Origin of the sequence: Arcicella aquatica (assembly GCF_034928825.1) — a bacterium.
Lineage (GTDB): Bacteria > Bacteroidota > Bacteroidia > Cytophagales > Spirosomataceae > Arcicella > Arcicella aquatica.
Map to the genome: position 1 here is coordinate 1 of NZ_JAYFUL010000032.1, position 57,671 is coordinate 57,671.

Consider the following 57,671-nt stretch of genomic DNA (forward strand, 5'->3'; position numbering starts at 1 on the left):
GTAATTACAGATTCGGATTCAGAGAAAATCTTATGAAAACAGCTTGTGGACTTTACAATTTCAGGAAAATAGCCTAATAAATTGTACGAAAACAAGATTATATATGTTAAAAATGTCTAATAGTTTGTTTGGTTATATCGAAATTCGTTTCCAGTTTCAAACTCCATTTTTTCCTTCGATAATCTATTGATCATTTGTTCGTTTTTTATATTTCCAGAAACATCTTCATAACGTACAAAATCAGGAATTCCTGAAGAATGAGATAAGAGGTTTTCAATTTTTACATTTTGCCATTCCAATGGAAGATTCTCAAGGTATTTTGAAACATTGTCTTCCAAAGATAATTTACCTTTTTCAATAAGTTGAAAAACACTTACATTCGAAATCAGCTTTGTTGTGGAATAAACTCTAAATTTTGAATTTTTGTCAACTTTTTTATTGTCTTCTAAATTCTCTAATCCATAATATTTTTCATATACTATCTTATCATTTTTCACAATTCCTAAAGCTAAACCAGGAATTTTATTTATTTTAATAATCTCCTTAATATAGGAATCGATTATTTTTATTTTTTCTTGACCATATCCTAAAAGTGAAATAGTTGAGATTACAAATAGCAAATAATATTTCTTCATTTTTGATTTTTTATATAATTGACGACTTTCAGTAAACTTTTGTTACATTTAATCTGAAATTTTGTTTGTAAAATTATGGCTAACCCGCTAATATGTGAAAGTTTTGTCGTACTTTTTGTATTATTCCCAAACTATACTTAGAGTTTCCAAAGACTTAAAACTAAGAATAGCCTCACGCTCGAAAGAGCTTATTGAATATATTAAAATGTTGCACGGCAAAAGGAATATTTATCCCTGATACATTGTACGAGCGTGACGCTCTTTAACATTTTGAGTCGTAGGAAACAACCTACGACTAGTTTGAGCAATAGCTATGTATATATGGCAGAAAATTTATCTCCTAATACTGATTATTTTGTAAGAGTTGAAGAGATATACAAACAAGGAGACGGATATGAATATTCGAGAAATGTTCCAATAGGCGTTTTATTTCAATACAACCGAAAGTTTAGAACAGGTAATACTAAAATTTCGAATCAATGGTCTTTCTTTAATAACGATAAAATCCAAACTTTTGCACGTGATGTCAGTTCATTTACTGTTGGAACAAACAGTATCTATATTAAGAATAGTCGAGGCTTAGTTCGGATTAGTGGTGATAGTTTAACAACAAGTAATTTAGATAGGAATAGTACGAATGGCTCTATCGGAAACATGATATTAGGGTTAAGTACTGTCAATTCCGATAACTCTCTTTGGGTTATGAATATTACCAGTAAAATTAAAGATTATGATGGAGCTTTTGCCCAAACCGCCTATTCTTTAATTCAAATGGATCAACAAACAGGTAAAAAAATCACAGAATTAGACATTAGTAATCCAGAAAACACTTCCCTAACTTTTGCTGACATCAAAAATAATTTGATTTTTGGGTATGCAGGAGGTAACTATACATTATCCCGTATCATTGATGGGAAAATCACAACAATATTAAAACTTAATATTAGTGATAAGGCCTCTTCACTCATGGATTGGAACAGTGATTATGCTTGGTATCAAATAAATGATTCTTCAACAAAACCATGGGAGCTTTGGCGTTATGATTTAAATAATAAGACTTATACGGTCTTTAACAAAGAGAATACACCCATATTGGGAAATTATACTTTAGAATCAAAATTAGATTCTAAAGGTAATTTATGGGCTATTGTATCTAATAATAGTATCAAAACGTTAATCAAGTTTGATGGTACTACTTGGAAAGTGTTTGACAATAATAATTCATTGATTTCAAATCCAAATAAACTTGGGATTGATCAAAATGATAATATTTATTTAGTTGATAATGCAAGAATACTAAAATATGACAATGTAAATTGGAAAAATTTAGGAGAACTTCCACCATTAGCCAATTATAGTTTAACAGAAAGAATGTATATTGACAATTTTGGAAAAATATGGTTTAGCAATGCTTTCGGATTACTTCGTTTTAACCCTTGTGAAACAACAGTCACAAAACCAGACTTATCCGCTCAGAAAATAACGATGGAGTTTGGAGAGAATAACTTACTGGTAGCCAAAGGCTGTAAAAATGTAATTTGGAACTGGCAAAATGCCAATGAAAGCGTAAAAGACCAACTAAAACTATCAACTAATGTATTAAATATCTCCCCAAAAATTAACACAACTTATACAGCCCAATGTTATGATGATGGTTGTGTAAGTAAAGAAATGGATTTGAAAGTAAATGTTTTACCTGTTCTAACAATTGGGAATGTTAGTAATAAACAAGTTTGTCAGGGTGATAGCATAAAAGCAAGTCCCAAAATTGCTGGTCAATTTGATAGTAACAATCAGTTTAAAGTATATTTATCGACAGATAAAGTTAATACGCCTATATCCTTTACTAAAGCAAATGAAGACAAAGACTTTCTTTTTTCATTATCTAAATCTCTGCCCGAAGGAAAATATTATTTAAAAATAGAAAGTTCTTCGCCCAAAACAACATCCAAAGATTCTGTTGAAATAATAATCTTAAAATTACCCACTATTATTACCAAGAATATTACAGCTTGTGTGGGAACAGAAATTACCTTAAATGCGACAGGTGGTGGAAAATATGTTTGGAAAGGCCCCGATAATTTTAATTCAACATTACAGAATCCTAAAATTACAAATATAGTTTCTGCTAATACTGGAGCATATACTGTTGAGGTTACAGGAGAAAATGGATGTAAAAATACGTCTTCTGTTGAGGTAATAATTAACCCTAATCCTATTGTAAAAACTTCAATTTCTTCAAATACCACAGGAGGAATTATTTATACTGGTACAGATGTTCAATTATCTGCTTCTGGTGGGAATTCCTATCATTGGGATGGACCCAATAATTATATATCTAATGAACAAAACCCAATACTAAAGAGTGTTAAAATTGAGGATGGAGGCATTTATAAGGTTAGCGTTACAGACAAAAATGGTTGTATTACAAAATCTCAAATTGAATTGAAAGTAGAGCTTATTTTAAGTAATCAGAGTGAACCCAACAAAGAATTTAAGGTTTTTCCTAATCCAGCAAATGGTATAATTCAAGTCCAAACAGACATGGAAGGATATACAACATTTTATCTTTATGATGCTTTAGGAAGAGAAGTACTGTCAAACACTTTTATTAAACAGACCACAATTCTAGTAGATGGACTGAGACAGGGAACATATTATTTAAAATTTCAACAAAAAGAACAGAAAGGTACTACTAAAATAGTATTGGAGTAAACAGAACATTATTGGCCTGGTTTAAAGAAACGGAGCAAAAACTCTACGAATGGGTATTAGTAGTTTGATAATAAGTATGTTATAGTGATAATTATTATTTTTCATCACAAATTCCTCTTTGTTTCATAGCTTAACCAATTAATGGCATAAAGTCGATGCTCCAATAGATGCTTCGTTTACATAGTTATGATATGTATTAAAGGTTTCTGTTTAATGGTTCGCTGTTGATTACTAGATTATTTTACTTACTGTAATTTTACTTACTGTAACTTCCAATCGTCACTTTCCGAAGCCTCAAGTACTTGTAAAGCGTCATTTTTGATACTCCGATTTCTAAGGCAATTTGGTTTACACCCATTTTGCCTTCTTTGTAATAAGTTTCGGCTAATATTGCTTTTTGTTCTGCTTCTTTGGTCATGCCTTGGCGGCGCCCACCTTTTCTGCCTCTGGCACGAGCAGCTTCTAAACCAGCTTTTGTTCTTTCTCTGATTAAGTCTCTTTCAAATTCAGCAAAGCAAGCAGAGATATTAAAAAATAATCGCCCCTGTGGTGTAGTTGTATCAATGGCGTCACTGATACTTTGAATACCAACTTGTTTGTCATTCAGTTGAGCAACTACTTCCAACAAATGTTTTAAAGATCTTCCCAATCTATCAAGTTTATAAACAACTACGATATCACCTTTGCGAAGCTGGCTTAGCATTTTAGTAAGTTCAACTCTATCTGTTTTCGCACCTGAAGCCGTTTCGGTAAAAATTATTTCACAACCAACTTTTGTCAAAGCATCAGTTTGCATTTCGAGGTTTTGGTCTTTGGTACTTACTCTAGCATATCCTATCTTCATTTGTATATAGTTATTCATATATGAGTAAAAATATTTATACTTTGAATAATATACAAGTATTTTATACAATTTGGAATGACTTTTGAGGGTTTTAGATTATTTCTCTAATAAATTTATTGAGGAGTAAAATTGTATAATTAAACGGACGTTTTAATATACTTATCTTTGTTATATGGAATATAGATTTATAAAATTAAGTCCAGAGGACGTAATTCTTTTGGAAATGACCTCAAAGACAAGTAAGAGGCACATATTAGACATAAATGCGATACGATTTTACTCAGTCATCTCGGGTATGATATAAAGAGTCTCTCTGGTCTCTATAAAGTACTTACCCATACTATCCGAGATTGGATGAACAATTGGATATCTAACGGATAAATGGTTTTTCACTAACTCCACCCTTACCTTATGGCTGGCAACCTAAAGATGAATATGTACGTATTTGCCCCAAAAAGAGTAAAAGACTTAATGTTTTTGGGTTACTTTTAATGGATATGACTTACAGCATATTCTAATAATGGAACAACCGCAGTCGAAGAAATAATGAGTCAAGTAAGCACTAAATTTAAAATTGATTTGGATGAAATTAAACATTTTACAAAATTCAAAACGTCGTTTAAATTTGAATGACTGCTTAATAGCTAGAAAGTAGAGATTCTTGATAAAAATGTTTTGCTGATGAAATGTATTTTTCAATTATTTAATGCAATTTATTGTTTTAATTAAAAGAAATATTCAAAGATGAAATTAGATATTAAGTCGTTGCATGAAAAATTCGGAAGTATGTTCGAGGTTGCACTATTAGAAGAATTAGTGGAATTTGGTAATTATATGGAAGTAGATGAGGGATTTATACTCATGAAACCTGGCGGTTATATACGAACTGTACCCATTTTATTAAGTGGTTCAGTCAAAATATTAAGAGCGGATTCAGAAGGTCGTGAGGCATTATTGTATTATTTGGGCGGAATGGATTCTTGTGCAATGTCGTTGAGTTGTTGCCTTGACCGCCGTAAGAGTGAAATCACAGCAATTGCCGATGAAAAAACCAAATTAATTGCGGTTCCTGTTGAAAAAATTGACGAATGGATAAGTAAATATTCCACTTGGAAACAATTTGTATTTATAACTTATCAAAAACGATTCGATGATTTGTTAGGTGTAATTGACCAGATTGCATTTCAAAAATTAGACGAAAGGCTTTTGGGATTATTAAATCGTAAATCGAAACAGTGTGGATGCAGTTTTTTTAATATTACCCATGAGGAATTAGCTCAAGAACTTGCCACTTCGAGAGAGGTTGTTTCTCGCTTATTGAAACAATTAGAAAGAATCGGGCGAGTGAAACTTTCTCGAAACAAAATTGAATTAATTGATATCGTTAAAACTTAATTTTTCTTGGCTTTATAATATTTGTCAATTTGCTCCCTTTTTTGAATTCATAGTTTTGCAAGACAATAATCAAACAAGTCTTTAAAATTATGAATTCTATTCAAATATTTGAGTTTTCTGCTTTTATCCTTATTGGAGTTAGTTTAGGTTTAATCGGTGGTGGTGGAAGTATCTTAACGCTGCCCGTTCTTGTTTATCTTCTTGGTTTTAGTCCCGTTCTTTGCTCGGCATATTCTTTATTTATTGTAGGTTGTTATTGGTACTTATTCTTCAAGATTTATCTAAGGGGAAAAACTCAAAAAAAATTCGGATAGTTCGTTTTAATGATGGGTATTTATAGCATTACTAAAGAAATATTCTTCAGATAATCTAAAAAAACCAGATGTGTAATAAATGTTACAGACTTTTTTGGGGGGAATTACTAATTTTAAAATATCAAATTAAGTAACAAGAATGATGTTTTTTTTAACACGTATATGATAAGAGTTTGGCTCAGTCGAGCTATTTTATTGGATGTCAAAAAGCTGGCGTTGCCATTGTCATTGATACCAAAAGAGATGTGGATACCTATCTTGAAATCGCCAAAAAAAATAATAGGATAATCAATCAAGCAACTGAAATGCATATTCACGCTGATTTTCTTACAGGAACCCGTGAATTGGCAGCTATCACAGGCGCAGAAATGTAACTTTCGGACGAACGTGGTAAAGATTGGCAATATGAGTTTGCTCACACAGGACTTAAAAATGGAAGTATAATAACGGTTGTAAATTTAACTTTGGAAGTAATCTACACGCCTGGTCATACGCCTGAAAGTATCAGTTTTTATTGACTGACAAACCGGCAAGTCTTGAGCCTGTGATGTTATTCACGGGAGATTTTGTATTTGTTGGCGATATGGGTCGTCTTAATTTATTGGAAAAGGCCTCAGGATTAATAGTAACAATACAATTATCCACAAAGCAAAATATTTTGTGAGCTGTGCTGTAGAGAAAATGACTTCTGAAGCATAAAAGTTTTGTAATTTTTTGGTTAGTTCAGAATCACGAATAGAGATTTCCGTGATTTTTTGTTTTGTGTAACTTTAGTCACTGTACTGTGGAGTAGCTATGGCTAATTTTACAAAAGTTAATTTTATCAAATAATTATCATGTCAGCACAAATAAATTCTATGCCACGAATCGGCGATATTACTCCCGATTTTGAAGTAGTTACTACCATAAGAAAATTAAAAATATCAGATTATAATACCAATAAATGGGTAATTTCCTTCTCACATCCAGCCGATTTTACGCCAATTTATACAACCGAAATGACGGGTTTTGCTAATGAACAAGAACGTTTTTTTGATGCTCATAATTGTAATTTGTTGGGATTGAGTATTGATAGTATTCACTCCCATATGGATCTCTACTTAGTTAAGAAATTGCTGTAATTTAAATTGGGCGTTTTAACCACTTTTTTATAGATTTTTTATCGTATGTGTAACAAATATCACGTATTAATTAGGAAGGAATAATCAATTTTACATATCATTTTAATATTTAATCTTAACAAAGCAATGTTCGATTTTTTAAAAACAAAAAAGAATTATGAGGATGTAAGTGCCGTTACTTTCAATAGATTAATGAGTGAAACTAACGGTATAATTCTGGATGTGAGAACTCCCGCAGAATTTAAACAAAGTGGTATTGATGGAGCAATAAACATTGACAGTATGGGGAGTGATTTTGCCAAAAAAATAGAAGAACTTGATAAAAGTAAAACTTACTTTGTCTATTGTCGGAGTGGCAATCGGAGTGGTAGTGTGTGTAAATTAATGGGTAATGTTGGTTTTGAGAATTTATATAATCTATCAGGAGGGTTGATGAGATGGCCATTTTTAAAATAAATATATTGAAAGCAATTGCACAACAGTGGAATTTCATGAGAATTCTGCGTTTGGTGCTAGGTATTTGGGGGATTTACTCCTCAATTACAGATAGTCAGCCATTATTTGGTATTTTGGGCGGAATCCTCGTTGTGCAAGTGCTTTTAAATATTGGTTGTTGTGGAAGTCGTGGTTGTAAAATTCTGCAAAACAAAAATCCAACTAGAACTGATATTAAAGAAACCGGAAATGAAGAAGTTAGGTCGCAATAAAATCCTTATTTTAGGAGTAGTTTTGGGAGGAATAGGAGGATACTTTTATTGGAAAGAAATAGGCTGTATTACGGGAAATTGCCCGCTTAAATCAAAATGGCAAAGGATGGTTCCTTATGGAATGTTTACGGGCTACATTATTTCTGATTTGATTCAATCCTATTGGAAACGCTTTAAAAGAAAAGGGGAAATTCCAACCAGATAATAATATGAAAACAAGATTTTTAGTAGGGGGGTGCTTTATCTTTTTTTCTATATGATTGTTCTGACGGACAGTCAAAAAGCAGCAAATTATCAGCAATAGATTTTGCCAATAAGGCGAATGAATTGCCCACTTCCCCGATTATTGACGTAAGAACATCCGATAAATTTTCAAAAGGGCATCTTCAAAAAGCAAAGAATGTGGATTGGAACAACAAGGATTTTGATAAACAAGTGACTTTGCTCGATAAATCTAAACCCGTATTTGTTTATTGTTTGAGTGGTGGAAGAAGTTCTTCGGCAGCCAATCAAATGAGGAGATTTAAAAAAAATAAAGCTGATAAAGTAGTAGTTATACGGATTAACGCCGATGATAATCAAGCCCTTTGTAAGGAACTGAAAATAGGCGCACTTCCTATTTTACAAGTATTTAAGAATCAAAAACTTACATGGTCGAATATTGGGTTTATTGATAAAAAAGAGGTTGAAAAGGAACTTTAACATTGAACTTATAGAAGAAGATTTTAAAATCAACATTGTGATAACATAAAATGTGACGTTTATTTATGAAATCAAAAGCCCTAAAAATTACAGCCGCTTGTTGTATTTGTACCTTATTTTTACGGCTCTGTATTTTATTATTAAATTTTTTAATTAAACCAAATAACTAAAATAATGAAAAAAAATATGGGCGGCGCTGACCGTATTATCCGAATTATTGTGGCAATATTTGCTTTGGCTCTGTATTTTACAGGTACTATTACAGGCACAATTGGTATCGTCACACTTGTGGTAGCTGGCATTTTTTTGCTAACAAGTTTTGCTAGTTTTTGCCCTTTGTATAGCATTTTTGGTATGAATACTTGTGGTGTAAAATAATTAATTCAATTCCCTTTATCTCCTTGGGTTTCAATAGTACAATCAGCCGCACCTGCTAAACATGAAATGCAGTGACCCAACATGGGGTTTTGATTACTTTTTATTCCGCTTTTGGTTGGTAAAATAGAACAAGGTTAATCTATTATGTCGTTCCTACAGTTGGTAATAATACCCTTGTAAGTATAAAATTAGGCTGGTATTCCTTGATTTTATTAATACTTCACATTTTGCTGCTACAATTTCTTTAATGGCGAAGACGAATATCGTGAATACGTTTGAGCCATTAAGGCATTTACTTCATTAGTATAATTCTCGTTTGGTGATGATGTATCAGCCGATTATGATAAATACTTACAGAAAAGGAGATCAAAAGCAGTTTTTGATTGATGTTAGTGAATCTCAGACAAGTATTCGCTCTTGGATTTGGACACGAATAATTGTATTTTTTGTTGGGCTGTCTTTTATTCTTAGAGATCCTTAATAACCTAAATTATGAATATACTGATAGATATACGTGAAACGTGACAACAATCAGAAAATGGAAATAATAGATTAAAAACAGTCTTTTAGAAACCTAAAAAGGTACAATAAGCTTAACGAATACCTCAGTCAAATTAATCATAGTCTCAAAAGATAAACGGCTATTTCAAATTTAATTAACGTAACAAGTTTTTGATAATTCGTACATATCATTCCATAAACAGTACAAATCAATCATTGTGATAATTGTCATTTCTATCTCTAAATAATACTTCCAATTTTGAGATAGAAATATAACTTAAACATATATGAAACGTACATGCTCATCAAATAAATGTCCTTGAATGATATTTCGTCATAATGGAGTAAAAATATTAAATCAAAAAACATTTTAACAAAATATTACAATGAAAATAGAACAAATTTATACTGGCTGTTTAGCGCATGCTGCCTACTATCTTGAAAGTAATGGCGAGGTAGCAATATTTGACCCGCTTCGTGAAGTGCATCCCTACATTAAAAAGGCAGAAAAAGCCCATTCCAAAATTAAATATGTGTTTGAAACACATTTTCATGCTGATTTTGTGAGTGGTCATTTGGATTTAGCTCAAAAAACCGGGGCAACAATAGTTTATGGTCCAACGGCAAAGCCAGTCTTTGAAGCTACAATTGCTGAGGATAATCAGATATTTGAGGTTGGAAGTTGTAAGGTAAAGGTCATTCATACACCAGGGCATACCTTGGAAAGCACGACTTATCTATTGATTGATGAAAATGGGAAGGAAAGTGGCTTAATCACAGGAGACACGCTTTTCATTGGAGATGTTGGTCGCCCTGACTTAGCTCAACACGTAATTGCCGACCTAACCCAAGAAAAATTGGCAGGTTATTTATTTGATTCTTTACGGAATAAAATAATGCCTTTATCGGATGATTTGATTGTGTATCCAAATCATGGTGCAGGGAGTGCCTGTGGTAAAATGATGAGTAAAGAAACTACCGATACTTTGGGTAATCAAAAGAGGTTAAATTATGCTTTACGTCCAGATATGACTAAAAATGAGTTCATAAAAGCAGTTTTAACTGGTCTAACGGCACCCCCTGCTTATTTTCCAAAAAATGTTTTGATGAATATTAAAGGATATGAAAGTATGGACGTAGTCATTGAAAGAGGTGAAAAATCACTTTCACCAACTGATTTTGAATTGGTTGCCAATGAAACAAATGCGTTGATTTTAGATAGTCGTCAGACGGATGATTTTGCGGCTGGTTTTATCCCAAATAGTATCAACATCGGCTTAGATAGTAATTTTGCTATGTGGGTTGGCGAGCTAATTCCCGATATTAAACAGGAAATTTTATTAGTAACAGATGAAGGCAAAGAAGAAGAAACCATTACACGATTAGCACGTGTTGGGTATGACCATGCCATTGGATTTTTGAAAGGTGGTTTTGAGGCTTGGAAGTTGTCAGAAAAGGATTTTGAAACCGTAGATAGAATTTCTGCCGACGAATTTGCTCATAAATATTCAAGCGAACCACTGATAGTTCTTGATGTAAGGAAAAAAAGCGAATATGATTCAGAGCATATTGTAAATGCTGTGAATATTCCCTTAAATGAAATTAATGACCATTTGGCAGAAATACCCAAAGACAAGCCATTTATACTGCACTGTGTTGGGGGCTATCGAAGCATGATTGCGGCTTCTATTTTAAAACAAAGAGGATGGGATAATTTTGTGGATGTGAAAGGCGGTTTTACAGCAATTGCTCAAACAAATGTCCCAAAAACAGCTTATGTTTGCCCAACAACACTTTTATAACTCCTATATTTACCATACCAAAGCCAGTAATTCTTAATTGATTATTGGCTTTTTTGATGAATGCGTTCGGGGAGTTTTGAAACTCAATAATTATTCATTAATAGGTATTTAAATATAAACAAGCAGTATCTGTGTTTAGTAGATATGTACAATTTTTAATTGATATGTAACAAATGTCACAAACCAATCTGTATTAAAATCATTAAATTTGTTTGGATCGAAAAATTAAACCATTTATTAAGAATGTCAAAACACGATTACGGAAATAAAACGGATAAAATTCGCAGTTCTCTCCAAATGATAATGGGTTTACTCGGTGCTGTTTTCCTTTTGATGTTTACGCTAATTTATTTTTTTATTTTTGGGTTTCCAAGTTCAACTTCTGATGAGGTTGGATTAGTTAAGAAGAAATATATTCAACCTGATTCAAATTTTGTTCATCTTTGGAATGCTCCAGCTGATTGGCGAATGATGAAACTTGAACCAGGAGAGCAAGAAAAAGTAAAATACGGACGTGAATTAATTGCTCATACTGCCGATTATTTGGGACCTAAAGGTTCCATAAAACATATTTCTAATGGTATGAATTGCCAAAATTGCCACTTGAAGGCAGGTACGCAACCATGGGGGAATAATTATGCTGCCGTTCAAGCAACTTACCCCAAATTTAGAGAACGTTCTGGTAGTAAAGAAAACCAAATCAAACGTGTAAATGACTGTTTTCAGCGGAGTTTGAATGGTATTGGACTTGATTCAAATAGCAAAGAAATGGAATCAATTTTAGCATATATGAAATGGCTTGGAACGGATGTTCCGAAGAAAAAAACACCCCGAGGTTCAGGTATTTTCAAAATGAAAGACTTAAAAAGAGCTTGTGACCCTATTTTGGGAAAAGCGGTGTACGAACAAAAGTGCCAAAGTTGCCATCAAAATAATGGACAAGGTGTTTTGGCGGAGAATGGCAAAAACTATATTTACCCACCACTTTGGGGAAAAAATAGTTATAATATTGGGGCGGGATTATTCAGAATTTCAAATTTGGCAGGATACGTTAAATATAATATGCCATTTGGTGTGACCTATGAAAAAACGCAACTTTCCGACCAAGATGCTTGGGATGTGGCGGCTTTTATTAATTCAATGCCTCGCCCCACAAAAGATTTAAGTAAAGATTGGCCCAACGTGGCGGGGAAACCATTCGACCATCCTTTTGGGCCTTACGTTGACCCATTTTCTGAAAGTCAGCATAAGTTTGGGCCTTACAAACTCATTAAAGAGTGGAAAGAGAAGCATAAAGACTTAAAAGTTAAAAACCCATCAATAGCAAAATTATGAAAAGAATACTCTTAATTCTATCATTATTGACAGCTGGATTTGTCAATAATGCAAATGCTCAAGCCAAAGAGAAAGAACATAAAATTGTATTTCATTTAGCATCGAGCGATACACTCGTACATAAATCCTTGGTTAAGCAAATTAACAATGTTTTGGATTATTGGAAAACGGCTAAAATTGAAGTTGTTGTTCACAATAATGGTATAGGGTTTATGAAAATTGAAGAAGCCAAAACTGCCAAAGAGATACAATCGCTTACTGAAAAAGGTGTTGTGTTTGCGGTTTGTGAAAACACAATGAAACAACGTCATTTGGAAAAAAAGCAAATACTTCCTTCTGCCACTTTTGTCCCTGTTGGTATTGCTGAAATTGTATTGAAAGAGGAAGACGGTTGGTCATATATAAAAGCTGGGTTTTAAAAAACGAGTTTTGTAAAAAAATAACCTATTACATAGTTTTCAGACAAGATGCCAAAATTTTGGATGCTCCCCAAGAATTGTTAAGCAAAGTTTATGGCGTTGATTATAAATTTGTTTGAGTGTAACAATTGTCACGAACTCTAAAATATCCTGATTCTAATTTTGTAAAATATTATTTTGCAAAATTAGATGAAGAGAAAAATTACGATTATAATATTGCTACTCTTATGGGCTAATATTAATTATAGTCAGGATATTAATGATAGAAATGGCATTGTAAAAGATACCAATAATCTTGCGGAAGCATTTTTAAAAGGAACGTTTTATGGACAATTTCGTCTATTGTCCATCGTAACCAATAATCAGAATGAGCTTTCCGATTATCATGCCACTGCCGTAGGTTTAGGTTTTGGTTATCAGTCAGCTTATTATAAAGGATTCCAGATAAATATTGGGTGCTTTCTGACACAAGATATTGTTTCATCCGATTTTACAGTTCAAGACCCAACAACCAAGGCAAACAACCGTTATGAAGTTGGAATGTATGATTTAGCGGATGTAAATAGGAAAAACTTACTCTTTCGTTTACAGATGTTTTATCTGAAATATAGGTTCAAGAATTCATCGGTTTTAGTTGGTAATTATACTCCCCAAAATCTATTTATCAATGCCCAAGACGGAAGAATGTCACCCACTATGGTTCAAGGAGTGGTATTAACCCTAAACCCAAATAAAAAGATTCAAATTAAATTAGACTTAATTTTGGGTGTTTCTCCACGTTCAACTACTCATTGGTATTCAGTTGAAAACTCACTGGGATATTATCCATCTGGGGTCAATTTGAACGGGACAAAGTCACAATATTTTGGTAATATTTCAAGTGCAGGGATTGGGATATTGGATGTAAATTATATGCCCATTCCACGGTTAAAGATATTAATGGGCAATATTTTAGCGGAAAACATTTTCAATACGGCTTATATTAAAGCAGAATACACTCATAACCTTAATAATACTCAGAAGTTTTTGATTGGAGCGATGTTTATCACTCAGAATTCGGATGGAAACGGTGGAAATTCGGATATCTTGAAGACATATTATCCAACTCATAATAAATCAAATATCATTAATGCCAGAATTAGATATACTACTAAAATGGTTGAAAGTTCCATTAATTTTGGCAGAATTACAGCGGATGGACGGTATTTAATGCCTCGTGAATGGGGTGTTGAACAGTTTTATACTTTTCTACCAAGAGAACGAATAGAAGGTTCGGGGGATGTTTGGGCATATTCGGCAAAAATAGCTAAAAACTGGTTCAATAAGTCGCTCAAAACTGAATTGGGTTATGGATATTATAGGCTTCCCGATGTCAAAAATACGAACCTGAATAAGTACGGAATACCTTCATTTTCGCAATTTACAGCTTCTATAAATTATCAATTTAGAGGATTTTTAAAGGGAACAAATGCTCAATTTCTTTATGTTCAAAAAAATAATCAAGGTGAGATATACGACAATGAGCGCTATATAATTAATAAAGTAAATATGTCACAACTAAATTTTATACTCAACTATCAATTTTAATTAATGCAAAACATTTTAGATATTATTCGTAACCCGTGGCCTTGGTATCTGGCTGGTCCAATGATTGGTTTAACAGTACCAATGCTTTTATTAATTGGCAATAAATCTTTCGGAATTTCATCATCACTTCGTCACGTTTGTGCCGCTTGCTTTCCTGCTGATATATCCTTTTTTAAGTATGATTGGAAAAAAGAAATTTGGAATTTAGTATTCGTTTTAGGCACTTTTTTGGGCGGAATGATTGCAACAAATTTATTAGCCAATCCTAACACATTTGTTATTTCACAAGCCACAATTACGGATTTGAGAGCCTTAGGAATTCAAGATTTTTCTGGTATAATGCCCGTTGATTTATTCAGTACAGCTGTTTTATTTTCATTAAAAGGCTTAATTTTCTTCGTATTAGGTGGTTTCTTGGTAGGTTTTGGTACCCGTTGGGCGGGTGGTTGTACTTCTGGACACGCTATTATGGGGCTTTCAAATTTACAAGTTCCTTCGCTAATCGCCACTTGTTGTTTCATGGTTGGCGGTTTTACAATGACCCATTTATTAATGCCTTACATTTTTAAATTATTCTAAAAATCACATTTCAAAATGAAAAATACACAAATAAAATCAAGTCCAATACAGAACAACGATCCTTTTGTATGTGATGCACCAAATGATATAACAAAAAAAGAAACTTGGACAGATAATCTTAAATATCTATTCGTAGGAATTATGTTCGGAATTGTTTTTGTGAAAGCCGAAATCGTATCTTGGTTCAGAATTCAAGAAATGTTTCGTTTACAAAGTTTCCACATGTATGGGGTTATCGGCAGTGCAGTGATTGTAGGAATGATTTCAGTATTTTTGATTAAGGAGTTTAATATCAAAACCTTAGATGGAGAAAGAGTTGTTTTTCATCCTAAAAAATTTCAAAAAGGTCAAATCTTCGGAGGGCTTATCTTTGGATTAGGCTGGGCAATTACAGGAGCCTGTCCTGGCCCATTATTTGCACAAATTGGTAGTGGATATGTGGTCGTAATAGTTACTTTATTGAGTGCAATTGCGGGTACATGGACGTATGGTTATTTCAAAGAAAAATTACCAAATTAAATTCATAAAACATGGAAAATTCTAATCGTAAGAGCCATTGGGAAAATATTTATCAAACTAAAAATTTGACGGACGTTAGTTGGTATCAATCCAAACCAGTAACTTCTTTATCATTTTTTGACAAATTTAAGGTACCCCAAAATGCCAAAATTATTGATGTAGGCGGGGGAGATAGCCTTTTGGTTGATTTTCTTTTGGATAAGGGTTATACTGATTTAACAGTTTTAGATATTTCGGAATCATCTTTAAAAAAAGCTCAAGACAGATTAGGAAATCGTGCAATACTTGTGAAATGGATTGTTACGGATGTTACTGAGTTTGTACCAAATGAAAAGTATGATTTTTGGCATGATAGAGCTGCATTTCATTTTTTAACCAATGATTCTGAAATTCAGAATTATTTGAAAAATATAAATGAGAATATAGCACATTTGGGAATTTTAGTATTGGGCACTTTCTCAGAAAAAGGACCTAACAAATGCAGCGGAATAGCGATAAAACAGTATTCAAAAAAAACTTTAGTGAAAACAATCGGCAATTATTTTAAGAAGGTAGTTTGTTTAACTGAAAACCATGTAACGCCATTTGATACTATTCAGAACTTTGTATATTGTAGTTTCATTAAAAATGAGATGGCTTCTTGAAAATAATACTATCTATAATAAACCTCAAAAATGGGTTTTAAAGTCATAGATTATGATGAAAGCCAATTTAATGTCGATCCCATTGATTTACTTTATTTCGTTGTGCCTTGCATCTTTTTACTAACTACATTTTTTTCAGAATAGCCCGCAGAATATGGATAAATATTTTTGTTTTTTACGACAAAGAAAAAGCTGAATTGCTATTTCCCCAATGATTAATTTAATGATATATTGATAGAAATACTGAGTTTTTTCATAAATAATAGTTTATATGTGATATTTGTCACCGAATAACCACTTATAATTATACAATTTTGATAAAATTCATAACTCAATATATTTAATCCATGAGTAAGCATTATCAAATTCTTATCGTAGGTGGGGGAAACGCAGGTCTATCTGCAGCGGCTCAACTCCTTATACAAAAATCTTCTTTAAATATCGGGATTATTGAGCCATCAGAGAAGCACTATTATCAACCTGCCTGGACGTTGGTAGGTGCGGGAGAGTTTGATATTAATGCCACTGAAAAACGAATGGCTGATTATATCCCCAAAGGAGCTAATTGGATAAAAGATGCTGTGAGTACCTTCCAACCAGAGCAAAATCAATCAACATGTAAAAGCGGTAAAAAATATACCTACGATGCCCTAATCGTTGCTCCTGGTATACAAATTGATTGGGGGAAAATAAAAGGATTTAAAGAAACACTTGGGAAAAATCAGGTTTCAAGTAATTATTCCTTTGACGTAGCTCCTTATACGTGGGAACTTATCAAGAATTTTGAGGGAGGAACAGCTGTATTTACCAATCCATCCACACCGATAAAGTGCGGTGGAGCTCCTCATAAAATCATGTATTTAGCTTGCGATTATTGGCGCAAGAAAGGTATTTTGGATAAATGTAATGTACATTATATTTCTGGTGCAAGTGTTATTTTTGGTGTAAAAGAATATGCCGTAACATTGTCTAAAGTAGTAGCAAAAAATAATATTCATGTCCATTTTTTTAGTAATACCGTAGAAATCGATGGAGCTAACAAAACGGTTTATTATGAAGAAAAAAATGCAGATGGTTTCACTGAACTCAAAGAAATGAAGTTTGATATTTGTCATGCTGTACCACCTCAATCAGCCCCTGATTTTATTAAAAATAGTCCATTAGCGGATGCTAATAATCCACTTGGTTACGTTGAAATCAACAAAAATACGATGCAACATAGTCGTTTTCCTAATGTTTTTGCATGTGGAGATAGTGTAAATGCCCCTTGTAGTAAAACGGGAGCAGCCATCAGAAAACAAGTTCCAGTTGTTGTAGAAAATCTGTTGTCATTTTTGAACAATAAAGAATGTGGTGCCCAATATGATGGATATAGCGCTTGTCCAATTCCTACACAGTATGGCAAATTGATGTTAGCAGAGTTTGACTACACCAATACGCCTAAAATGACTTTCCCATTTGACCAAGCAGTCCCAAGATGGACGATGTGGATTATGAAAAAATATTTATTGCCTTGGTTATATTGGAACAAAATATTAAAAGGTAGGGCTTAAAACAAAAGCTTGCTTAAATCGATTTTCAGGGCTTTTATCGCTATGATTCGGGTGATTAGGATGGTTTTATCAAACCTCGAAAATTTGATAAAACCTCTTTCATTTAAACGATTCTCAACTAATATTTTGGCAATAGCAGCTCTACCATTTTTGGGGGACTTAATGACTCATTTTCCTTTGATACAAGGATTATTCAAATACTTATGACATGGGAAAACACAATTAAAGAATTGCCGTATTGAGTAATTGTTTTTTGGTTCTTAACAATTATTGGCGTAATCACTAATCCCATTAAGTTATTCAATTGTACTTTCAAATAAGTACAATTGGATCTAGTAAAAATTATATTAATTGGGGGTCTTTCTATAATTCAAAACCAATTCATCATCATATATTTAGCATTAAAACCTAAGTATTTAAAAATTTACTATCACATGTATATATTCATTAGAAACAAAAAATGTTTCTTTTAATATTGAGTGTTATTACTATGTGAAATCTTATATAATTCCACTATCCTCAATTTATTGTTAGGTGGAATTACAGTATCAATCGACTGACTCCATTTCAATAATTCCAAAGCATTTACAAAAGCAGTATCCTTAGCGAATACTTCTTTGATGTTCTTTCGATTCAACCAAATGATTTCTGATTCAGGAGATTTACTGAAATAATATAAGTCATGATTACCGCTATCATCAAGTACAGATTTTTGATAAATCCAAAGGCCCTCATAGTTTAGCAGTTCAAAAAGTTCACCATTTCTAAAAACCCAATCATGCCCATTTTGTCTAAACCCCCACACATTTCTTAAATAGATTCGCGTTGTAAGATTCGGCATTTTGATTTCAATCGTATTCAACCGAGGTAATTTTAGTTGATAGCCTTCTTTTTTATTTTGAAAACTATAGCTTAATCGGTGTAGGTTAAAGTCTTGAAGAGAATGGTAAACCCCGTTATCAGGAATTACATCCTTGGATGTTAGGTTTTGACCTAACAATACCTCTCCATTTGTCATCATCAAGATGACAAATGCTAGCAGATAAACTCTCATTATGTTATTCTTAGAAGTTAGTTTCAGATACTTTTAAAGAAGTTCCAGCTTTCATTTCATCATTAGCTGTTTTCAAAACAATATCACCTTTGTGTATATCTCCAAAAATCTCTGTTTTACCATCTGTTTCAATGCCTTTTTTTACATCTATCCATTTTGATTTTCCCCCTTCTATTTTTACAACAAAGCATTTCTCCATAGTGGTGGTCACGGCTGAACTTGGCACTATAAGTGATTTATGCCCTCTTTCAATCGGTAAAATCACCTGTGCATACATACCAGAAACTAAATTCATCTTTTGATTTGGCACTTCAATTTCAATGATTTCAGAACGAGTTTGTCTATCTACATTCTGAGCAATACGACTCACTTTTCCATTGAAAACCTTATCGGGCGAGCTCATCACAGTAAAAGTTACTAATTGATTTTTATGAATATCTTCAACATATCTTTCAGGAACTGGTATCTGTAAACGTAGCTTATTCTCTTGCTTAATGCTAAAAAGTGGCATCGCATTTTTATCATTGGGCCCTACAAAAGCACCTGGCGATAATTTACGATTTGTAATTACGCCATCAAACGGAGCTTTTACTTTAAGATAACTATTCATTTCAAGAATTGATTGATAAACTGCACTTGTACCCAACAACGAAAGACTATCTGCCACAGTTTTTGAACGAGCCACGTCTATGTCATTGGGCGATACTGCCCCAAGGGTTTGAGCCGCTTTTAATAAACGACGAAATACAGATTTACTTGCCATCAATTGAGCTTCGGAAGCACGTACTTTGGCATAAGCTTCTGCTAGTTGAGCATTGAGTTCGGGGGCTTCTAATTCTGCGAGTATATCACCAACCTTTACATGGTCACCGATATCTGCATGGATTTTTTTAATATAACTATTCACTTTAGAGAATAATTCTGTTTCATAGAAACTCATTAATTCCCCAGGAATATGAAGTTCTTGTGTGGGTATGGTTTCTGCTACTTTTACAACTGGATAAACTATATCTTCACTATCCGAAATATTATCCTTAGTTTCAGTAGCTTGTGAAGAATTACAAGCATTTAAAAATGGAACCGTTGCAACAATAGCAAAGAGAAAAATGATTTGACGTTTCATGAATTTTGGTTTTTAAACGTTTTCAACTAATACATTTTGATGGTCATAGTATTCACTATCAATATCTTCTGGATTGAGAGATACCGATTTGACCGAAGTTTTTCCTTGAATCGAAGCAAATACTAAAGGCAAAATTAGCAATGCGGCAAAAGTAGAGGCTACTAACCCACCGATTACTGCTCTTCCAAGCGGAGCACTTTGTTCGCCAGATTCGCTCATTCCACTCGCCATTGGAATCATACCAACAACCATTGCAATGGAAGTCATCAAAATAGGCCGTAAACGAACTGCACCAGCTACTCTTGCTGCTTTTTGTGCATTTTTATAGGTTAATCTAAGACTTTCGGCATTAGTTACTAACAAAAGTGCATTGGCTACTGATACCCCAACAGACATAATAATACCCATATAAGATTGTAGGTTTAAGGTGCTGCCTGTCATTAATAAAATACTAATTGAACCCGCCAATACCGCTGGTATAGTCACTAATACAACTAATGAAACCTTGAACGACTGATAATTGGCTGCCAATAATAAAAATATTACAACAACCGCTAATGCCAACCCTATGCTCAAACTACCAAGCGTATCTTCTAATAATTTTGCCATACCTTTTAGGGCTACCACTGTCCCTTGGGGAGGGATTCCTGCGGCTTTAATGGCATTATTAACATCCATGGTAGCACTGCCTAAATCCTTTTTGAAAATATTGGATGAAACCGTAATAATTCGCCGAGGGCCAACTCTATCATATTCGCCAGGAATTGTTACTTTTTTGATACTGGCTACATCACCTAGCGTAGGTCTTAATTGGCCAGCCACCAAGGGAATATTCTCTATATCCTCTACTGAAGACATTTGATATTCGGGCAATTGTACTTGAACTTGATAAGCAAAGCCTTTCTTTTGGTCTAGCCAAAAGTTTTTAGCAGTAAATCTACTAGATGATGTAGCTGCCACTAACGATTTTGCTACTTCATCTGCCGAAAGTCCAAATTGTGAAACCCTCACTCTATCTACTTGAATATCAAAGGTTGGATAATTAAGTGGTTGATTGATTCTAATATCACGGAGATATGGTATCTTCTTTAACTGGCTTATCAGTTTATTAGCAAATTGCTGTCCATCACCCAAATCCTTACTCCCAATCATGATTTCAATCGGAGTTAATGCTCCTTGGCTCATGATTTTATCCGTAAGTTCAATTGGTTCAAAAGACACATTGGTTTCTGGCATTTGCCGATGAATGCTGTTTCTTATTTTTTCTTTGAGTTCATCCAAGGATTTTACCTTATACCCCTCTCCTAAATTCACCTGTAAAACAGCTTCATGTGGTCCTGCATTAAATACATACAAAGCACTAGTACCATAACTTGATGGTGTCATTCCCACAAAGGCAGAAGTAATATCAACATTCTTGTCTCCAACGATAGACTTAATAATGTCTATTGTTTTAATAACAGTCTGTTCAGTCTTTTCTATTCTTAAACCTTGTGGGGCAATTAATCTTAATTGAAATTGCCTAGAATGGTCAAGTTTGGGCATCATATCTTTACCAATGGTCAGAAAGCCAAAAACAAGTATGCCAAAACTGAGAATCAAATAAAGTGGGATTACGATTACTTTTTTGTCTAATAGAATATCTAACAAATGCAAATATTTTATTTTAAAGCGTTCAAATCCAGTGATTTTCTGCAAATTTCTTTCTTCATAATGCTCCATTTTTGTTTCTTGTACATTAGATAAATCATTCAAGATTTCCTTTGCATGGGGTGTTTTATGTTCATGTCCCTTCAACCACCAGTTAGATAATACAGGTACAAGCGATTGCGAGAAAATATACGAGGCCACCATCGAAAAGCCTACCGCCAATGACAGTGGCATAAACATTCCTTTGGGTACTCCATTCATCAATAAAGCAGGTGCAAATACTGCCAAAATACAAAGTGTAATAAGTAAAAGTGGGAAGGATACTTCACGGGTAGCATCCAAAATAGCTCTTGATTTAGTTTTGCCCATCTCTAGATGCTGGTGGATATTTTCGATTACTACTGTGGCTTGATCTACCAAAATACCAATTGCCAAGGCTAGGCCTGATAGCGTCATGATATTAATAGTCTGTCCAGCCATATTCAAAGCCAATATGGCGGCAAGCAATGAAATTGGTATCGTAACTATTACCACTAAGGAACTCCTCAAATCTCCTAAAAATAAATACACTACCAAGCCTGTGAGTAAAGCCCCTATTAAACCTTCGGAGGCCAAACTTTCGACGGCATTGATTACATAAACAGACTGGTCAAATTCATATTGTAATTTTATATAATCGGGTATTAATGACTGCATTTCAGGGAGTTTTGCTTTCAAAGCATTCACCACATCCATGGTAGATGCATCAGAAGTTTTGGTTAGCGGAATATAGACTGAGCGTTTCCCATTCACCAAAGCATAACCTACAGTTACATCTGAAGCATCTTCAACCGTAGCAATATCATGTAGAAAAACGGTTGGTCCTGATCCTTTGTGCAAGGGTATATTTAAAAAGTCCTCTACTTTTCCCATTACAGAATTCATAGGAGTCATGTAAGTATAGTCGCCAACCCTTACATTTCCTGCTGGTGTAATCTGGTTGTTTTTCATAACAGCCTGAACAATTTCGTCTATAACGTGGGATATGATTAAATATGCACGCAGTAGGGGGTACTTCCATATTGGTAGAGGCTCAGGGGCAAATTCAATCGTTGCCTATTGTTTAGAGATAACCGATGTTGACCCAATTTTACTTGATTTATACTTTGAAAGGTTCATTAATCCAAGTAGAACCTCTCCGCCAGACTTCGACTTGGACTTTAGTTGGGATGAAAGAGATGAGATTATCGACTACATTTTTAAACGCTATGGAGCAGACTATGTTTGCTTACTTGCAACCCATGTAACCTTTCATTATTCATCTGCATGTAGAGAACTTGGTAAGGTTTTCGGGCTTCCCAAACATGAGATAGATGAATTAGTAAGTAGTTTCAAAGAAAACCCTTTAAATTCTTATACAAGACTTATTCTTAGGTACGGTAAATTAATGGAAGATTTTCCTAACTATTTAAGTATTCATGCAGGGGGTATCTTAATAAGTGAAGAAAAACTATCGAATTACACATCATTATTAGCTATACCGAAAGGTTTTGTAATATCTGAATATGACATGTACACGTGTGAGGATATTGGTTTTGCAAAGTTTGATGTTCTTTCTCAAAGAGGTTTAGGTCACATTAAGGATACAGTAGATTTAGTGTGGAAAAATAAGAGAATTAATATTGACATCCATGCGATACAGGATTTCAAAGATGATGAAAACATTAAAAATCAACTTAAAAAACATGAAACAATGGGATGTTTCTACATAGAATCTCCTGCCATGCGACAACTCATTTGGAAGTTAAAATGTGAAGACTATATTACATTAGTAGCCGCTAGTTCAATTATTAGACCAGGTGTTGCTAGTTCAGGAATGATGGGAACTTTTATAAAACGTCATCTCAACCCAGAAACTGTAGAATATATCCATCCCAAAATGGAAGAACTTCTATCTGAAACCTATGGTGTAATGGTATATCAGGAGGACGTCATAAAGGTTGCTCATAGTTTCGGAGGTTTATCATTAGCTCAAGCTGATGTACTTAGGAGAGGAATGTCTGGGAAATATAGGTCTAGGTTAGAATTTGATAAAATAGTTGAGCAGTATTTTGAGAATTGTAAAAGATTTGGGTACGATGATGATATTGCTAAGGAGGTTTGGAGGCAGATACAGAGCTTTGCTGGTTATAGCTTTTCAAAAGCTCATTCTGCAAGCTATGCCGTGGAAAGTTATCAAAGCCTTTACTTAAAAACATATTTTCCGCATGAATTTATGGTCGGGGTAATTAATAACTTCGGAGGGTTTTATGAAACTGAGTTCTATATACATGAAGCAAAAAGAGTGGGTGCAATAATTGAGCTACCAGATATTAATGAGAGCAATTTATTGACGACCTTAAAAGGTAGGAGTATTACGCTAGGCTTTATTCATGTAAAAGGACTAGAAAAGACAACAATCAATCAAATAATTATGCAACGTAATGTTAGACCATTTAGCTCTTTTGATGATTTCTGTAAGAGGGTTTACATCGGACTTGAGCAAATAATTATCCTGATTAGGATTTCAGCCTTTAGAATGTTTGGATATTCAAAAAAAGAACTGCTTTGGGAAGCACATTTTAAAGTAAACAAAAAGACCACATTGCAACCTTCAGAGTTATTTTATGTAGAAGATCTACATTATCAATTGCCAGCACTCTATCACCATCCTGCTGAAGACATTTATGACGAATTTGAACTTCTTGGATTTACCTTACAAAATCCTTTTTTATTGGTTTTTCAAAAGCCAAATTGTATATTTTTTGCAAGTAATTTATCAACTGGAATCGGTAAATTCATTCAAATTTTAGGCTATCTAGTTAGTTTAAAACCAACAAAAACGAAAAAAGGGGAACGAATGTTTTTTGGCTATTGGGTTGATGAGCATGGAGAATTTTTTGATACAGTTCACTTCCCTAATGCTACAAAGATGTATCCGTTTAGAGGGAAAGGAGTTTATCATTTAAAAGGAAAAGTTTGTGAGGAATATGGTCATTGTTCTATTCAAATAAATTGGATGGAAAAATTGCCATTTATTGTAGATCCTAGAATTGAATAACTCTTCATAAAAATTTAGAAAGATGTGCTATCATACTTTACTTCAAACAAAAAAAGAAAGAATTGAGGAAATTTTCAAGGCAGAATTTCAAAACAAAACTGATTACGAACCAAAATTATTGGTAAATGGATTTGATAATCCAAGAACTCCAATAATCATGAATGATAACCCTAGATTAATTGCGAATGTTTATTGGGGTTTAATACCTCATTGGGCATCAATTGAAAAAGCAAAAACTATTAGAAAAAAAACACTAATTGCCAGAGCTGAATCAATTAATGAGCTTTCATCTTACAAAGATTCTGTTAATAGAAGGTGCTTAGTTATTGTTGACGGATTTTACGAAAGAAAAACTGAAAATAAGAAAGAAAACAGCATCAAATATTTATTAAGATTAAAGCATGAAGATTGTTTTGCAATCGGCGGAATTTGGAGTTACTGGAAAAATCCTCAAAAACAGAATTGTTACCTTTAATAATACCCAAAGAATTTTGTTAGGAGGGGTTAAATCCAGATGCAAAGGACTTAAATCACCTTATCAGACCTTTTGATGAGAAATTAATGGAGGCTAAGGTGGTATTTTAAATCTCACTGGATTATTTTATCTAGTCTGTCATTTCATTTTTCTTTATGGAACTACAAAAGCTCTATTTGAGTGATGATGGTTTTCAGTCCAAGATTAGACGGATAAGATTTTTTTAGTAAAACTACACTAGTAACATACCTTTGAGTTCAAAACGCTCAAAAGCATTAGATATACCTTTCGAGGATTCAAAAGGAAAAATCTTTAATCGGAAACCCCTCCTACCCTTTCGCTTTTTTTTCTATATAAGAACCTTTCAATCAACACTTTACATTGATTATTTATCGTATTTTGTCGCAAAAGTAGGTGATTTTTCGACAAAATATACTATTCTTTTTTTACTTCTGGCATAATCAAGAACCTTACTATTTAAATCATTACATTTAACAATTTCAACACCTGATATTCTACATATTAAAATAGAGTTATATGTACCAAGCATTAAAAAGAAAGAAATATGTCGTGAAGATTAGCTTTAATTAAACAAAAAATTAAATGATAAGATTCTTGGGTATTTTGAAGATTTCTATTCAATACATTATTCAGATTCATTTTGAGCTATGTTTGAATTCAATAGCTACGGAACAAACAATTTATACTATTTAAGAATAATAAATCTAATTAGTTAAAACAGGTATAAGTACCTGATACTTTTATAAAAAAGAATTATATTTTTACCATATAATGTACAATAAGTATAATGACACCCATTTGATTACGTCTTTATTAAATTTATATCTCAGCTTTGATTAGGTATAAATTATAAAAGTGTAAATATTTTACACTTTATGTCATTTCCTTTGTGCTATTAAACATCAAAAAACAACAATGCCTAAAATTAGACTATTAAGAATCCAGTTCGACACCGATATAGAGGCCTACGAAATCCCAGCATTCAGAGGGGGCGTAATTGCCAAAGCTGGTAACGAACATATCATTTTCCATAACCATCTCAACGATCGTGAGTACCTATATGGTTATCCAGTTATCCAATACAAACGCATTGGTAAAAACCCAGCGATTGTTTGTATCGACTATGGCGTTGATGAAATTCATCACTTATTTAGCAATCAAAATCTCAGTATTATGATTGGTCAACGTCCTGTGAATTTGGCGGTAAAAAACCTACAAATGCAACAGTACAATTTACAAATTTGGGAAAAGTCTTTTGATTATCGGCTGTATAATTGGCTGGCACTCAACCAAGAAAACTATGAAAAGTATCAGGCAATCCAAGATGATTTAATGCGGATAGAATTCTTGGAAAATGTACTAAAAGCCAATATCATTTCATTTGCTAAAGGAGTAAAATGGGATGTGGACAAGCCGATTTCATTACGTATCGACGAAGTACTAAAATCAAAAATAGTACCCTACAAACAACAAAAACTCTTAGCCTTCGACATCCGCTTTCGTACAAACGCCTTCCTCCCAGACTTCGTTGGGCTTGGTAAAGGCGTAAGCTTGGGCTTTGGAACGGTTTCACAGATAAAAAATAATAGATAAAAGCAATATAATTATGGCTACTCAAACAAGAGATATTATACACTTAGCAGCATTGCTACATGATATTGGAAAGTTTTGGCAAAGGGCTGATGTAGGTGGAGTTATGTCATCACAAATAATAGACAAATTTCATAAAGAGTTTGAATCGTCAATTTGTCCAAATCGTGATGGTAAATACACTCATAAGCACGTTGTTTGGACTGCTCAATTTTTCCAACACTTTAAAAATATTTTTGAAGACAATATTGATGCTTTGGGTAATGCTTCCTATCCAAGAAAAAGTATTGTACGTTGGGCATCGGCACATCATAACCCTAATCAAGAAAGTTTGGAAGAATATATCGTTCAATTTGCCGACCACTGTTCTTCTGGTATTGATAGAACAACAAACGATGGATTAGAAGATGAAACCGTAGAATATGACTATGAGGTTGCTAAGGGATGGGATAAATTCAAAGATGTAAGAATGAAAAGTATCTTTGAAAATTTACTTGACAATAAAACCGATGGTTTTAGATTACCTATATCGGCTTTAACCTTAGAACAAAGTTTTTTCCCAAAAAGTACTTTTGATACAAAAGGGCAGATTGAATATAATACGTTGTGGAATGAGTTTTCAAAAGATTTATCCTCTATTCCTACAAAAGATATTCGTCAGGTTACCGATTCAATATTATATCTTCTTGAAAAATATACTGTTACAATTCCAAGCAGTACCCAACATTTACCAGATGTTTCATTGTATGAGCATTTGCGTAGTACTGCCGCTTATGCGTTGTGTACGTATGATTATTTAGAAGAAAAAAACGCAACTAAATTCAAAATTGAAGCTGAGGAAGAGCCTTTTTTACTTTTAGGAGGTGATTTATCAGGTATTCAATCATACATCTACGATATTGTTGGTAAAGGGGCTGCAAAAAACTTGAAAGGACGTTCTTTCTATCTACAACTTATTATAGAAGTAATTGTAAATCATATGTTGGACGAACTAAAATTATACCGCTCCAATATTGTGTATAGTTCAGGCGGCGGATTTTATATTCTTGCTCCTAATACAACATTTGTACGTGAGAAAATACCAATGCTAATTGATGAAATCAGCACTAAAATTAGAGAAGAACATGGCACGAAACTGTATTTAGCCATTGATTATCAATCTATTAAAAAAAGAAGCATTTTCGATGGTTCTATAAATACTCTATGGGAAGATTTAAGTAAAAAATTAGCCAGTAAAAAACAAAATCGCTTTGCTGATTTTATTAGTACTGACGCTGGATTTCAATTCTTTTTTGAACCTACAGAAGCAGGGGGAAAAACCGAGAGAGATGCAATTACAGGAGAAGAGTTTGATAATAATGAAAAAAAATATCCTTTTAACATAGATGAGGATGAAGAACAACAATATGTTAAAGAAAGTACTTTTGAGCAAATACGTTTAGGCAAAATATTGAGAGATAACATCATCTATCAAATAATTACAAAGGAAAAAATCAGTTATTGGGAGCAAGATTATAGATTTAATGGTATAACTACTCATCAATACTTTCAGCCTTTAAAGCTTAACAAGTATTACTATTTTCTAAATGAAAAGGAAATTGAAGAGCTAAAAGCAAAAGTAAAAGGTAGTGTTGATGATGCTATTATTTTGAGAGTAAATGATACTAACTTTTCTGATTTTAAACTAACTGGAAATAGAGTAGTTAATGGCTTTACTTTTTACGGAGGAAACAATTTGCCTACTAACCATGATGGTAAAGCTCTCTACTTTGATGCACTTGCTGGCGATGAAAATGTATCTTTTAAAAGACTTGGTATTTTACGTATGGACGTAGATAGTCTTGGACTAATATTTAAAAAAGGTTTTTCTAACAACAGAAGGACGTTTTCAAGATACAGTACCTTGAGTAGGTCTTTAGACTTTTTCTTTAAGGGGTATTTAAATACTATTTGGAAAGAAAATGAAGATTTTAAACAAAATACATTTATCCTTTATGCTGGTGGAGATGATTTGTTTATTGTTGGCAAATGGGATATAACGCTTGCCTTCGCTCGAACAATTCAGGAAAAGTTTGAAGAATGGATTTGTCATAATCCAGCATTGGGCATTTCTGGTGGGATGGCTATTGTTGGTGGCAAGTATCCTATTGCCAAAGCAGCTACACAATCGGATGAAGAAGAAAAAAGAGCTAAAGGTCATTCTTTGGGAAAATTTGATAAAAATGCCATCAGCTTTTTGGGTTCGCCATTCAACTGGGAGAAAGAATATAAATCTGTTAAAGAATTAAAGGATTTATTAGTAAAGCATATCAAAGCAGATGATGGTATTCCCAGAAGCTTTTTAGATAAAGTTGGGACTTTTTATGCCATGAAAATTGAACAAGAAAAAAATAAATCTAATCCAAGATGGCGATGGATGTCGGCTTATGATATACAAAGAGCAAGCGACAGAGCCAAAAAAGGTAGTGCATCTAAAGCATTTATGGAAGAAGTAAAATGTAAACTTTTTGTAAACGCTCGGATGGAAGGTAGTAAATATGACTATTTAGATATATTAAATTTTGCAGCTCGCTGGGCTGAATTAGAAATGAGAAGTTAAACTTAAAAACAGATACAAAATGGAAGAAAATTTTAAAGACGAATGGATAAAGACCTCTATTGATGAGCAATGTATCAATTTCGCAGAGAAATTCGGAAAGCAATTAGTTGACAACAATTTTACTACTTCTCAAATCCGAAATGTATATGGCGAAATCAAGCGAATACAGCTAAGTGGTTTTTCTGAGAATAAATCAGACTTTTTACTGCTAAGACCTAAAATGGCTTATGCTTCTAAGCGAGCAACGGATAAAGATAGAAGAGCTACAGGAGCAACTGATTTTGAAAAAGTTATCAAGAAGGCACACGGTGCTGTTGCATCTGGAACAGATGGAGATGCTAGACGATTTGAAAACTTTTGTGATTTTGTTGAAGCGATACTGGCTTATCATAAAGCAGCAGGTGGTAGAGATTAATTTAAACGACATAAAACTAATTTAATATGAAGCTTATCAAAAAAATCATAATTACCGGAGAAATTCATGCCAAAACTGGCTTAATGATTGGAGGTTCAAATACAGCTATGGGTATTGGAGGACCTGATAAAACTGTAATTCGTAATCCTATCACGAAGCAACCTTACATACCTGGAAGTTCTCTAAAAGGTAAGATGCGTTCATTGCTTGAACTATCATTTGGAAATATTGGCTCAAAAAAGATGGGGAAAGTAGAAAATGGACCAAGTGAAGACCCGACTCATAAAACTACCGTTTTATTTGGTTCAGCAAGAACAGATGGTCAACAACGCCCATCCAGAATAATTTGTCGTGATGGTTTCCTATTAAATCCAAATGAGTTAAAAAATACGGATTTACCTTTTACTGAGGCTAAGACCGAGGTAGTTATTGACCGTATTACATCAGCAGCAATGCCAAGAACCTTTGAACGTGTTCCAGCAGGAGCTAAGTTTAGCTTAAATATCGTAATTAATGTTTTTGATGACGACCCATTTAGAGACGAATTACAAACCTTGACATTCAAAGCTTTGCAATTAGTACAAGATGATTATTTGGGAGGTTCAGGTTCTCGTGGAAGTGGGCAGGTAAAGATAAAAATTGACCGTATCATTGAAAGAACCAGTGAGTTTTATCATGGAACAGTCCCACAATCATCTATTCAAATAGATTCTATACCAGAAGATTTAAGATAATATGGCTGATTATAAGATTATAAAACTACATTTCCTTTCTCCCATACATTTATCGAAAGGGAAAGAGAACGACTATGGCGAAAGTGAAGAAATACTTCATTCTGATACCATTAAGTCGGCATTGTATGTTTGTGCCAGACAGTTGTTTGGAAATAATGAGATTGGAGATGATGAAAGTTTCTTTCAATCATTTCAAATTTCATCAGCCTTTCCATTTTTTATGGATGAATTATTCTTTCCTAAACCGATGATGAAAATTCAACCATTTAAAAACGAAGAAGTAAAAGAAGAACTACAAGCTAAAAAACATAAAAAAGTGTCTTTTTTGGGGAAAAGCTATTTTGAGGATTTAATTAATCAGCAATGTTTGCATTTATCGCCAAATTTTATGACACCTGATGGTAAGTTTGTAAGCAATCATCCCAATATGCAAAAATTGGAAGGTTCTATTTTTAAAGCAGATGTCCAACAGCGTGTTACGATTCCAATGGATTATGCTGAAAACCCTACGCCTTATTATGTAGATAGAATCTATTTTGCTGAAAACGCAGGATTATGGTTTGCATTTAAAGGTGATGATAAAGTTTTTGAGCTTGTTCAAAAGGCACTAAAATTACTTGGTGATTCAGGTATTGGAACAGACCGCAATGTAGGTAACGGGCAATTTGAAGCTACTTTCTCAACGATAAGTTTGTCTTTACCGAATAATTCAAACTATCAAATGAGTCTATCGCTTTGGTGTCCTCAAAAATCTGAACTTACACCTAATTTTCTACAAAAAAGTTCTTATGGCTTAATCAAACGTGGTGGTTATATAGCAAGCCCTGCTAAAATTGAGCATCTTACTTTACGCAAAAAATCGGTCTATATGTTTACAGAAGGGTCTATTTTCCCTGTTGGTCAATCAGTTTTAGGAAAAATTTGTAATCTAAAGCCTGATACAGCTATGGTAGAGCAAAATGTTTGGCGTGACGGATTAGCTTTTATGATACCCATTAACAAACCAGAGATATGAGCCATATTTTAGTCGAAACCCTAACACCGCTACATATTGGAAGTGGGCGAATTTTACAAGCAAATACAGAATATCTCTATTTCAGCGAGCATAAAACTGTTTCTATTATTGACGAAGCCAAAATATTGAATGTGATTGGCGAGGAAAATATCGAACAGTGGATTAGTTTGATTGAAAAAGGAGATAGTCTATTAGACTATCTAAAAAAACGTAGTTCTGCCATCACTCCTATTGAAACAGACAAACGTACTATCAAAGTAAAAGGCAGTACCAATCCCAATAATGGAAATAGTGGTATTAGAGAACAACTATTTTCTGGTAATGGTCAAGCCTTACTTGCTGGTTCTTCTTTAAAGGGAGCAGTGAGAACAGCGGTTTTTAATCACGCCATTTTAAAAAACCCTTCTTTTGCAAAGCAGTTGTCTAATTTTAAAGAAATTAAACAAAATGGTAAAATTAATTACAAAGGAGTATCATTAGAAAAAAAGTATTTTGGCAAAGACCCAAACCATGATGTATTTCGCTTGATAAGAGTAGGCGATATTCATTTTAATCATACAGAATGTATTTTAGCAGAAACACTTAACCAATTAGAATTAGGGCATCGTTTTGAAATGAAAAATGCTATTAAACAGCACATTGAATGTATTCCACAAGGTCAAAAATCTGTTGGAAAAATTCAGATACCTGATGATTTGATTAAAGAGATTAAGAAGCGTCCTGCTATTGCTAATGACATCAAAGGCATAAGTGATTATGCAAGTATTACACAGTTGTTTGGGGTAATTAATTCTTTTACCAAAAGGCAAATTGAGAAAGAAATAGCCAAATTCAAACCTTTAGACTTACCCGAAGGAGCAAATGATTACATTGAAATACTTGAAAAATTGGTAGCAGATATTAATGCTCTAAACAATGACGAGTGTATTATTCGTGTAGGTTTTGGAACTGGCTATCTAAATATGACTGGCGGGTGGGCAATAGAGCAATGGAAAAACATTCCTAATTTCAAGTATGAGCAGGAGATGGAAAATTTAGGAACGGCTGTACGAAAAAATGATAAGTATAACTCTTTTGATTTACCTAAATCTCGAAAAATGGTGTTAGGAGGTGTTCCTTTAGGTTTTATTAAACTAAAACAGATTGATTCCAGTCAAGCCAATGGTTGGGAAAAACGATTAAATGATGAACGTGTAGCTATTGAAAAACAACGTCAACTTGATTTTCAGAAAGCCAAAGAATTATCTAAACAAAAAGCCATCGAAGAAGCTAAAGCAGAAGCAGAACGCTTGGAAAAGGTAAGAATTGCACAAGAAGAGACAAAGAAACCTAAACTATTTGATGGTCAGTTACCTAAAAGTAAAACCATTACAGTTGATGCTATTATTGCTAAATCAGGAAAGCCAAATTGGGTTAAACTTTTTGTAAAAGGCTATGAAAATAAAGAATTTCAATTGTTGCGATATACAAACCTGTTAGAAAAAGATACTATAATAATTGTAAAAGCCAGTACTAAAAAGGATGGTACTATTTACGAAGTAGTTTTTGAGAAAGTAAAGTAAAATTGTGTTCAATAATTATTAATAGGATAATACCTCATGAAGAATTACTTAGTTATTACTCTTGGCACCAGAGAAATTCAGCTACCTGTAAATAAGATAGAAGAGCATAATTTTGAAGTGCTTGAAGAAAAAGGAGAAAAATTTTCTAAGTTTTTCATTCAGAAAATCAATGACCATTCTGTTAGAATAGAGGTAAAACAGCCGAGTAAAGAATTTCCTGATTTTTTTACAATTTCTCCAAGAACAACTGGGAAAATAATAAATGATAATTATCATTTATTACGACCAATTATTGACTTTCCAATTGTAAGACCAGCAATTGAATACTTAAAACAAAAAAAAGTGTCCCTCGATGTAATTATGCTTGTATATACAGACCAAGAAGAAGCATTTAAAGGCGGAAAGGTTAAATTTCAAAACAAAGAAAATGACTCTCTATTCTATGCTGATATAATTTCAAAATTAATCAAAGAGGATAGTTTTTTTGTTAATACTGAAATTGACCAATTCGCAATTATAGATAATGTTACAGATTTGGGATATCAATATGATGATTTTAAAAGAATTAACGACTTCCTATTATATTCAGAAGAAGTAAAACAGGTTTTTTTATATCCACAAGGAGGTATCGACCAAATTAATCAAGCTTTGGTATTACGACTTATTGAAATATTTAAGGAGAAAGTAAAGCAACTCCAAAAAGCGGAAGGAGCTGATTTCAAAGAATTAGATTTTCCTTCTAAGTTTTTAATTAGTTTAAATAAGCAAAAGATTTTGAAGCATTTGGAGGATTATGATTTTGGAGCGATAACAACAGGAAGTAAAACAGTTACTTGTCTAGCACAGTATGCTAATAAAAGATTAAACTTAGATTATACCTCTTTAAGGGCATATCCAAATACTTTCAAGCAAATTCACTACAAGAACGAAAAATTAGACTTCCCCTGTGATAATAATGAAAAAATAAAAGATTTATATTTATCTGCCAAGGTATATTATAAACAAGGTAAGTTAAAAGACTTTTTATGGAGAATTTTTACAATTTTTGAAAATTACACTAAAGTACCAATTGAAAAAAAATTTGGAGATACTGACTGGCTGCGTAAAAAAGAATTTGAGTGGAAAGACTATTTAAAAAAAATAGATGCAAATTTAATAGACCATTTACAAAATATAGAAATTACTGTTGGCAGATATAAACAAAAACTAGACTTTTCATATCCTAATCGACATACTTTTTGGCATATATATTTTTATTTAAATATCGGTGAGAATGAAACTTTAGAAAGAAAAATATATCTAAAAACTGAAAAGCTTTCCGATGAGCGAAATAAAATTGCTCATACTTTAGATGCAATTACAGAAAAAGATTTGAATGAAGCATTAGGAAAGGATTATAATTGCTTGATGTTGATTTCTGACCTCGATAAAATCTTTAATGTCCAAGACTTTGGGATTTATGACGTAATAAGAAAAGAAATAGAAGATTTACTCTAAATACCTTCTTTATCATATCATGTATATTTAGGAATTGGATTCCTAAATATACATGATATAAACTATTTTATTAGTTTATATTCACTCTCAAAATTTATAATAATGTTATTACCTCGTACTCATTTGAAATGACATTATAAAAGTTTCACTCAAATTACCCCCCCATACTTCGCACCCATTTCTTTAATCTGCTCAATCATTTTATCTCTTAAATGTTGCGGCTCGATTACTTCAAGATCTTTGCCAAATTCGAGAAGTTTGGCGAGTAACTCGTTATTGAAACGTAATTGATAGATAAATACTTTATGAATATCGGTACTTTCTGCTTCTACTTCTTGCTGACTATCATGCAAGGGCTTGGTTATGATATAATTAGCTCTTTTGGCTTCAACTTTTATTTTGACTACCTCCAGTGCTGCATAGGTATTACTTCTATAATTATATAAATACGTAAAACCGATAATGTCATTTAAAAAGGCTAAATCATTTGGTTTTTGTTGCCTAAAGCCAAAATCAGAGTTTTCGATGGCAAGTATTCTATCTAAGGCTAAATTATAAATCTTTCCCTTTTTATGCTCGTAACCATAAATGTGCCAACGGTTATGGTACTCTTTAAGTATATATGGACTGATACTATATTCTCGCAGCTCTTTATCAAAATCTTGATATTTAATTTTAAGTGTTGTTTGATTTTTGATAGCTTCATATAATTCACTTAGTCTTTTAAGCCCTACATATTCATCATTTTGTTCAAACTGAACTATTTGTTTTTGTGATACTTTAGGAAGGCGTTCTTTTAATTTAAGCCAAATATCTTCTAAACCTTTAAAAGCAGGGAATTCTGAAAATTGCTGTAAAAGTGTTTGCACTTCGTCTGCAAACATTGAGTCATTTACGCTAAACCTGTTTAGAAAAGAATATGCTTTACTGTAACTATACTTGCTCTTTATATTATGAATAGGAGCGTCATAAATTATTTCCAGATTGTGAAGATCATTAAAAATAGTTTTCCGAGCAACAGTAATTTCGTTGTGTAAATAACTTTTCTGTATATCTGTCCAACCAACTGGTGTACCTTTCGCCAACAGATTATGAAGAATTTGTAAGCGGTCAAATTGATTCTTAGTTTTTGCCATTTTATTATAATCGTGTAATTACTTTACACCAATTTAAGCAAACTTTGCATCAGAAACAAGAAATAAACATTTTAAACCCCATATCAACTTCAATACAAATCTAACGATTACTTCATTTCTTCCCTTCGCTCCTACTTCGGAGCAGGTAGTTATCCTTGATAACATCAAAAGTTTTTTAGCTGACAAGCAAGACTTTATGATTGTAAAGGGTGCAGCAGGTACTGGCAAAACTTCTATTATGAAGGCAGTTGCAGATTACCTTAATCAGCAAAATATTGGTTTTGAATTGCTTGCTCCTACTGGACGTGCGGCTAAGAATATTGCTCAGAAAGCTGGTTATCAAGCAGATACTGTTCATTCATGTATTTATATTCCTGAAACTGATACGGAAGAAGCTAAAGTACGCTTTAAGACTAAGGCAAATAAGTTTTCAGAACAACGTGTGTATATCGTTGATGAAAGTTCTATGCTCAGCGATTTGGTGAATAATTCACAGGACTTTGAAGCTACAACTCCTATGCTTTCAGATTTAATTGCCTTTGTAAAACAGGGAAATAAAGCGAACAAACTCATTTTTGTTGGTGACGATTGTCAATTGCCTCCAGTTGGCTATAAAGCTTTTGCACAATCTCCTGCATTGTTATTGTCTTACTTGAAACAAACCTTTGATTTGAATGGTACTGAGGTACAATTATCAAGGGTGATGCGTCAATCAGAAGGTTCATACATTCTTGACTCGGCTTATGATGTACGTTCTTACATCCAGAAACAGCAAGGTTTCAAACGTAATATTGGCAAAGCTATGTACAATCCAAATCATGTAACTGACTTGTACATTCAACGTTACGATTTCAATCAGCCACAAAACGTAGCAATTATCGCTTATTCTAACGATTATGTAAGTCGTTGTAATAAGTTGGTACGTGAAAAACTTGGTTTGGGTGGAATCTTGACAAAAGGTGATTTGGTGGTGCTGAATCGTAATTATTATGGTAAGTTATTTACATATATCCCCAATGGTGAGGTTGCTCAAGTAGTGGCAACTGGACCAGTCCGTATTGTGTCGGAACTCCGCTTTATGGAAGTTGAATTAGCTCTTTTTAATGAAGACGATAAAGCTTATACAGTTTCCACGAAAATACTTTTGGATACTTTAGAAAATCCTAAGTTGTTTACTCACGACAAGAAGAAGGCTCTTTTCGCATCGGCGTACAAGAATAACCCAACGTATCGTAGCTCAAAAGATGTGCGTGATGATGAATTTTTATCCGCAATGCAGGTAAATTATGCTCATGCTTTCAATTGCCATAAAGCACAAGGTAGCGAATGGAATACAGTGTTACTCAATACTTGGATGCCCGATACCGACCAGCGTTTTTTATACACGGGTGTTACTCGTGCAAAAAGTGAGCTATTCACCAACAACGCTCACTGTTTTTAAGCAATTATTAAAATAATATCTCACTTAATTATTATTCATATTTTAATCCATACGACCATGACGAATTTTAATACTCCCACACCAGTAAACACTACTGATACTTTGGCTCAAAATGCTGATAAAAATATTGTTCAACCGCAAAACCCTACGATTATGACGACAACTGTAAAAAAAGTAAATCTACGTGAATATGGTGCAGAACAATCTTTGGCGCACAAAGGAAATGCTGACGCTTTGTACAACGCTTTCTTAGAAATAAGAAGTGGTCATATTATTGATGAAAATGCTGATATAGAACAACAGCAACAATATCAATTACAGTTAGATGATAAAATTGCGAACTTTGAAAAGGGTGTAATCGGTTTGGAAAGTGCCAGCGAGCAAATTACTGCTGTGGAAATTCCAAATCTGGAAAGAACCATTGAGGAGCTTGAAACGGAAATTCATGAATGGGTACTTGAAAAACATCAAGCACAAAAACCCGATACAGTGAATCGTTTTAACTTATTCCGCTTGGGAATTATGTGCTTGTTGGGTTTGGTTTATGTTTTTGCTTTTTATGTAAGTGCTGTTTACATGGGTATGATGCGTGATATTGACAAAACCCTAGAGGATGCTCAGAAAAATCATAGCATGAATTCTGTATTTAACGCTATTTTTTCAAAGGAAGCATTTACTACTTTCAACTTCCACTGGTTTGCCCCTATTCTTTTACTGATGTTTGCCATCACTATAGAACATATTTGGAAAAGCCTGGCAGGAAAACAAAGAATTATAGTAATTACTTTGGCAATACTCCTCACTGGAGCTTTGGATGCAATCATTGCTTATAAAATTGAAAGTACTAACCAGCAAGTAAAAATGATGATGGGCTTAGAAGATCCAAATCATATCTGGTGGAAAAGTGGCGACTTTTATGCTGTATTAATGATGGGATTTATCGGCACACTAGTTTGGGGTGGACTGGGTTATGCTTTTACTGAAGAATTAGGGAAAACCGACTTCGCTAAAATTGTAGCATTAGAGGTAAATCATAGGAAAACAAAAATCCGTGAAATCCGTGAAAGAATTGCTACTATGAGAAACAGCATTCTTGATTTACAATCGAAGATGAAGCAGTTAGAAGTTGACATCAAGCGTTTACGAGAACAGAAACAAACCATGAAGGTAAGTATGGCTGAGCTAGAACGCTATGCTGCTATGTTTTACGATGGTTGGATGCAACTGGTTGGTGCAATTCCCAACGGAGAGCTGCTTAGAAGTCAGTGTGAACAAAAATACACCTTGTTTCGTGAAAAATACATACTTCCTGATGAAACAAATTAGGCTTATTTCAATTCCAATTTTTGATTTCCCCAAACACTTAACAAACAAAACCTTTACAATTATGACGACAATTACTACAATATCTCGCACTTTAGTTTTGATGATAATCATCCATTTTTTTTTAACAATTCAGGTTACTTTGGCCCAAAGTACTGGTAAAAACTATGTTGTATTACTGGATTTATCGGACAGACTTTTATCAGCACAGCAGCCAGAAAGAGACAAAGCAATCATTCAAGCGATTTTCAAAGCTTTTGAAGAACAGGTGCGTAAAAATTATTATATCTACTCACACGATTCTTTTAAAGTAGCCATTATTCCGCAAGAAGGGGGAATTGATGAACAACGCTACACGCAAGAGTTATTTATTGATATGGCTAAATTGGGTATAAAAGACAAGAGAGTACAGTTGGATAAGCTAAAAGCACAAATGCCTGAATTGCTCAACAAACTTTATGCTGAAGCGACTAAAAATAAGGTTCAATCAAAGCAATTTCAAGGAACTGATATTTGGCGTTATTTCAACGATTACCTGAGTGTCGATTTACAAAAGAATGCTCAGAACAAATTGTTTATCCTTACGGATGGTTATTTTGATTTTGAATCAAATCGCTATATCGGAAAACAAGGTAATAGAAGTACGGATTCTCGGATGATTGCTCGTTTACGAAATTTACCGAACTGGAAAGAAGTATTATCTTTGCCCAACGAAGGCTTAATTTCGATAGCTAAAAACTTCACTCATTTAGAAGTATCCATCATTGAAATTACTCCTAAAAATAAGGTTTTACAAGAATTGGATATTATTTACGCTCTTTGGAAGAAATGGCTTACCGAAATGAAAGTTCAGAAAGTAAACTTCTTGAACAAAGGGAATATTGCTCAGATAACGCAGCGTATCGGCGAACTATAAACTAAAGAATGCTTGATTTTCACACTTTAATCCAGAAAAGCCTTCAATACAACTCAACTTATTATCAATCAGCGTGGTAGTAGCCTAAGTGTCAAAAACGGACGTTATTGTGTCCGTTCAAGCGAAAGTGTTGCTTTTGTGGCAGTTCATGAGGTGAAAGTTATTCATCTTCATTCGGCTACGAAATTGAGTTTTGAAGTAGTTCAAACTGCTCTTGAGCAAGGAACAGATATACTTTTTGTGAATAGAAAAGGACATCCAATTGGCAGGGTTCTCGGTAATACTTTTGGTTCTATTTCAACCATTCGTAAAAATCAACTTACTTTTTCGCAGAGTATCGTTGGTTTAGAATGGGTTAGAAGCATTTTGGTTAAAAAGGCTGAAAATCAATATAATATTTTGGAGTTATTATCTCTTTTATCTGGAGTGAAAATTGATAATTCACTCCAAAAAGTAGCCAAGTATATTGAAAGGTTTAAAACCTATCAGCATGAAGATTTTTCGGAAACCTTTGCTACTTTTAGAGGAATCGAAGGAAGTTGCTCTAAAAACTATTTTGAGGGTATCAGACAAATTATCCCTGCTCAATATCATTTTGAAAGACGTTCGCAACATCCTGCATTGGATGCTTTTAATTGTCTTTTAAATTACGGTTACGGAATGTTGTATGCTCATTGCGAATCTGCCTTAATTCGGGCAGGGGTTGACCCTGCGGTTGGTGTAATGCACCGTGACGAGTACAATCGTCCTGTGTTAGTCTATGATTTTATTGAACAGTTTAGACATTGGGTTGACTATGTGGTTTGTCATCTTTGTTTACAAGAAGTAATTTTTGAGGAATTTTTCGATATTGAAAACTCTCAGTATTGGCTTAATACTTATGGCAAAAGAATCCTTATCCAAAGCATGAACGAGTACCTGAATGAATTGGTTAATTTACAAGGACTTAGCAGAAGTAGGCTCAATCATCTTGAACTCGAAGCACAGCGTTTGGCATCTCAGCTAAAAAAAATATAATTGTAAATAGATTACACTTTATGTGGACAACTTTGCATATCAATTCACACTAAACATCTTAGAACCTTCAATACTCCACAACAACTTTCGTTAGGCTTTGCCATTACTTCGGCTTCGGAAACACTTCAAAGAGTGATGATTGAAGACATCGTTGCCTTGATTTCTGGGGAAAAAACGTCTTCTTTAAAACAGGAGGTTGCTCGTTTACAGAAGTTGAGAACGATAGACAAAACGGCATATCGTAACTTAAAAACACGTTTACCCTATTTGGTAGGAAGTGTTTTTAAAGGTAACAATCGTCGTGCTGAAAACTTGGAAGCCGTCAATTTCTTGATATTGGACATTGATAATCTTAGCGATTTTGATGGGCAAATTCCAGAGGCTATCAAAGCCGACGATACTGTCATGTTGGCTTTTGTTTCTCCTAGTGGCGAAGGAATCAAAGTGCTTTTCAGATTAGAAAGTACCATTTGTCCTACTGATGGCTTTCAAACAGCCTATCGTGATTTTGCTGAAAACTTTGGTGTTAAAGTTGGCTTAACAGGTTTTGTGGATTTAAAAACTTCGGATGTTAGCAGGGCATGCTTTCTATCTTATGACGAAAACGTATATTTCAATCCGTCTGCAATCGCTATTAAACTTGAGCTTAATAATGATTTGGTGTTGTTTGAAACAGATGATCAAAATGATTCTGATATTCAAGTTATGGAAAAGCCCATGGTGAAGGAAAAATCTGTGGTAAATCAAACTGCTTATAAAGCGATTTTAAAGGAAATAAATCCTAATACGCTTACTCGTCCTAAAAAAGATATTATTGTGCCGAATGAAATTTCTTTACTTGAGCCAGAGCTTGAAAAGCTATGTACCAATGCTGGCTTTGTTTTACTTGAAAAACAGCCTATCCAATATGGTATAAAAATCATGGCTAAACAAGGCTACCGTAAGGCTGAAGTAAATATATTTTATGGGAAAAAAGGATATTCCGTCGTGATTTCACCTAAAACGGGTACTGATAAAGATTTGAATGAATTATTGCATGGGATACTTTATAATTTCCTTTTCCCTTCTCCTATCGTGGAGAATATTACGTTTGCTGACTTTATTTCTCAAAACTAAATAAAAACCATGCCCAGAAAAAAAGCATTTAAACCCAAACCTTTAGCAACACTGAATCAGGAGTGGGAGAAAGCAGCCTTGCCGTTCTTGCCTGAAAAACAGTTAAGCGAACTAACATCAGTTGAAAATCAGGAAAAAGTTTTTCCAGATGGCTTAAAGATTTTCTTTGATTTTCTGAAAAATACTCAAAAACTAAAACGTTCGGAAGATATGTATTGCTTTATAATGTACGATATTGAAAATACCAAAATAAGAAATATGATGGCAAAGTACCTCATACAAAAAGGTTGTATTAGAGTACAAAAGTCTATCTATTTTGCTCGGTTTCATCGAAAATTACAAAAAGAAGTAACCGATATGTTGCGAAAAATGCAAGCTTGTTACGAAAATCAAGATAGCATTTTGGTGCTTCCTGTTGGGGAAGATATGCTCAATAGCTTAACCTGTATTGGTAAATCTTTTGAATTGAAGTTGATTACTGCACCCAAGCATACTATGTTTTTCTGATATAATTTTACTCACATTCAAATCCCTTAACACTTTCAATAATACTCAGATAATTATCGCAAATGCTCAGGAAGTAACTCGCTTACGCAAAGCTGGTGAGCTTAATGAAGCTTTATCATTGGCTCAGGATTTACTTAGGAATGCTCCTGATAATATTCATAACCGCAGGGCTTTGGGCTGGGTTTATATTGAACTTATCAAAACACAATGCCAAAGTTTACAGCATTTAAATACTTACTTATCTCGTATTCAAGTTTTAAAGCTTGAATCCTCAGAAGAAATTTTTTGGGAGCAACTTCGCTGGCAAATCGCTAAAATACTTTTTAGTATCGACAATAGTTCGTCGGCTGAACAGTGGTCTATTACCCTAAATTGTATTATGTCGTTTCCATGCCAAGTAAGTAATGGCTTTAGTACACTTATTAAAGCACTTATCAAACACCAAATTGAAGTTCCTAATTTGGCTAATTTTTATCTGCTTTTTAAGGTTCAAAATTTTCAATCTTCTGATTTTCAAACCACAATTTTAGAGAATGGGAAAGCTGTACCCGCTTTAGTGGAAAGAGTATTTATTGCCTTAGCCAAAAGTTGGATTCAAAATTTACAAAAATCCCCTAAGACTGGTTTACAGGACGAATTCCAGGTTTTTCTTTCAGATTTAGATAAAGTGTCAGACAATAATCCTAAAATGATTTATCTGATTTACTATCGTGCTATTCTTAGATTAAAATTAGGGCTACCAGAAGAAGCTCGAAATTTCTTTATTCCTTTTGCACAAAAAAAGCAAACAGAGTTTTGGGTTTGGGATGTTTTATCACAACTATATACTGATGACATAGATAAACAAATCGCTTGTTTATCTAAGGCTTTGTTATGTAAAACTTCTAATGATTTTTTGGTAAAAGTACGTCAGAAAATGGCGGAGCTATTAATTGCCAAACAAAATTGGGCTGCTGCAAAAACAGAAATAGAAGGTATTGTGACAACTCGTACCCAACATAATTGGCAAATCCCTTCGCAAGTAACAGATTGGCAAAAATTGGAAAATATTACTAACGTAAATTCATATACGAGCAACAAATCTATTTACCAAAACTATGCGGTATTGGCAGAGCAAATGTTGTTGTCAAACGTAGCAATTCATGTAGGAATTATCTGGAAAACAAATATAGAAAAAGGAACGGCTCAGTTTTTTGTAAGCGAAAATATAAATGGAGGATTTCAATATGCAAAAATAAAACAAGATTTGAAGGTTGGTGAAATATTCAAATTCACGTTAAGAGAAGTGAAGAGCCAAGAAACAATTTTTTGGCAAGTATGTTCTCTTGAACAAACTGAAGAAAATATTTCAGAAAATTGGCAGAAAAACTTTTTCGGATATTTGAAACGCTTCAGGAATACAGGATTTGTAGAAGACGTTTTTATTGAAGAACAACATTTACAAAATCATTCAGGATATGTAAAAGGCAGTGCAATTAGAGCTTTTGATAGCAAAAAAAGAATTTGGGGATGGAAAGCCTTGAATATTGAACCCTTTGAACAATCATAGTTATTTGTTTTTATCGTATATTTGGAAATAAGTACTGAATAATAATCCTTTTTTGATTGTACATTTCAATGAATGAATATAAAATATCACAAATAAACATCTTTAAATCATTAATATTCAGCACATTACACAAGTTACTCCAGCAAACCAACATCCAGTAGAATAAGGATTAAGACTAAAATAGTTAATAACCATTCAGGCATCTTGTCAAATCTCCAGCAAACCAACATCCAGTAGAATAAGGATTAAGACACCCCACCATTATTTGTACTAAACATTAAAACTACTAGCCAGCAAACCAACATCCAGTAGAATAAGGATTAAGACATATCTTTTTTAGCATCACTAACTAAAGCTAATTCTACCAGCAAACCAACATCCAGTAGAATAAGGATTAAGACTGTTAATTGTTTTCTATGATTGTTAAACGACAAAAATTCCAGCAAACCAACATCCAGTAGAATAAGGATTAAGACTTCTCTATGTGAATAATAGAGTCTTTAAATTCTTCTCCAGCAAACCAACATCCAGTAGAATAAGGATTAAGACTAGTTCTTTAATATTTTTAAATAGTTGATTAAAAGTCATGCCAGCAAACCAACATCCAGTAGAATAAGGATTAAGACTCAATCTGTTCCTGCTCAAGAGTTCTATTAGAATACAACCAGCAAACCAACATCCAGTAGAATAAGGATTAAGACACTGTTTCCAATACTTCAACTGATATTTCTTCCATAGTCCAGCAAACCAACATCCAGTAGAATAAGGATTAAGACAATTTAATAGATCTAGCAATAGAATGGATTGATATGGCCAGCAAACCAACATCCAGTAGAATAAGGATTAAGACCTGTTTTTGTGCTTGCCAATGGCTTGTTACTAAGTTCCAGCAAACCAACATCCAGTAGAATAAGGATTAAGACTCATGACTAATAGATAAGTACTAAACAGTATAGCAATTGCCAGCAAACCAACATCCAGTAGAATAAGGATTAAGACTCAGAAACCATTGCTTGATTTTTTTCAAAAAGCCCAGCAAACCAACATCCAGTAGAATAAGGATTAAGACTTCAGTAAATTATCATCGTTTGTTTTTTTAACATAATCCAGCAAACCAACATCCAGTAGAATAAGGATTAAGACTTCTTAATATAATAGGATGAGGAGTATTAGTATCTAATCTGTCCAGCAAACCAACATCCAGTAGAATAAGGATTAAGACGTTGCTAATGCAGAATCATTAGTAAATACATTTTGGCTTTCTCCAGCAAACCAACATCCAGTAGAATAAGGATTAAGACATAAGATTTGATTAAAGTACTTTAAGTAATATTCTTTTGCCAGCAAACCAACATCCAGTAGAATAAGGATTAAGACCGTTCTGCATGTCGGGGCTATAAATACGATACGTAACAACCCAGCAAACCAACATCCAGTAGAATAAGGATTAAGACTATATTAAATATCAAATAATTTTCCAAATATTAAAGCCCAGCAAACCAACATCCAGTAGAATAAGGATTAAGACCTCTTTAATCATTGTGTCAATGTACCTTTTTGCTCTCTTCCAGCAAACCAACATCCAGTAGAATAAGGATTAAGACCACTGTAGATTATATGAAGAACGTACCGAAAAATAGACCAGCAAACCAACATCCAGTAGAATAAGGATTAAGACTAATTTCAGTTTTTTTCTGTGGGAATTTAATACAATACCAGCAAACCAACATCCAGTAGAATAAGGATTAAGACGTATTGTTCACTATTTTTCCATTCAGCAAATTTTGTAGGATCCAGCAAACCAACATCCAGTAGAATAAGGATTAAGACTTTATAACTCAATTCCTCTTCATTAATCCATTCAGTACCAGCAAACCAACATCCAGTAGAATAAGGATTAAGACATATCATCATAAAAATCAATAGAATTAAAAGTAATATCCAGCAAACCAACATCCAGTAGAATAAGGATTAAGACACTAAAAGATTTCTCCAGGATAAAGGATTTAATATCTCCAGCAAACCAACATCCAGTAGAATAAGGATTAAGACTCATTCTTTTTAGTAGATTGAGAATATCCTGTTAAGCCAGCAAACCAACATCCAGTAGAATAAGGATTAAGACTATCTTTTTATTATTACTTCTATTTCTTTTAGTTCATCTTCCAGCAAACCAACATCCAGTAGAATAAGGATTAAGACAATTTCTTCTTCGCTTCTATGTTCCCAATACGACAACCAGCAAACCAACATCCAGTAGAATAAGGATTAAGACACAAATTGCGGGTCTTTGTCTCCAAGCCCAAAAGCTCCAGCAAACCAACATCCAGTAGAATAAGGATTAAGACAAAATGTGCGTAGGTGGTCTAGGTCAATTTCTTTGTTTCCAGCAAACCAACATCCAGTAGAATAAGGATTAAGACATAATGTATGCAGAATTATCTGCGAAATCCGAAAATTCCCAGCAAACCAACATCCAGTAGAATAAGGATTAAGACTACAGTACTTGTTACTTTCTTAACTTTCACAACTTCCAGCAAACCAACATCCAGTAGAATAAGGATTAAGACTTTCTTTGATAATTATATTATAACAATAGTTAATTTTTCCAGCAAACCAACATCCAGTAGAATAAGGATTAAGACAAGTTATTCTATGCCATCAAAACCTCTTGCGTGGTCTCCAGCAAACCAACATCCAGTAGAATAAGGATTAAGACTCATCAATTTTAGTTATTGGCACACCAGAAATTTTAGAGACCAGCAAACCAACATCCAGTAGAATAAGGATTAAGACTTGTTCTTTAACATCTGTTACTTCTTCAGCTTCAGATTCCAGCAAACCAACATCCAGTAGAATAAGGATTAAGACAAATAACTTATTATCACTTTTTCTTTTAAATATAATACCAGCAAACCAACATCCAGTAGAATAAGGATTAAGACCATAAATCATGTCCAGTTCTATCATCATAACCTTCCAGCAAACCAACATCCAGTAGAATAAGGATTAAGACTTGTCGTAAGCGAAACATTTAATGTCTACGCGAGCGTAACACCAGCAAACCAACATCCAGTAGAATAAGGATTAAGACTCTATCTCAAAGATGCAACGAACTGAAGAATTAAAACCAGCAAACCAACATCCAGTAGAATAAGGATTAAGACAATTTATTTTTCTTACTGGTTGATTTTTTATTTCCCCAGCAAACCAACATCCAGTAGAATAAGGATTAAGACATATCTTTCATAGCAATGAAAGTTTCTTCGTTGGCAGTCCAGCAAACCAACATCCAGTAGAATAAGGATTAAGACTGTCTTAATTGGCGAATCTTCTTCGCTTTCGTCATACTCCAGCAAACCAACATCCAGTAGAATAAGGATTAAGACAGGTTTTACCCTACATTTAAAAATGAATTAAATTTAAAACCAGCAAACCAACATCCAGTAGAATAAGGATTAAGACACATTACTATTCGATTTGTTAACAAGACAATATGCTTCCAGCAAACCAACATCCAGTAGAATAAGGATTAAGACTTTTCTTTGAAATCGTCGAATTGCTCTTTTGTAAACTCCCAGCAAACCAACATCCAGTAGAATAAGGATTAAGACATTATATTATTGGTTCCTAAAAGATCGGTGATTTTACCAGCAAACCAACATCCAGTAGAATAAGGATTAAGACTTTCAACATCATTTGAATAGTGGACCTTAATTACCAGCAAACCAACATCCAGTAGAATAAGGATTAAGACGTTAGATTCTTTATACATTGAAACACTATCTGCAAAAGCCAGCAAACCAACATCCAGTAGAATAAGGATTAAGACTGATAACTAAGTTCAAGCCAATAAGATTCTTTAGCCCTTTCTACCAGCAAACCAACATCCAGTAGAATAAGGATTAAGACTAATATTAATGTTTTACCATTAACTAATAAACAATGACCAGCAAACCAACATCCAGTAGAATAAGGATTAAGACATTTGGACTGACTGCATCGTATGCTAATTTTTTTAGGTCCAGCAAACCAACATCCAGTAGAATAAGGAATAAGGATTAAGACTTACCCTCCCCTTGTTTGCCTGTTATTATTATATTCATCCAGCAAACCAACATCCAGTAGAATAAGGATTAAGACTTAATTAATTTGTGTTTCTTAACAAATACTGCAACGACCAGCAAACCAACATCCAGTAGAATAAGGATTAAGACCTTTGTAATTGATTCTATTTTTCATCACTTCAAGACCAGCAAACCAACATCCAGTAGAATAAGGATTAAGACTGAAAATACCTATAGCACATTTAGTCTCTCCCATTCCTCGATCCAGCAAACCAACATCCAGTAGAATAAGGATTAAGACTGATATCATTCATATTAATGACTCCTAAATTTTGTAACCAGCAAACCAACATCCAGTAGAATAAGGATTAAGACTGTCTTAATTGGCGAATCTTCTTCGCTTTCGTCATACTCCAGCAAACCAACATCCAGTAGAATAAGGATTAAGACAATCTCTTAAAGATGTAATCAGGTAATTGCACCATATTCCAGCAAACCAACATCCAGTAGAATAAGGATTGAAACTCAATTGAATGTCCACCCTTCTCATTACCATAATATTTTCCAGAGTAATATCCAGTAGAATAAGGATTGAAACAGAATTCTGAACTTTACACCGTTCTAAATAATACCACTTCCTGAGTAATATCCAGTAGAATAAGGTGAAATCTAAACAATATCAAACGACCTTTATGGGCTTATTCTCCTCTAAATAGGCAACAAAATGTAGGTATTATTTCTCTTAGTGCAAGCCAAGCAAGTGTTCCCATCATGAAATCGTGTGTAGCCTAAGCCTAAATTTCATGATGAGAACTCTTGCAACTAACTTCCAAAGACTGTCTTCGTAAGCCTTGTGTGTTTGACCCGAAAAGGCTGTCTTTGGACAACAGCCATGCCGAATTTCTCAGGTTCTTCTTTAATTCATCTCTTCTTTTTGATGTATTCTTCCAAATTATTCCCTTATAAATTTTGAATAATGTTTTAAGTTATTACCTTTATATTAAAATTAGTTATATATATACTAAACTATCTTTTATATGCAAGCGCAATTATCTTTCAAAGACTCTGTCATTACTGAAAAACAGAAAACAGTCGTTGCTTTTTTAGAAGCAAACAATCCTGACATCTTAGATTATTATTCTAAAGCTGATTTGGAAACACTTATCAATCAGAGAATTCAACACTATTATAGCGAATTAGAAAGGCTTACATTACTAGGCTTTCAATCAGCTGAAGCTGAGGAAATAGCGAATAAGCAGCTCTTTGATTTTAAAACAAGTTACTCAAGGTTGCATGATATGTTGGTGGAGCAATACGCCTTTAGTATTGATGTTTTTGATGCTGAGACTAGCGCAAAAATCCTTTATTTCTCCAAAGAATATCGCTCTTTGATTGATGAAGGGAGAAGTATCACAACACTGATTGAATCCTTTTTTATGGACTAACTCAGCTTCATTAATCAACGCTATTTTCTTACTCTGAACCTCCTATCTAAAATGTCCTATCAAAAAAAGCAAGCCCTCAAAGATAATTTGGAGGGACTCAAAACTGCATACCAAATCCTCGATGAAAAAAGAGTTGCCAGCCCTGAGGAGAAAGACATTCTTTCAAAATTTAAGGGTTGGGGCGGTCTAAAAGAATTACTCTTGCCTTTGGATAATATTTCTTCTTGGAGTTTAGAGTCGTTAAAAATTAAGCCTCATATCGAAGAATTACATACTTTCTTATCCTCAAAGCCAAACTATGAACAAAATATCGAGAGCATCAAAAACAGTATTCTTACCAGTTTTTATACTTCTCCTGAACTCATCCATTCCATTGGAAATGCCCTATTGAAAAATGGTGTAAAAGCTGATAATTATCTTGACCCAAGTGCCGGTTCTGGACTATTTTTTAGTGAATTTAAACAATTGGGAATTGCCATGAAAGATAGCTTACTCTTGGGAAAGGACGATTTAACAGCTAAAATCTTAAAGGCACTTCATACTAACAGTGTACATGCTCCTTTTGAAACTGTTGGAAAACATAAAATGGGTACTTATGATTTAATTTCTTCCAATATTCCTTTTGGTGATTTCAAGGTTTTTGACCCAATTTATAATCTCAATAAGAATAAAGTAAAACGACAGGCGAGTAATCATATTCATAATTTCTTCCTTGTCAAATCCCTTGATTTATTGAAAGAAGGCGGAGTTTTAGCGCATATCATGCCTTATGGTGTTTTGGATAGTCCAGCTCATTTGCCCATCAGACAATTTGTAATGGCTAATGCTAATCTCATTTCAGCAATTCGATTACCTCAAAATACTTTCTTAGATGCTGGGACTCAGGCTGGTGCGGATTTGTTGATTTTACAAAAGACTGGGCCAAAAACTTCGTTGAATCCAATGGAGCAATCTTTAGTGCGAACTGCTTTGATTACTCATGAACAATCCTCTCACAAATTTCAACTCAATGAATTCTTCCATCTGAATCGTAATGCTATCATTTCTGATGAGTTGACCTTCGGGAAAGACCAGTATGGAAGACCCAATTTAGCGTATCTAAAAGCGGGTGGACTCCCTGAAATTTGTAAAGCTGTAGATGAAATTTTGTCTGCTGATTTCAAGAAAAACTTTACAAGTAATCTTGCTATGAAATCATCCGAACCTTCTCTTTTTCACGATACTTCTGTCTGTAAGAAAACTAATCTTATTCAATTAGACCTCTTTGCTCCTGCTGCTAATGTTAACCCTGTTGAAGCTACTTTACCCATTACACCCACATTGCCCAAGAACATTCCTTATAAAACACCTCTGACCGAAAGCGATATTGATGGTCAATTTGTGGTTGAAAATGATAAAATCTTTAAGCTTAAAATTGATGTTGGCGCTAATTACCTTGTTCCCACTGATTATACGTTAGAACTACAAAATATGTATTTGGCGGTGATGCAAATCCGTAAAACTTACGATGATTTGTATCGCTACGAATTATCCGAAAAAATTGAGCATCCAGTTTTAAGAAAATCTCTCAATGAATTATACGATAACTTTACGAGTGTTTATGGTTCTTTGAATACCAATAGAATTTATTTAGACGAAGACCCGAAGAATAAGCAGCTTTTTGGTCTAGAGCGGGTTGAAAATAAGGAATTTGTAAAGTCAGATATTTTCCATAAACCCATTGGTTTTAATCAGGTACTTGAATATTCTGTCAAGGATGCATTTTATGTATCGCTCAATCAATATGGTTTTGCTGATGTGCCTTACATTGCTAAGCTTAGTCAACATAATGTAGCAGCCATTGAACAGCAATTATTAGCGGACAAACTTATTGCCTATAATCCTAAAACAGCAAGATTTGAAGGTTTTGCTTCTGTCATTTCAGGGAATGTGGTAGAGAAAATCAATTGGTTAGAAAACAATTTACCGCACATTGAAGACCAACAAAAAAAGGAAAGATTACAGCATACTTTAGATTGTTTAAAGGAGGTTCTCCCCACTCCTATTAATTTTAATGATTTAGATTTTAACCTGGGTGAAAGATGGATTTCTCCTAAAATCTATGAACGTTTTGCTCGTCAGCTCTTCAACAGTTCAAGTGTTACTGTAGATTATTTAGAAAATACTGATAACTACATGATTAGATACCAAAAGTATGAACGCAATGAAAATATCAATACTTTGTATGCCGTTGCTGCCGACAATAATAAAGTAAATGGTATTGATTTGCTGGAACACGCTCTGTACAATACTACGCCAAAAATGGAAAAGTTAATAGGCTATGATGCTAGAGGTAAAAATATTTATGTAACTGATAAAGATAAAACCATTCTGGTCAATAACAAGATTGAAGATATTAGAAACAAATTCGTCGCCTTTTTGAATGAACAAGACATTGATTTTAAGAACGATTTAGCCAAAACGTATAATCAGAAGTTTAACTGTTATGTAAAACCTCAGTATGATGGTGGACATTTAACTTTCCCTCAATTGAATTTACAGAATTTAGGCATTCCTGATTTATATAAATCTCAGAAAGATGCAGCTTGGACTTTGATTCAACAAGACGGTGGAATTGTTGACCATCAAGTAGGTTTGGGTAAATCATTAACAATGATTGTAACAAGCCATGAAATGAAACGCTTAGGCGTGGCCAATAAACCCTTGATTCTTTGCTTGAAAGCTAACATTGCTCAGATTGCCGAAACCTATAAAAAGGCTTATCCTGATGCCAGCTTACTTTATAGCGGTGATGTAGATTTTAGTAAAAAGAATCGTGAGAATATCTTTAATCAAATCAAGAATAATCATTGGGATTGTGTCATTCTTACCCATGAGCAGTTTAGCAAAATACCTCATTCCCATGAAGCCTTTTCGGCTGTTCTTGGTGATGAACTAAATAACCTGAATAAGGATCTGAAAGTAATGAATGCGATGTCTCAAACGTATGAGACCAAACAACAATACAAAGGCTTACTGAAACGACAGGCTAATTTAGAAAGTAAGCTTAAAACCAAAATGGAAGCGATTAAGGAACATCGTGATGATGTACTCAACTTCGATTCTATGGGAATTGACCATATTTTTGTCGATGAATCACATATTTACAAAAACCTTACATACAGTACTCGGCATAATAATGTCGCTGGACTAGGAAGTATGGAAGGAAGTGACAGGGCTTTAAATATGTTGGTTGCGCTACGAACTTTACAAGAAAAAAAGGGGAAAGATTTAGGGGTTACTTTTCTGTCTGGCACACTCATTTCTAATTCTTTGAATGAATTATACTTGCTATTTAAATACCTTCGACCCAAAGAACTAAAGAAACAACAGATTTTCAATTTCGATTCTTGGATTGCTACTTATGGCGTTAAATCAACAGAGTACGAAATCTCCATTACCAATAATATCATTCAGAAAGAACGATTTCGAGAATATATCAAAGTGCCTGAATTAGCTATTTTCTATAGTCAAATTACAGATTATAAAACAAGTGATATGGTTGGTATTTTCCCAGCTAAAGCTAAAACTGAATTAGTGGTTTTACCTCAAACCAAGGAGCAGCAAGACTTTTCTTTACGTTTACAAGATTTTGCCAATTCTGGAGATGGTACCTTAATCTATCGTAATCCCCTAAGTGAAAGTGAAGAAAAGGCAAAAATGTTAATTGCCACCAATGAGAGCAAGAAGATGGCATTGGATATGCGTTTGATTCATCCTAGTTTTAACGATGATGTCAATAATAAAATCAATCAATGCTGTCATAAAGTATTAGATTACTATCAGGAAGGTAATCACTTCAAAGCAACTCAAATGATTTTCTGTGATTTGAGTACTCCTTCTTCTAAAAGTACTGGTTTCAATGTTTATTTTGCCATCAAGGATAAGTTGATAGAAAAAGGACTAAAACCTGAGGAAGTCGCTTTTATTCAATCTTTCAAAACGGATAAGCAGCGAGAAAAACTCTTTGAAAAAATGAACGATGGTGAAGTAAGGGTTTTGATTGGCTCGACAAGTACTTTAGGAACAGGCGTAAATGCCCAGCGCCGAATGATTGCCATGCACCACTTAGATATTCCATGGAAACCCTCTGAATTTGAACAGCGCATTGGTAGAGGTGCCAGACAAGGGAATGAATATGCCATGAAGTTTAATAACAATGAGGTACATAATTTTGTCTATGCCGTTGAACAGACGCTAGATTCTTATAAATTCAATCTTCTGCTTAACAAAAGTATTTTTATCAATCAGATTAAATCGAATCAGCTAGGTGTACGAAAAATTGATGAAGGGGGTATGGATGAAGCCAATGGTATGAATTATGCCGAGTACTGCGCCATTCTTTCTGGAAATACCATGCTCCTTGATAAAGCTAAATTAGAACGTGAGCTTGGAAAGGTAGAATCTGAAAAGTTTATGTTTTTAAAAGACCAGCGACTGGCGGAAGAAAAGATTGAAGGGTTGGAAACTTCCTTGCGATTAAATGAAATGAAAAAAGAAGCATTTCAGAAAGATCAAAAGTTCCTTTTAGAACAACAGTTTGCCTTTCATTCAGAAAAGGTTAATCTTGACAAATACTTGATAAATTCTCAGACCTTAGAAAATTTTATTACTCGTCATTCAGATTCACTTTTTGATAAAAAGGAGCTTGATATAAGGACTGAAAAAGGATTAGGTGCGTATCTTGTTAAATTAAGAGATAGCATCTCTCAAGAAGGAATTACGGAAGTAGGCACTTATGCAGGCTTTAAAATGTATTTCGAAACGACTAAGATAAGAGATTTTGATAATAGAGTAAGCTTAGAAAATATCTTAATACTACAAGGGAAGAGTAATGAAAAGTATGGTTTCAATGGCGGTTATCTTGCGAGTACGCCAGATATTGCTGTACAATACCCACAAAGAGCACTTGTCAAAATTCCAGCATTAATAGAAAGTGTTCAACTGAACATTGAAAATATCAACAAGAATATCAACGATTTAAGAAAGTTTATCCAAGAAGACTTTAAAGGAGAAAATGAACTGATTAAAGTCAAGAAAGAACTTGATTCCCTAAAAGAAAAGATTGATCAAACCATTGAAAAAAAGGAAAAGTCCATCCATATTACTCCATCCAGCAATGCAGAAGAGCAGGTTAATGAGATGGATAAGAAAGGGATGAGGGTTAAAATATGAAACAATAGCTTTGCTCTATAATGTTTGATATTATAAACATTATATGTATATTTGTTCATAATATCAAACATTATGAATTCTAAAGCAACTATATTACTACCGACTGCTGCTAAAATATTAGCTCAATTAGGAGAAGATATTAGACTTGCTCGTCTAAGAAGAAAACTAAGTGCCGAACAAGTTGCTGAACGTGCGGACATTAGTCGTACCACATTATGGTTAATTGAAAAAGGTACGCCAAGTGTTGCGATGGGGGCATACGTTCAAGTATTATTTGTATTGGGTTTAGAAAGAAACTTTCTAAACCTAGCCAATGATGATACTTTAGGTAGAAAGTTACAAGATGCTGATTTATTGGTCAAAAAACGGGCAAGCAGAAAAACGAAAGAGGCATAAGATAATGGCAGAAAAAAAACGACATATCACTGTATTTACAGATTGGGAAAGCTCAGAAATACCTCAATTAATGGGTGAATTATCTGCAACGCAAATCAGAGGAAAAGAAATATTTGCTTTTGAATATGATAAACAGTGGTTGAAAGTTAATGAATATCTCTTTTCACTTGACCCTGATTTAGCATTATATAGTGGGAAGCAATATCTAAATGACACTAAAAGTAATTTTGGTATTTTTATGGATTCTTCACCCGACAGATGGGGACGTTTACTCATGCGTAGGCGTGAAGCTGCTATGGCAAGATTAGAGGGGCGTAAAGAACAATTACTTTTTGAAACAGATTATCTTTTAGGTGTATATGACCAACATAGAATGGGGGCAATACGATTTAAGGAATCTATTGAAGGTCCATTTTTAAATGATAATAGAGCAATGGCTGCTCCCCCTTTTACCTCTCTAAGAGAATTAGAGCAAGCTAGTCTTCAACTTGAAAAAGATGACAGTGTAGATAATCCTGACTATTTAAAGTGGTTAAATATGCTCATTGCTCCTGGTTCGTCTTTAGGAGGTGCAAGACCCAAAGCAAGTATTGTAGATACCAATAAGCATTTATGGATTGCAAAATTCCCAAGTAACTTTGATAATCGAGATACTGCTGCATGGGAAATGGTTATTTATGAATTAGCCCAAAAATCGGGGATTCAAATGTCTGAAGCAATGATTCAAAAGTTTAGTGGTCATCATCATACTTTTTTGACAAAACGTTTTGATAGAGTCAATAGTAAAAGGATTCATTTTGCCTCTGCTATGACACTACTAGGATATACCGATGGAACAGATTTTCAGGACGGGGTAAGTTACTTACATTTAGCCGAATTTATCATGCGAAATGGCTCAAACGTAGAGGGTGATTTAGAACAGCTTTGGAGAAGAATTGTCTTTAATATTTGTGTCTCTAATACAGATGACCATCTTAGAAATCATGGATTTTTATTGACAAAAAAAGGTTGGGAGCTCTCCCCTGCCTTTGATATAAATCCCATTGAAACTGGCACAGGATTAAAATTAAACATTTCAGAAAATGATAATGCTTTGGATACAAATCTTGCTTTGGAAGTCGCAATATTTTTTAGGCTAAAACAAGAACGTGCCAAGCAAATTATTGAAGAGATTAAGAGAGCCGTAGCTGAATGGAAAACAATAGCTACAAAATATAAAATAAGTAGAAACGAACAGGAAATGATTAGCAGAGCATTTATGACAGTTTAGTGAACAATCCCTTTTTTTACATTTTATACCCTTGTTTTCTACTCTTTTCGAACAGTAGAAATAGCATAGAGGGGATATACATCGATGGGGGGATAGCTTGAGAAGTTCTCCAAAGAGAGGCGAATGCCTAAATCTCGCTTTTTCTCTTTTAAAAACATAAACATGCTTTGCATTGCCCCTTTATTTGAGGCTTTAATCTCTAAGGGTACAATCTGTTCTCCTTGCTGAATAACATAATCAATTTCCGCATTACTGTTGGCACTTTCTCGATGCCAGTAATATAAATTTTCTTGTTGCAAAGGGTTTCCGTATTTCAAATATTCTAACCCTACAAACATCTCTGCTATCGCTCCTTTGTTAATAGCATCAAAATCATTTTGAGCTAATAACTTTCCGACATCTAAGCCTAAAACTCTTTGATAAAGTCCTGTGTCTAATAAAATGAGTTTACGTTTTTTTTCATCCAGCTCGGCTCCTAGTGGTATCCCATTGGCAGAACTATGCGTTACAGGAATCACCAAGCCTGCCATCATTAATAATTGAACGGCCTCTTTAATTTGTACCAAACTCGTTTGTGTAGCCGCTTTGGTATAAATAAACTTTCCTCCTGTTTGCTGTATAATAGCATCAAAAACCTCTGAAATTCTCATTGAAGGTACTCTTTTCTTATATTTGGCAAAATCTGCTTTGATTGAAATGATTAAATCATCCAAAACAGCTTGTACTTCTAATAAGCTACTACCGCTTGCATATTGAGCAACGGCTTCTGGCATTCCTCCTACTATCAGAAATTTCTTAAAATATTCTGTCAGTTTTTGATGAAAAGGCAAAGGCAAAGGATTTTTTGGACTTGCCTGCTTTTTTAAGTTGATAAGCCTATGCTCTCCTAAGCTACCTAAAAACTCATCAAAAGAAAGTGGATACACAAAAACAGACCGTACTCGGCCTACCCCGAAAGATGGTAATTGTTCTAAAGCAAATTCTAATAATGAACCCGCAGAAATAAGATGTAATGCTGGCATTTTTTCATAGAAAAAACGAAGCGATGAAATGGCAGGCAAACACATTTGTATTTCATCAAAAAACAGTAAAGTCTTATCAGGAATAATTGGGGTATTGAAGTATAAAGATAAGTTGTCACAAATTGCATTGGGCTCTAGGTTTCCATTAAAAAAAGCTTGAACATCTAAAGAAGCCTCAAAATTAACTTCAATGTAATAGTCAAATCGTTTTGATAGTTCTTGTACAGCCGTGGATTTCCCTACTTGTCTTGCTCCACGAAGCATCAGTGGTTTTCTATCAATTTGGTTCTTCCAATCAAGTAAAACCTTATCTATTTCTCTATCAATATGCACTTTTGTCATTTTCAGTACCCGTAAATTCAACACAAAAGTTAAAAATAGTAGGCAGAAAAACAACTAAAAAACAATTTATAGGCATCTAAAAGGTATTTATTGATTCATCTTAGGAACAATCCATGTATCAATCCAAGATAAAAAACTTAAGAAAAACGCATAAATGAGGACTTAAACCTACATGGACTGGATTAATACATTTTGGTATAATTGTTTGATATTGCTTTATAGACATTAATTGTATTATTGTTCATATTTGGGAGGTGCAAGGTGCAAGACCTACAGCAAGTATTGTAGATACCAATAATCATTTATGGATTGCAAAATTCTCAAGCAACTAAAACTCACTGCATAA

43 protein-coding genes, 2 pseudogenes and 1 CRISPR repeat array are annotated in these 57,671 nt (G+C 33.7%); of the genes and pseudogenes, 38 read left to right on the forward strand and 7 right to left on the reverse strand.

Going from position 1 to position 57,671, the window contains the following annotated elements; all coding sequences use genetic code 11:
- Positions 1 to 116: 116 nt before the first annotated feature.
- Positions 117 to 635: a serine hydrolase domain-containing protein gene (locus VB264_RS17055; protein WP_323251194.1), complete on the reverse strand. Its 519-nt coding sequence runs from the start codon at positions 633 to 635 to the stop codon at positions 117 to 119.
- A gap of 321 nt (positions 636 to 956) precedes the next feature.
- Between VB264_RS17055 and VB264_RS17060 the strand changes: the two genes are divergently transcribed.
- Positions 957 to 3,350: a T9SS type A sorting domain-containing protein gene (locus tag VB264_RS17060; RefSeq protein ID WP_323251196.1), complete on the forward strand. Its 2,394-nt coding sequence runs from the start codon at positions 957 to 959 to the stop codon at positions 3,348 to 3,350.
- 256 nt (positions 3,351 to 3,606) lie between these two features.
- Here the strand turns inward: VB264_RS17060 and VB264_RS17065 are convergent, their stop codons facing one another.
- Positions 3,607 to 4,194: a recombinase family protein gene (locus VB264_RS17065; protein WP_323251301.1), complete on the reverse strand. Its 588-nt coding sequence runs from the start codon at positions 4,192 to 4,194 to the stop codon at positions 3,607 to 3,609.
- Between the two features lie 744 nt (positions 4,195 to 4,938).
- Between VB264_RS17065 and VB264_RS17070 the strand changes: the two genes are divergently transcribed.
- The 17 genes and pseudogenes from VB264_RS17070 (at position 4,939) to VB264_RS17150 (ending at position 17,750) form a co-directional block, all read left to right on the forward strand.
- Positions 4,939 to 5,589, forward strand: a complete 651-nt coding sequence (locus VB264_RS17070; RefSeq protein WP_323251198.1) for a Crp/Fnr family transcriptional regulator — start codon at positions 4,939 to 4,941, stop codon at positions 5,587 to 5,589.
- An 89-nt stretch (positions 5,590 to 5,678) separates the two neighbouring features.
- A pseudogene (locus VB264_RS17075) lies at positions 5,679 to 5,840 on the forward strand (sulfite exporter TauE/SafE family protein); the annotation flags it as partial.
- Between the two features lie 236 nt (positions 5,841 to 6,076).
- A pseudogene (locus VB264_RS17080) lies at positions 6,077 to 6,555 on the forward strand (MBL fold metallo-hydrolase); the annotation flags it as partial.
- A gap of 184 nt (positions 6,556 to 6,739) precedes the next feature.
- Positions 6,740 to 7,024 (forward strand): redoxin domain-containing protein, encoded by a 285-nt coding sequence (locus VB264_RS17085; protein WP_323251201.1) that lies wholly within the window; start codon positions 6,740 to 6,742, stop codon positions 7,022 to 7,024.
- Positions 7,025 to 7,150: 126 nt separating this feature from the next.
- On the forward strand, positions 7,151 to 7,480 hold the full coding sequence (locus tag VB264_RS17090) for a rhodanese-like domain-containing protein (RefSeq protein WP_323251203.1): 330 nt from the start codon (positions 7,151 to 7,153) through the stop codon (positions 7,478 to 7,480).
- A 5-nt stretch (positions 7,481 to 7,485) separates the two neighbouring features.
- Positions 7,486 to 7,731, forward strand: coding sequence for a hypothetical protein (locus VB264_RS17095; RefSeq protein ID WP_323251205.1), 246 nt, complete (start codon positions 7,486 to 7,488; stop codon positions 7,729 to 7,731).
- Positions 7,709 to 7,936, forward strand: coding sequence for a DUF6132 family protein (locus VB264_RS17100; RefSeq protein ID WP_323251207.1), 228 nt, complete (start codon positions 7,709 to 7,711; stop codon positions 7,934 to 7,936). The genes VB264_RS17095 and VB264_RS17100 overlap by 23 nt, the downstream gene beginning before the upstream one ends.
- A 122-nt stretch (positions 7,937 to 8,058) precedes the next feature.
- Entirely contained in the window at positions 8,059 to 8,433 is a 375-nt protein-coding gene (locus tag VB264_RS17105; RefSeq protein ID WP_323251209.1) for a rhodanese-like domain-containing protein, read from the forward strand.
- 174 nt (positions 8,434 to 8,607) lie between these two features.
- Positions 8,608 to 8,811, forward strand: a complete 204-nt coding sequence (locus VB264_RS17110) for a YgaP family membrane protein (RefSeq protein ID WP_323251211.1) — start codon at positions 8,608 to 8,610, stop codon at positions 8,809 to 8,811.
- Positions 8,812 to 9,698: 887 nt separating this feature from the next.
- Entirely contained in the window at positions 9,699 to 11,114 is a 1,416-nt protein-coding gene (locus VB264_RS17115) for an MBL fold metallo-hydrolase (protein ID WP_323251213.1), read from the forward strand.
- A gap of 243 nt (positions 11,115 to 11,357) precedes the next feature.
- On the forward strand, positions 11,358 to 12,449 hold the full coding sequence (locus tag VB264_RS17120) for a c-type cytochrome (RefSeq protein WP_323251215.1): 1,092 nt from the start codon (positions 11,358 to 11,360) through the stop codon (positions 12,447 to 12,449).
- Positions 12,446 to 12,868, forward strand: coding sequence for a DsrE family protein (locus tag VB264_RS17125; RefSeq protein WP_323251217.1), 423 nt, complete (start codon positions 12,446 to 12,448; stop codon positions 12,866 to 12,868). Before VB264_RS17120 ends, VB264_RS17125 begins: the two co-directional genes overlap by 4 nt.
- Before the next feature lie 189 nt (positions 12,869 to 13,057).
- Positions 13,058 to 14,455, forward strand: coding sequence for an OprD family outer membrane porin (locus VB264_RS17130; RefSeq protein WP_323251219.1), 1,398 nt, complete (start codon positions 13,058 to 13,060; stop codon positions 14,453 to 14,455).
- A gap of 3 nt (positions 14,456 to 14,458) precedes the next feature.
- Complete coding sequence (locus VB264_RS17135; RefSeq protein WP_323251222.1) at positions 14,459 to 15,034, forward strand: YeeE/YedE family protein; 576 nt, start codon at positions 14,459 to 14,461, stop codon at positions 15,032 to 15,034.
- Between the two features lie 15 nt (positions 15,035 to 15,049).
- Positions 15,050 to 15,553, forward strand: a complete 504-nt coding sequence (locus VB264_RS17140; protein WP_323251224.1) for a DUF6691 family protein — start codon at positions 15,050 to 15,052, stop codon at positions 15,551 to 15,553.
- 11 nt (positions 15,554 to 15,564) lie between these two features.
- Positions 15,565 to 16,197 (forward strand): class I SAM-dependent methyltransferase, encoded by a 633-nt coding sequence (locus tag VB264_RS17145; protein WP_323251226.1) that lies wholly within the window; start codon positions 15,565 to 15,567, stop codon positions 16,195 to 16,197.
- Positions 16,198 to 16,544: 347 nt separating this feature from the next.
- Positions 16,545 to 17,750: an NAD(P)/FAD-dependent oxidoreductase gene (locus VB264_RS17150; protein ID WP_323251228.1), complete on the forward strand. Its 1,206-nt coding sequence runs from the start codon at positions 16,545 to 16,547 to the stop codon at positions 17,748 to 17,750.
- 469 nt (positions 17,751 to 18,219) lie between these two features.
- On the opposite strand, the gene VB264_RS17155 is transcribed toward VB264_RS17150, so the two are convergent.
- The 3 genes from VB264_RS17155 to VB264_RS17165 are packed head-to-tail and all read right to left on the reverse strand — an operon-like array spanning position 18,220 to position 22,567.
- Positions 18,220 to 18,804: a hypothetical protein gene (locus VB264_RS17155; RefSeq protein WP_323251230.1), complete on the reverse strand. Its 585-nt coding sequence runs from the start codon at positions 18,802 to 18,804 to the stop codon at positions 18,220 to 18,222.
- A 10-nt stretch (positions 18,805 to 18,814) separates the two neighbouring features.
- Positions 18,815 to 19,927, reverse strand: coding sequence for an efflux RND transporter periplasmic adaptor subunit (locus VB264_RS17160; protein WP_323251232.1), 1,113 nt, complete (start codon positions 19,925 to 19,927; stop codon positions 18,815 to 18,817).
- Positions 19,928 to 19,939: 12 nt separating this feature from the next.
- The gene (locus VB264_RS17165) at positions 19,940 to 22,567 is read right to left on the reverse strand and encodes an efflux RND transporter permease subunit (RefSeq protein WP_323251234.1); all 2,628 of its coding nucleotides are present in this window, start codon (positions 22,565 to 22,567) and stop codon (positions 19,940 to 19,942) included.
- Between the two features lie 34 nt (positions 22,568 to 22,601).
- Here VB264_RS17165 and VB264_RS17170 point away from each other — a divergent pair, with 34 nt between their 5' ends.
- The 9 genes from VB264_RS17170 (at position 22,602) to VB264_RS17210 (ending at position 34,564) form a co-directional block, all read left to right on the forward strand.
- A complete protein-coding gene (locus VB264_RS17170) occupies positions 22,602 to 24,656 on the forward strand; it encodes a helix-hairpin-helix domain-containing protein (protein ID WP_323251236.1) in 2,055 nt (684 codons plus the stop codon).
- A gap of 22 nt (positions 24,657 to 24,678) precedes the next feature.
- Positions 24,679 to 25,131 carry an SOS response-associated peptidase gene (locus VB264_RS17175; RefSeq protein ID WP_323251238.1) on the forward strand — a complete coding sequence of 151 codons (453 nt, stop codon included), beginning with the start codon at positions 24,679 to 24,681 and terminating at the stop codon, positions 25,129 to 25,131.
- 936 nt (positions 25,132 to 26,067) lie between these two features.
- Positions 26,068 to 26,745 (forward strand): CRISPR-associated endonuclease Cas6, encoded by a 678-nt coding sequence (locus VB264_RS17180; RefSeq protein ID WP_323251240.1) that lies wholly within the window; start codon positions 26,068 to 26,070, stop codon positions 26,743 to 26,745.
- A gap of 13 nt (positions 26,746 to 26,758) precedes the next feature.
- Positions 26,759 to 29,341 carry a type III-A CRISPR-associated protein Cas10/Csm1 gene (gene cas10 / locus VB264_RS17185; RefSeq protein WP_323251242.1) on the forward strand — a complete coding sequence of 861 codons (2,583 nt, stop codon included), beginning with the start codon at positions 26,759 to 26,761 and terminating at the stop codon, positions 29,339 to 29,341.
- Between the two features lie 19 nt (positions 29,342 to 29,360).
- Positions 29,361 to 29,756 (forward strand): type III-A CRISPR-associated protein Csm2, encoded by a 396-nt coding sequence (csm2, locus tag VB264_RS17190; RefSeq protein ID WP_323251244.1) that lies wholly within the window; start codon positions 29,361 to 29,363, stop codon positions 29,754 to 29,756.
- A gap of 26 nt (positions 29,757 to 29,782) precedes the next feature.
- On the forward strand, positions 29,783 to 30,490 hold the full coding sequence (csm3, locus tag VB264_RS17195) for a type III-A CRISPR-associated RAMP protein Csm3 (RefSeq protein WP_323251246.1): 708 nt from the start codon (positions 29,783 to 29,785) through the stop codon (positions 30,488 to 30,490).
- Between the two features lies 1 nt (position 30,491).
- Positions 30,492 to 31,505, forward strand: a complete 1,014-nt coding sequence (csm4, locus tag VB264_RS17200) for a type III-A CRISPR-associated RAMP protein Csm4 (RefSeq protein ID WP_323251248.1) — start codon at positions 30,492 to 30,494, stop codon at positions 31,503 to 31,505.
- Complete coding sequence (gene csm5, locus VB264_RS17205; protein WP_323251250.1) at positions 31,502 to 33,067, forward strand: type III-A CRISPR-associated RAMP protein Csm5; 1,566 nt, start codon at positions 31,502 to 31,504, stop codon at positions 33,065 to 33,067. Before csm4 ends, csm5 begins: the two co-directional genes overlap by 4 nt.
- A gap of 36 nt (positions 33,068 to 33,103) precedes the next feature.
- Positions 33,104 to 34,564 (forward strand): hypothetical protein, encoded by a 1,461-nt coding sequence (locus tag VB264_RS17210; RefSeq protein ID WP_323251253.1) that lies wholly within the window; start codon positions 33,104 to 33,106, stop codon positions 34,562 to 34,564.
- A gap of 149 nt (positions 34,565 to 34,713) precedes the next feature.
- Here VB264_RS17210 and VB264_RS17215 read toward each other — a convergent pair whose 3' ends face one another.
- A complete protein-coding gene (locus VB264_RS17215; protein WP_323251255.1) occupies positions 34,714 to 35,700 on the reverse strand; it encodes a helix-turn-helix transcriptional regulator in 987 nt (328 codons plus the stop codon).
- 106 nt (positions 35,701 to 35,806) lie between these two features.
- On the opposite strand from VB264_RS17215, the gene VB264_RS17220 reads away from it, so the two are divergent.
- From VB264_RS17220 to VB264_RS17270, 11 genes are all read left to right on the forward strand, one after another.
- Positions 35,807 to 37,141: an ATP-dependent DNA helicase gene (locus VB264_RS17220; RefSeq protein ID WP_323251303.1), complete on the forward strand. Its 1,335-nt coding sequence runs from the start codon at positions 35,807 to 35,809 to the stop codon at positions 37,139 to 37,141.
- A 57-nt stretch (positions 37,142 to 37,198) separates the two neighbouring features.
- Positions 37,199 to 38,467 (forward strand): hypothetical protein, encoded by a 1,269-nt coding sequence (locus VB264_RS17225; protein ID WP_323251256.1) that lies wholly within the window; start codon positions 37,199 to 37,201, stop codon positions 38,465 to 38,467.
- A 61-nt stretch (positions 38,468 to 38,528) separates the two neighbouring features.
- Positions 38,529 to 39,380 carry a hypothetical protein gene (locus tag VB264_RS17230; RefSeq protein ID WP_323251258.1) on the forward strand — a complete coding sequence of 284 codons (852 nt, stop codon included), beginning with the start codon at positions 38,529 to 38,531 and terminating at the stop codon, positions 39,378 to 39,380.
- Positions 39,381 to 39,443: 63 nt separating this feature from the next.
- On the forward strand, positions 39,444 to 40,397 hold the full coding sequence (gene cas1 / locus VB264_RS17235; RefSeq protein WP_323251305.1) for a CRISPR-associated endonuclease Cas1: 954 nt from the start codon (positions 39,444 to 39,446) through the stop codon (positions 40,395 to 40,397).
- A gap of 42 nt (positions 40,398 to 40,439) precedes the next feature.
- On the forward strand, positions 40,440 to 41,513 hold the full coding sequence (locus VB264_RS17240; RefSeq protein ID WP_323251307.1) for a CRISPR-associated primase-polymerase type B: 1,074 nt from the start codon (positions 40,440 to 40,442) through the stop codon (positions 41,511 to 41,513).
- 9 nt (positions 41,514 to 41,522) lie between these two features.
- On the forward strand, positions 41,523 to 42,020 hold the full coding sequence (gene cas2, locus VB264_RS17245) for a CRISPR-associated endonuclease Cas2 (RefSeq protein WP_323251260.1): 498 nt from the start codon (positions 41,523 to 41,525) through the stop codon (positions 42,018 to 42,020).
- Between the two features lie 118 nt (positions 42,021 to 42,138).
- Complete coding sequence (locus VB264_RS17250) at positions 42,139 to 43,569, forward strand: DUF7017 domain-containing protein (RefSeq protein ID WP_323251262.1); 1,431 nt, start codon at positions 42,139 to 42,141, stop codon at positions 43,567 to 43,569.
- A 139-nt stretch (positions 43,570 to 43,708) separates the two neighbouring features.
- Positions 43,709 to 48,161: direct repeats of the CRISPR family, unit length 37 nt; unit sequence CCAGCAAACCAACATCCAGTAGAATAAGGATTAAGAC.
- A gap of 512 nt (positions 48,162 to 48,673) precedes the next feature.
- Entirely contained in the window at positions 48,674 to 49,081 is a 408-nt protein-coding gene (locus tag VB264_RS17255; protein WP_323251264.1) for a hypothetical protein, read from the forward strand.
- Between the two features lie 51 nt (positions 49,082 to 49,132).
- Positions 49,133 to 54,295: a helicase-related protein gene (locus VB264_RS17260; RefSeq protein WP_323251266.1), complete on the forward strand. Its 5,163-nt coding sequence runs from the start codon at positions 49,133 to 49,135 to the stop codon at positions 54,293 to 54,295.
- A gap of 72 nt (positions 54,296 to 54,367) precedes the next feature.
- Positions 54,368 to 54,691: a helix-turn-helix domain-containing protein gene (locus VB264_RS17265; protein ID WP_323251268.1), complete on the forward strand. Its 324-nt coding sequence runs from the start codon at positions 54,368 to 54,370 to the stop codon at positions 54,689 to 54,691.
- A gap of 4 nt (positions 54,692 to 54,695) precedes the next feature.
- The gene (locus VB264_RS17270; protein WP_323251270.1) at positions 54,696 to 55,961 is read left to right on the forward strand and encodes a type II toxin-antitoxin system HipA family toxin; all 1,266 of its coding nucleotides are present in this window, start codon (positions 54,696 to 54,698) and stop codon (positions 55,959 to 55,961) included.
- 38 nt (positions 55,962 to 55,999) lie between these two features.
- Here VB264_RS17270 and VB264_RS17275 read toward each other — a convergent pair whose 3' ends face one another.
- Positions 56,000 to 57,325, reverse strand: coding sequence for an ATP-binding protein (locus VB264_RS17275; protein ID WP_323251272.1), 1,326 nt, complete (start codon positions 57,323 to 57,325; stop codon positions 56,000 to 56,002).
- Positions 57,326 to 57,671: the final 346 nt, after the last annotated feature.

Bases quoted from the DNA above. Each gene is read 5' to 3' on its own strand.
- csm2 (WP_323251244.1), top strand. From the start codon at position 29,361: ATGGAAGAAAATTTTAAAGACGAATGGATAAAGACCTCTATTGATGAG.
- VB264_RS17060 (WP_323251196.1), top strand. From the start codon at position 957: ATGGCAGAAAATTTATCTCCTAATACTGATTATTTTGTAAGAGTTGAA.
- VB264_RS17070 (WP_323251198.1), top strand. From the start codon at position 4,939: ATGAAATTAGATATTAAGTCGTTGCATGAAAAATTCGGAAGTATGTTC.
- csm4 (WP_323251248.1), top strand. From the start codon at position 30,492: ATGGCTGATTATAAGATTATAAAACTACATTTCCTTTCTCCCATACAT.
- VB264_RS17275 (WP_323251272.1), bottom strand. From the start codon at position 57,325: ATGACAAAAGTGCATATTGATAGAGAAATAGATAAGGTTTTACTTGAT.
- csm5 (WP_323251250.1), top strand. From the start codon at position 31,502: ATGAGCCATATTTTAGTCGAAACCCTAACACCGCTACATATTGGAAGT.
- VB264_RS17265 (WP_323251268.1), top strand. From the start codon at position 54,368: ATGAATTCTAAAGCAACTATATTACTACCGACTGCTGCTAAAATATTA.
- VB264_RS17270 (WP_323251270.1), top strand. From the start codon at position 54,696: ATGGCAGAAAAAAAACGACATATCACTGTATTTACAGATTGGGAAAGC.
- VB264_RS17085 (WP_323251201.1), top strand. From the start codon at position 6,740: ATGTCAGCACAAATAAATTCTATGCCACGAATCGGCGATATTACTCCC.
- VB264_RS17145 (WP_323251226.1), top strand. From the start codon at position 15,565: ATGGAAAATTCTAATCGTAAGAGCCATTGGGAAAATATTTATCAAACT.
- VB264_RS17170 (WP_323251236.1), top strand. From the start codon at position 22,602: ATGATTAAATATGCACGCAGTAGGGGGTACTTCCATATTGGTAGAGGC.
- VB264_RS17175 (WP_323251238.1), top strand. From the start codon at position 24,679: ATGTGCTATCATACTTTACTTCAAACAAAAAAAGAAAGAATTGAGGAA.
- VB264_RS17135 (WP_323251222.1), top strand. From the start codon at position 14,459: ATGCAAAACATTTTAGATATTATTCGTAACCCGTGGCCTTGGTATCTG.
- csm3 (WP_323251246.1), top strand. From the start codon at position 29,783: ATGAAGCTTATCAAAAAAATCATAATTACCGGAGAAATTCATGCCAAA.
- VB264_RS17130 (WP_323251219.1), top strand. From the start codon at position 13,058: ATGAAGAGAAAAATTACGATTATAATATTGCTACTCTTATGGGCTAAT.
- cas10 (WP_323251242.1), top strand. From the start codon at position 26,759: ATGGCTACTCAAACAAGAGATATTATACACTTAGCAGCATTGCTACAT.
- VB264_RS17120 (WP_323251215.1), top strand. From the start codon at position 11,358: ATGTCAAAACACGATTACGGAAATAAAACGGATAAAATTCGCAGTTCT.
- VB264_RS17165 (WP_323251234.1), bottom strand. From the start codon at position 22,567: ATGAAAAACAACCAGATTACACCAGCAGGAAATGTAAGGGTTGGCGAC.
- VB264_RS17180 (WP_323251240.1), top strand. From the start codon at position 26,068: ATGCCTAAAATTAGACTATTAAGAATCCAGTTCGACACCGATATAGAG.
- VB264_RS17090 (WP_323251203.1), top strand. From the start codon at position 7,151: ATGTTCGATTTTTTAAAAACAAAAAAGAATTATGAGGATGTAAGTGCC.
- VB264_RS17065 (WP_323251301.1), bottom strand. From the start codon at position 4,194: ATGAAGATAGGATATGCTAGAGTAAGTACCAAAGACCAAAACCTCGAA.
- cas2 (WP_323251260.1), top strand. From the start codon at position 41,523: ATGCCCAGAAAAAAAGCATTTAAACCCAAACCTTTAGCAACACTGAAT.
- VB264_RS17055 (WP_323251194.1), bottom strand. From the start codon at position 635: ATGAAGAAATATTATTTGCTATTTGTAATCTCAACTATTTCACTTTTA.
- VB264_RS17225 (WP_323251256.1), top strand. From the start codon at position 37,199: ATGACGAATTTTAATACTCCCACACCAGTAAACACTACTGATACTTTG.
- VB264_RS17150 (WP_323251228.1), top strand. From the start codon at position 16,545: ATGAGTAAGCATTATCAAATTCTTATCGTAGGTGGGGGAAACGCAGGT.
- VB264_RS17125 (WP_323251217.1), top strand. From the start codon at position 12,446: ATGAAAAGAATACTCTTAATTCTATCATTATTGACAGCTGGATTTGTC.
- VB264_RS17215 (WP_323251255.1), bottom strand. From the start codon at position 35,700: ATGGCAAAAACTAAGAATCAATTTGACCGCTTACAAATTCTTCATAAT.
- VB264_RS17260 (WP_323251266.1), top strand. From the start codon at position 49,133: ATGTCCTATCAAAAAAAGCAAGCCCTCAAAGATAATTTGGAGGGACTC.
- VB264_RS17100 (WP_323251207.1), top strand. From the start codon at position 7,709: ATGAAGAAGTTAGGTCGCAATAAAATCCTTATTTTAGGAGTAGTTTTG.
- VB264_RS17160 (WP_323251232.1), bottom strand. From the start codon at position 19,927: ATGAAACGTCAAATCATTTTTCTCTTTGCTATTGTTGCAACGGTTCCA.
- VB264_RS17255 (WP_323251264.1), top strand. From the start codon at position 48,674: ATGCAAGCGCAATTATCTTTCAAAGACTCTGTCATTACTGAAAAACAG.
- VB264_RS17155 (WP_323251230.1), bottom strand. From the start codon at position 18,804: ATGAGAGTTTATCTGCTAGCATTTGTCATCTTGATGATGACAAATGGA.
- VB264_RS17115 (WP_323251213.1), top strand. From the start codon at position 9,699: ATGAAAATAGAACAAATTTATACTGGCTGTTTAGCGCATGCTGCCTAC.
- VB264_RS17140 (WP_323251224.1), top strand. From the start codon at position 15,050: ATGAAAAATACACAAATAAAATCAAGTCCAATACAGAACAACGATCCT.
- VB264_RS17210 (WP_323251253.1), top strand. From the start codon at position 33,104: ATGAAGAATTACTTAGTTATTACTCTTGGCACCAGAGAAATTCAGCTA.
- VB264_RS17110 (WP_323251211.1), top strand. From the start codon at position 8,608: ATGAAAAAAAATATGGGCGGCGCTGACCGTATTATCCGAATTATTGTG.
- VB264_RS17230 (WP_323251258.1), top strand. From the start codon at position 38,529: ATGACGACAATTACTACAATATCTCGCACTTTAGTTTTGATGATAATC.